Origin of the sequence: Parvibaculum sp., from assembly GCF_030694575.1 — a bacterium.
Classification (GTDB): Bacteria; Pseudomonadota; Alphaproteobacteria; order Parvibaculales; family Parvibaculaceae; genus Parvibaculum.
In genome coordinates this window covers 1-56,822 of sequence record NZ_JAUYUS010000064.1, presented here as the reverse complement: position 1 = coordinate 56,822, position 56,822 = coordinate 1, and the positions used below count along the sequence as shown (strand labels likewise).

The following is a 56,822-nucleotide window of genomic DNA, read 5'->3' as shown; positions in this document are numbered from 1 at the left end:
CGCCGCCGTTGCGAATGGACATGGACATACCTCGTGGCGGCGGAGCCTCGAGGGCTTGCCGGCAAGATGAAAAAGGGAGGTTTGAAGTCGATCCCCGGACGTCGCGCGCATGGAAATGCGGCGTCGGCCCGGGGCTAATGTCCCGCGAGCAACGTACCCGGCGTCGGAAGAAGGCGTGCGTTCGCTTTGCGCATAATGAGGCGAGATTAGCCCTTGCGGGGGCTTTGTCAAAGCCGCCGCATTTGCCTGCGGCCTGTGGCCCTTATGGTTGACGGAAAGTTAATCCTGCCTCACTGGCGTCATATACGGCGCTTAAAAATGCTCTTTGGCCCTCAAAGCAGGACAAAACAGTACATTCTTGGTAACCATGTCCCGCTAGCCTCATTACGGAACGTCGGACTTTTGGATGACCCGTATGGCAGAACACAAAGTTGAAATCGGCCAGACGCTGCGCGGTGCGCGGCAGGCGGCCGGGCTGTCGCTGAAGGACATAGCCGACCGGATCAGGATCAGGCCGGTCTTCCTGGAAGCGATCGAAGCCGGACAATTCGAGCGTTTGCCGGCGTTGCCGCAGACGATCGGCTTCACGCGCGCCTATGCCAAATTTCTCGATGTCGATGTCGAGCAGCCGCTGTCGCGCCTCGGCGAGGAAGTTCACCGTGATATCGAAAGCACGGATTATTCCCAGCGCGAGCTTCCCTGGTCGCAGGTGTCGCGCGCGCGGATTGCCTATGTGGCGACGGGTGCCTTTATCGGCATGGCGGTTCTCGGCGCGCTTGTTTTCGATTTCGGCACCCCGCGCAGCGAGATCGACGAAGCCGTCGCCGTCGCGGAAAGCCTGTTCGAGCCGGAAGCCTTGCGCAATCGCCGCAGTTCGACGCCCATCGCGCAACCTGCGCCGCGTGTTGCCGATGTTGCCGTGCCTCCTGCCGCGACGCAGCAGGTCTCCTATGCCCAGGAGGCCGCGCCCGCCGCCGCGCCATCCGTATACGGATCGTCTCCCGTGACGCCCGAGCTCGTGGCGATGCTCCTGCCGCCTGCCGCGCCCGCCGTTGCGGCCGCGCCCGAAGCGCCTGCCGTTTCCACGGCGGGGGCAGAGGCCTTCGCCACGGGCGCAAGCGCCTTCGCGACGAGCAATGTCTATCTGCGCGCCGAACCCGCCAATGCGGGTGCCGTGGTCGGCGTCCTCGGGTCGTGCGAGCCGCTGCGCCTTCTCGGGCAGAACGACGGCGCCCAGTGGCACCACGTCGCGCGCGCCGACGGCACGACCGGCTGGGTCTACCGGGGATATGTCGGGGACAAGGCCGCCGGCTGTTCCTGACGGGGCGGGCAGGGGGACTTATCCCCCGTGCCGGTCCGGTTCCGGATGCCGTGTGCCGCGAGCGTTGTGACGGTTTAGTGACAGATCGATGACAATGAAAACCGGCACCGGAACGATGGCGGAAATACGCCCATTTTGAATTGTGACAGTCGCGCCGTTTTCCGGTTCCGGTGTTATTCGCCGACCGGGGCGAACTGGTCCTTGGCCGGGTCGTAGATCGACAGAATGCCGGTGCCGATGCCGTAGAACCAGCCGTGGAGGCGCAGCTTTCCGGCCGCTTCCCGTTCCGCGACGAAGGGGAAAGTTCTAAGCATTTCAAGCGATTGCACCACGGCGCCTTGCTCCATCATGCGGAGCAGGCGGGGCTTTTCGAGCTCGCCGTGCTTGTGGCGCACGGAGGTTTCGACGCCGGTCGCGAGCGACATCCAGTTGGAGATGAATTCGCCCTCCGGCGGGTGTCCGCAGCCGGCGTCGTAGAGCGCCTCGATGCCGCCGCAGCCGGCGTGGCCCATCACGATTAGATCAGCAATTTCAAGGACTTTGACGCCAAACTCCAACGCCGCGCTGGTGCCGTGATAGTGGCTGTCGGGCTGGTAGGGCGGCACCAGATTGGCCACATTGCGCACCACGAAAAGCTCGCCGGGATCGGCCGAAAACACCATGGCGGGGTCGGCGCGGCTGTCGCAACAGGCGATGATCATCGCCTTGGGCTGCTGGCGTTTCGCCGCAAGTGCCTGATATCGCTCCTCATTCTGGCGATACGTGCCGGCGCGGAAGGCCTTGTAACCGGCAATCAGGCTGTCGATAGCGTCCATGATTTTCTGCCTTCACAGTTTGAGTCAGGCCTACATACACGAGCCCCCCGTCATGGGAAAGTCGCACATTCCTGCCTAAATCCGGGGCAGTTGCCTGCGAAATAACCGCTGCGGCAGGCCGCGTCTTTTCCGAAGATGTTGATGCGCCGATGCACTGGAAAAGGCCCGAAATCTGCATAGAGTCTGGCTCAAGAGCGCGAGGGCCGCGCTGATGCGATGGGGAAAGATATGTCGGTTGCTGAACTCCTCGGGAACATGTCCCTGGAGACCCAGGTTTCCGTAGGCGGACTGGTGCTTCTGTTTCTAATTCTGACGGTGCTGCATGTGAGCAGTCTGCGCGCCCAGAGAAAGCAGGAAGCGGCGCGATCGGAGCGTGAATTCAAGGCCCGTGTTGACGCGCTCATGCGGAAACTCGAGGGTAAGAGCCTCGGTCGCAGCGGCAGGCTCAATCCGGCGGTCGTCAGTTCGCGCCCGGTTCGGCGCAGCGCCGAAAAGCTCGTTCCGGCCTCGCGCTCGGGCGGTCCGGCCAAAGGCCTCGCGCGGCGCTGAAGGCCGCGCTATTTGGCCGCTGGCACGGCGTCGCCCTGGACCATTTCGCGCTTGCAAATAAAATGCGGGCGCACTAAATCACAAACGCAAAGGGGATTTGAAAAATAATCCCTTTGTTTTTGTGTGTTTTGTGTGGCAGGCGCTCGGCGCCGCATGCAGGAAGGCAGTCATGGATCGTCTGGACCAGCTCGAAAGCCAAAGCATTTTCATTTTCCGCGAGGCCTTCAACCGCATCGAGAACATCGCGATGCTGTGGTCTCTCGGCAAGGACTCCAACGTCATGATCTGGCTGGCGCGAAAGGCCTTTTTCGGCCACGTGCCGTTCCCTGTCATGCATGTCGACACGGAAAAGAAGTTCCCGGAAATGTACGAATTCCGCGACCGTTATGCGGCCGAATGGAATTTGAACTTCATCCGGGAGCTGTGCCCGCCGCTCGATACGATCGACGACACGCTGCCGCCCGCCGCGCGCTCCGCCGCGCGCAAGACCGAAGGCCTGAAGCTCGCGATCAAGAAGCACGGCTTCAATGCGCTCTTCGCCGGCATCCGCCGCGACGAGGAAGCGACCCGTGCAAAAGAGCGCGTGTTCAGTCCGCGCGGCCTCACCGGCCAGTGGGACTTCAAGGACCAGCCGCCGGAGTTCTGGGACCAGTTCAAGACCGATTTCCCGCCGGGAACGCATATCCGCATCCATCCGTTGCTGCACTGGACGGAAATCGACATCTGGCTCTACACGCAGCGCGAGCAGATCCCGACGATCCCGCTCTATTTCGCGAAGGACGGCAAGCGCTATCGCTCGCTCGGCGACAAGGACATCACGTCTCCGGTCGCGAGCACCGCGACGACCATCGAAGAGATCATCGAAGAGCTGCAGACGACGCGCGTTTCCGAACGTTCGGGCCGCGCCATGGATCATGAGTCGGAAGATGCGTTCGAGCGCCTTCGGGCCGACGGCTATCTGTAAGGGAATCCAGTCATGTCCGAAGCATCCGAAGCGAAAGTCAGGCTCGCTGCCGTGAATACGAACCCCGCCTCCTATCGCGATCTCCTGCGCATCGTCATCGTCGGCCATGTCGATCACGGCAAGTCCACGCTTGTCGGCCGCATGTTCCACGACACCGGCTCGCTCCCCGACGGCAAGTACGAGTCCATCAAGGCCATGTGCGAGCGGCGCGGCGTGCCGTTCGAATGGGCGTTCCTCATGGATGCGCTTCAGGCGGAGCGCGACCAGGGCATCACCATCGACACCAGCCAGATCTGGTTCAAGACCGATGCGCGCGACTACACCATCATCGACGCGCCCGGCCACAAGGAATTCCTGAAGAACATGATCACCGGCGCCGCCCAGTCGGACGCAGCGCTGCTCATCATCGATGCCGCCGAAGGCGTGCGCGAACAATCCCGCCGCCACGGTTACCTGCTGCATCTTCTCGGCATCCGTCAGGTCGCCGTTGCCGTCAACAAGATGGACCTGATCAATTACGAGAAGGACCAGTTCGATCTGATCGAGCAGGAATACCGCGATTATCTCACCTCCATCGGCGTGACGCCGACCTTCGTCATTCCCGTCTCCGCGCGTCAGGGCGACAACATCGTCAACCAGACGGGCGCGATGCCCTGGTACAAGGGCCCGACGGTCGTGAAGGCACTCGACAGCTTCATGCCGTCCGCGTCGCCGGTCGACCGGCCGCTGCGCTTTCCGGTGCAGGACGTCTACAAGTTCGATCACCGCCGCATCATCGCGGGCCGCGTCGAGGAAGGCCGTTTCTCCATCGGCGACGAACTCGTCTTCTCGCCCTCGAACAAAACCGCTCGTGTGAAGTCGATCGAATACTGGTCGACGGTTCCGGGCAAGAAAGCGCCGACGGAAGCCGTCGCCGGCGAGTCCGTCGGCATCACGCTCGACGAGCAGATTTTCGTGGAACGCGGCGAACTTATAAGCCATGTCGATCATCCTCCCATCGAGACGGACGTGTTCCGTGCCCGGATTTTCTGGCTCGGCCATGAGCCGCTGGTGAAAGGCAAGAGCTACCGCATCAAGCTCGGCACGCTCGAAGCGCCAGTCACCGTCCAGTCTATCGAAAGCATTGTGGACACCAGCGATCTTTCCAACTCCTCGTCCCATCAGGTCGAACGCAACCAGGTTGCCGAAATCGTCATCCGCGCGCGCCGCATGCTTGCACTCGACGAGTTCACCAAGGCGCCGAAGAGCGGGCGTTTCGTACTCATCGACAAATACGACATCGCCGGCGGCGGCATCATCTCGATGGAAGGCTATGCCGACCAGCGCGACCTCATCACGTCGCGTTCGACCAACATCACCCGCGTCGAACATGGCATCACCAACGAAGCGCGGGCCTTCCGCAACGGTCACAAGGGCGGCGTGCTCTGGTTCACTGGCCTGTCCGGCGCGGGCAAGTCGACGCTGGCCGTCGCGCTCGAGAAGAAGCTCTTCGAGAAGGGTTATAACGTCTTCGTTCTGGACGGGGATAACGTCCGCCACGGCCTCAATGCCAATCTGAGTTTTTCGCCGGAAGACCGCGCGGAAAACATCCGCCGTGTCGGTGAGGTGTCGGCGCTGTTCGCGCGTGCGGGCATGATCGCCATCACCTCTTTCATCTCGCCGTACCGGTCGGACCGCGACCGTGCACGGGCCGCGGCCGAGGCGGATTTCCATGAAATCTACGTCAAGGCCGATGTCGCCACCTGCGAGGCGCGCGACCCGAAGGGGCTCTACAAGAAGGCCCGCGCTGGCGAAATCAAGGATTTCACTGGCATTTCAGCGCCTTACGAAGAGCCGGAAAATGCGGAGTTGACGGTCGACACCGCCTCCACCCCCATCGAGGAAGCGGTCGAGAAACTCGTCAACTATGTGGAGATGAAGTTCAAGGTATAACCCTGCCTCGAAGCAGGTTCAGGCAGGGTTTTCCATGAGCATTCTCGTCACCGGCGGCGCGGGCTATATCGGCAGCCACGCTGCTATCGACTTGATGAACGCCGGGGAAAAGGTCGTCGTGATCGACGATCTTTCCACGGGGTTCGACTGGGCGGTTCAGGAGCCGGAGGGGCTCTATGTCGGCGACATCGCGGACGCGCCGCTTGTCGACAGGATCATCCGCGAGCATGCCGTCGAAGCCGTCATTCATTTCGCGGGCTCGATCATCGTTCCTGAATCGGTCGCGGACCCCCTCAAGTACTATCTCAACAACACAGCCAAATCGCGCTCGCTGATCGAACGCTGCGTGGCGGGCGGCGTGAAGCATTTCATCTTTTCGTCCACCGCCGCCGTCTATGGCATGCCGGAACAGTCGCCGGTGGACGAAGCGGCCATACTGCAGCCCATGTCGCCTTACGGCCGTTCGAAGCTGATGACTGAATGGATGCTGCGCGATGTGGCCGCCGTTCATGACATGACCTACGCAGCGCTGCGCTATTTCAATGTCGCGGGCGCCGATCCGAAAGGCCGGGTGGGGCAGTCGACAGCCAACGCAACCCATCTCATCAAGGTCGCGTGCCAGACCGCACTCGGACAACGGCCCTATATCGAAGTCTTCGGCGACGATTATCCGACGAACGATGGCACCTGCATTCGCGACTATATCCATGTGAGCGATCTCGCGGCGGCGCATACCGCCGCGCTCGGCTATTTGCGCAAGGGTGGCGACAGCATCGTCGCCAATTGCGGCTACGGCCACGGCTTCTCCGTGCGTGAGGTTCTGGGCGCGGTCGAGCGGGTGGCGGGGCACGGCTTCGAGATACGTCAAGCGCCGCGCCGGCCCGGAGATCCTGCTTCCGTCGTTTCCAATCCTGCCCGGATCAAAAGCACCCTCGACTGGACCCCGGCCTTCGACGACCTCGACACGATCGTCGCCCATGCGCTCGCTTGGGAAAAACGCCTCGCCGAGCGCAATCGCTGAGCCGCATGCCCTCTACCGGTCCCTCAGGGAATCGGGGCAACATAGCGAAATATAAATTTATTTCCGTGTTTACTGGAGGTTGTGCAATTTTCGCGCAGCCGGTCCTGCACCAACTGGAGACACATTGAGGTCATGACGACGAACGCTCCATGCGCCGTCATTCTTGCTGCGGGCAAAAGCACGCGCATGAAATCGCGTTTGCCGAAGGCCCTGCACCCCATCGCCGGAAGGCCGATGCTCGGACACGTCCTGTCCACCGTGGAGGCGCTGGGCGGCGCCCGTCCGGTGCTTGTTGTCGGTCCGGGTATGGACGACGTTTCGGGTTATGCCCGGGGGCTCGTGCCCGGCCTCACTATCGCCGTGCAGGAAAAGCAACTGGGCACAGGCGATGCAGTCCGTGCCGCCGCGCCGCATATCGGTGAAAAGCAGGATGTGGTTCTGCTCGTATTCGGCGATACGCCTCTCGTGCGGCGGGAAACACTTGCCGATATGGCGCGCCGTTGCGAGGAAGGCAGCGACATCGTCGTCCTCGGTTTCGAAGCGGCGGATCCGACGGGTTATGGGCGGCTCGTGCTGGACGGCAATGAAGTCGTACGCATCGTCGAGCACAAGGATGCGACGGACGAGGAAAGGAAGAACAGGCTTTGTTTCGGCGGGCCGATGGCCGTTCGGACGGCTCACCTTCCGGGCCTTCTCGCCATGCTCACGAATGACAACGCGCAGGGCGAGTTCTACATGACCGATATGGTCGCGCATGGCCGCGCCGCCGGTCTTGCCTGCGGTGCTGTTTTCTGTCCGGAGGCGGATATTCAGGGCGTCAACAGCCGTGCCGATCTTGCGGCGGCGGAAGCCTCCATGCAGCAACGGCTGCGTGCGGCGGCAATGGCGGGTGGCGTTACGCTGCTCGACCCGGCAACGACCTATCTGAGCTTCGACACCATGTTCGGCCAGGACGTGACGGTCGGCCAGAATGTCGTTTTCGGCCCCGGCTGCAGCATTGCGGACGGCGTCACCATCAAGGCCTTCTCGCATCTTGAAGGCGCGCGGATCGACGAGGGGGCCGAAATCGGTCCCTTTGCCCGCATCCGGCCCGGCTCGGAGATCGGGCGCAAGGCGCGTATCGGCAATTTCGTCGAGACGAAGAAGGCGAAGATCGAGGACGGGGCCAAGGTGAACCACCTGTCCTATATCGGCGACGCGCGGGTCGGCGCAGGAGCGAATATCGGCGCAGGCACGATCACCTGCAACTACGACGGCTACAACAAGTTCTTCACCGATATCGGTGCCGGTGCCTTCGTCGGCTCGAACAGCTCGCTCGTCGCACCTGTCAGGATCGGCGACGGCGCCTATCTGGGTTCCGGCAGTGTCGTGACGAAGGATGTCGCGGCAAATGCTCTTGCCGTTGCCCGCGCGAAACAAGTCGAAAAGCCGGGCTGGGCGGCGGCGTTCCACGCAAAACACAAAGACAAGAAGAAAGTGTCGGGCGAATAGCATGTGCGGCATTGTCGGTATCATCGGAACGGAACCCGTCGCGCCCACCATTCTGGAAGCGCTCAAGCGCCTCGAATACCGGGGCTACGACAGCGCGGGCATCGCGACGCTTTCGGGTGGGGAAATCTCCCGCCGCCGCGCCGAAGGCAAGCTCGCCAACCTCGAACGGCTGCTCGGGGATAACCCTCTCGACGGCACCATCGGCATCGGCCATACGCGCTGGGCGACGCATGGCGCGCCGACGGAGCGCAACGCCCATCCTCATGCGACAGACCGCGTCGCCATCGTGCATAACGGCATCATCGAAAATTTCCGGGAGCTCCGCGAGAAGCTGACGGCCGAAGGCGCTGTCTTTGCGACGGAGACGGACAGCGAAGTCATCGCGCATCTCGTGACGCATTATCTCGACCGGGGATATTCTCCCCGCGACGCTGCGGCCGCCACGCTCAAGGAGCTGGAAGGCGCCTTCGCGCTCGGCATAATCTTTCGCGGCGAGGAAGACCTGATGGTCGGAGCGCGGCGCGGTAGTCCTCTGGCAGTCGGCTATGGCGACACGGCGATGTATCTCGGCTCCGATGCTTTCGCGCTCGCACCGATGACCAATCGCGTTACCTTCCTCGAGGAAGGCGACCGTGTGGAAATTACCCGCACCTCCGCCATCATCTACGATGTTCAGGGACAGGTTGCGAAGCGGCCGATCAAGATTACGGATGTTTCCGCCGCCCTGGTCGACAAGGGCAATCATCGTCACTTCATGGCGAAAGAGATTTTCGAGCAGCCAGAGGTGATAGGTCACACGCTGTCGGAGTATCTCGACCCGCTTAACGACGCTCTGCGAAGCCAGGCATTGCCGGTCGATCTTGCTACCGTTCCGCGCATTACCATCGTCGCCTGCGGGACCGCCTATTACGCCGGTCTGGTCGCCAAGTACTGGTTCGAAAGATATGCCCGGGTTGCCGTCGAGGTGGATATTGCCTCGGAGTTCCGATATCGCGATGCGGCGCTGACGGAAGGCGGGCTCGCCATCTTCATCTCGCAATCGGGCGAGACGGCGGACACCCTGGCCGCGCTCCACTACTGCCGTGCGCATGGCCAGAAAATCCTGTCTGTCGTGAACGTGACGGAGTCTTCCATCGCGCGAGCCTCCGATGCGATCCTGCCGACTTTTGCAGGGCCCGAGATTGGCGTCGCGTCGACCAAGGCGTTCACCTGCCAGCTCACGACGCTTGCCGTGCTTGCCATCCGCACCGGTCTTGCGCGGGGTACAATCGCGAAAGCGGACGAGGCGCGTCTTGTCCGCACGCTGATGGAGGTGCCGCGCCATGTGGCGGAGGCGCTGGCGAGCGACGAACAGATTCAGGCATTGAGCGCCGATCTCGCCAAAGCGAGGGATGTGCTTTATCTGGGGCGCGGACACAATTACCCGATCGCGCTCGAAGGAGCGCTGAAGCTCAAGGAAATTTCCTATATCCACGCCGAAGGGTACGCTGCCGGTGAACTCAAGCACGGTCCCATCGCGCTGATCGACGAAGAAGTGCCGGTCGTCGTCATCTCGCCGGTCGATGCCCTTTTCGACAAGACGATCTCGAACATGCAGGAAGTGATCGCGCGGGGCGGGCGGGTTGTTCTGATTGCCGACAAGGCGGGCATCACTCGCGCGGGCGAAGGTCTCTGGGCAACCATCGAAGTGCCCCCGGTCGATCCGCTCATAGCGCCGATCGTGAACGCGATTCCGGTGCAGTTGCTCGCCTATCACACGGCGGTTTCCAAGGGGACCGACGTCGACCAGCCGCGCAACCTTGCGAAGTCGGTGACGGTGGAATAGTCGCGATTCGGTCCTTTTTGCGAAGCCCGTACTCCACCCTCTCTTCTAACTAGCTGTTATTTATAACAAATCCATCTCCTGCTCCGCGCTCTGGAGCGGCGTGATAGATTTTCCGCAGGTCACCAGCTTATCGCGTGTCGGGGAGGGCCGGTTGATGCGGCGTCCAGAATGCGAGGCAAGATGAGCGGAAAAGGGCACGTCTTTGCCGTTTCCCTTCTCGTGGCGTTTTTCGCCCTTTCTCCAACCACCTCGCGCCCGGCGCAGGCGGGTACCGCGGCCGAGGAAGCGGCTGCGCTGATGAAAGCCGGAGCCGACGCCATTGAACTCGGCCAGTACGACAGGGCAGCAGTCGACTTTTCCAACGCGCTCGACAGTGGCGGCCTGACGCCCGAGGGGCGCGCGGTCGCCTATCATCACCGGGGCGTCGCCTTCCAGAAGATCGGCCAGCAGGACGCCGCCATTGCCGACTATACAAGGGCGATCGAAACAAACGCCTTGCCGCCCTCGGTGCTGTCGCGGGCCTATTACAACCGCGGCATCGCCTACGGCAATGCCGGCAAGGGAGACGAGGCGGAGAAGGACTATCTGAAGACGGTCGAACTGACACCCAACTATGCGGCCGCCTACCACAATCTCGCCAATCTGGAACGGCGCCGGCAGGCCTATGCGGAGGCCATCGAGCATTATTCGGCCGCCATCGACAACATGCAGGGCAGGGAGCGCAAGCTGCCATTATTCGGCCGCGCGCTGGCGCTCGAACAGACGGGCGATCTTGAGCGTGCCGCCGCCGATCTCCGGCAAGCCCTTGCCCTGGACCCGGAATTCGAATTGGCGAACACGAAGCTGACGGCGCTCTCTCCTCAGCTTGCGTCCGCGGCGGAAAACAATGAGCCGCCGTCCGCCAAGCCCGTGCCGGAAGTTCTGCCATCCACCGTTGCGCCATTCCAGGCCGCGTCTTCCGGCCATGAAGGCGGGAAGGTTATCCGCATTGCCAGCGTTGGCGGCTGGCGGACGACGGCGACCCGTTTTCCGCCGCCGGAGCCCGGCGCGAAGGCCATGGCGGCGGCCGATGACAATGACACCCTCATAACCGGATCGCTCAGGCCGGCGGAGGCGCTTCCCGAAGCGCGGCAAGCTCCGGCGACCAAGAAGCAGGCTGCGGCTTCGAAAGACCCGTCATCGGCCGGGCATGCGCGCTACCGTCTGCAGCTCGGCGCTTTCCGGGAGCCCGATCTTGCCGCGCAGGCCTGGGAGGAAATCTCCCGCCAGGCTTCTGTTATCCTCGGTCGTTTCGACTATGCGATCCAGAAGGCGGACCTTGGCGAGCGCGGCATTTTTTATCGGCTGAGAACCGGTGCTTTCGAAGGGGTCAGCGAGGCGAGAGCCACCTGCAAATCTCTCGAAGCGCGCAAGATCGAGTGCATCGTCGTCGACGGATAGCGCGCCGGTCGCTTCATTCGGTGCATGACGTAGCGGCAGCGCGGGTGATGTCGGCAGTTCCTCCTGGCGGTTGTAGCGAACCGGCATTCCTCGATAAACTCCCCTCCAACAATAACCAGACGGTTTGGGAAAGGGAGACGTATGGCCCAGCAGACGGTGGGACTTACAGCATTTGGCGGATATATCCCGCGGCTTCGGTTGCAGCGAAAGGCCGTTGCACAGGCAAACGCCTGGGTGGCGCCCAACTTCCTCGGCAAGGGGAAGGGCGAGCGCTCGATGGCGAATTGGGACGAAGACGCCGTCACGATGGCAGTTGAAGCGGCCCGCGATCTGCTCGGCCCGGACGACGACCGCAGCCATGTGGACGCGCTCTATTTCGGCTCGACGACGATGCCGTTCAAGGACCGCCTCAACAGCGGCATCATCGCGGCCGCGCTGACGCTCAGCGAGCAGGTTCGCGCGGTCGATGTGGCGTCGACGCAGCGTGCCGGCACCTCGGCACTGATGCAGGCGCTTTCGGCAGTGAAGGCCGGGGAGGCGAAGCACGCGCTGGTGCTCGCATCCGATCATCGGAAAACCAAAGCGGTCACCGCCCAGGAACTCGATTTCGGCGATGGCGCCGCCGCCGTAACGGTGGGTACGGACAATGTGATCGCCACCTATCTCGGCGGGGCGAGCCTCACCGTCGATTTCGTCGACCATTTTCGCGGCGGTACGGAAGAGTTCGACTACAACTGGGAAGAACGCTGGATTCGCGATGAGGGGTTCGCGAAAATCGTTCCCCGGGCAGTGAAGGCTGCCCTTGAGAAATCCGGTGTAAGTGCCGGAGATATCAAACATTTTGTTATGCCGTGCAGTTTCGGCGACAAGTTCGTCCAGCAGCTTGCGAAGCGTTCGGGCATAGCCCCGGAGGCAGCGCGGGACACGCTTGCGGCAAATTGCGGCGAGACCGGCGCGGCCCATTCGCTCGTCATGCTCGTTCACACGTTGCAGAAGGAAGCGAAGCCGGGCGACAAGGTCATGGTTCTCCATTTCGGCGGCGGTTGCGACGCCCTCGTCTTCGAAGTGACCGACAAGCTCTCGAGCCAGGCCGGCAAGCGCGGCATTGTCGGCTCGCTCGCCAATCGCACCGAGGAAACCAACTACCTCAAATTCCTGACCTTCAATGGCCTCATTGAATGGGAAAAGGGAATGCGCGCCGAGCAGGACAAGAAGACCGCGCTCACCACGCTCTACCGCAACGAAGACATGCTGATGGGTCTCGTGGGCGGGCGGTGCACGGAAACGGGTGTCATCCAGTTCCCCAGGTCCCGCATTTCGGTCAATCCGAACAACCATACGGTCGACACGCAGGAGCCTTACAAGTTCGCCGAGAAGAAGGCGAAAATCCTCTCCTGGTCCGCGGACTTCCTCTCCTTCAGCATGAACCCGCCGAACCATTACGGCATGGTCGTGTTCGAGGAAGGCGGCCGGATCATGATGGATTTCACGGATGTCGAGGCCGGCACGGTCGATTCCGGCATGGAAGTGAAGCTCGTCTTCCGGATCAAGGAATTCGACGAGAAGCGCGGTTTCCGGCGGTATTTCTGGAAGGCGGTTCCTGTCGCGGCGAATGCAGCAAAATCACAAACGGGCCAGGCGGCCGAATAGGGAGAAACGGACATGGCGGCAGGTATCAAGGACAAGGTCGCGATCCTCGGCATGGGTTGCTCGAAGTTCGGCGAACGCTGGGATGCGGGTCCGGAAGAACTGATGGTCGAGGCCTATCTCGAAGCCATGCAGGATGCCGGTATCGAGCCGACGCAGCTCGATGCGGCCTGGTTTTCGACCCATATCGACGAGATCGGCACCGGCAAGGGCGGCACGCCGCTTTCGGTCGCGCTGCGGCTTCCGAACATCGCGGTGACCCGCGTGGAAAACTTCTGTGCCTCCGGCTCGGAAGCCTTCCGCGGCGCCGTTTATGCGGTGGCCTCCGGAGCAGCCGATATCGCACTCGCGGTCGGTGTCGAGAAACTCAAGGACACGGGCTATGGCGGCTTGCCGGTCGGCAACATGGGCACGCTCAATCCGCAATGGTCGCCGTCGGGCTCCGCGCCGGGCAACTTCGCGCAGCTCGCCTCCGCCTATCGGGCGAAGCATGGCGTCAGCAAGGAAGACCTCAAGCGCGCGATCGCGCATGTTTCCGTGAAGAGCCATGCCAATGGCGCGAAGAACCCCAAGGCCCATCTCCGCAATGAAGTGACCGAAGACCAGGTGATGAATGCCCCGATGATCGCCGAGCCGCTTGGTCTCTTCGATTGCTGCGGCGTGTCCGACGGCGCGGCGGCGGTGATCGTTACCACGCCGGAAATTGCCAAGGCCATGGGCAAGAAGGACATCGTCACCGTGAAGGCGATGCAGCTTTCGGTTTCGAACGGCCTCGAATCCCAGCATAACAGCTGGGACGGCAGCTACTTCCATACGGCGCGGATCGCGGCCAAGAAGGCCTACAAGGAAGCCGGCATCGACAATCCGCGCGAGGAAGTCAGCATGATGGAAGTGCATGACTGCTTCTCGATTACGGAGCTCGTAACCATGGAAGATCTTTTCATCTCGCCCGAAGGTGGTGCGGTGAAGGACGTCATGGACGGGTTTTACGACGCCGACGGCAAGGTTCCATGCCAGATCGATGGCGGCCTGAAGTGTTTCGGTCATCCCATCGGCGCCTCGGGTCTTCGGATGGCCTATGAAATGTATCTCCAGCTTCAGGGCCGCGCAGGCGAGCGGCAGCTTGCCAACCCGAAGATCGGCCTTACCCACAATCTGGGCGGCGCGCCTTCCCAGAACGTCTGCTCGGTAACGATCATCGGTGCCCAGGGCGCCTGACCCGCCGGAAAATCCATGCGAGGAAAAGGCCGGGGTTGTTCCCGGCCTTTTTTATGCCTTGGTTGGTAATGACATTCCTTTTCCGAAGCAGGATTCTCCCGATTCCTGTACAGTTCGAACCCCATCCGGGGCCGGAGCCCGTCTCGCCAATTGCTCTTTAACTCACCCATCTTTCTCTTTGGCTTCCTGCCACTGACGGCACTGTTGTGCTTCGTCATTCGCGCCTATATGGGCCGCGAGGCGAGCCTCGGTTTCCTCGTGCTTGCGTCGCTCTTCTTCTACGGCTGGTGGAATCCCATCTATCTGCCGCTATTGATCGGGCTTGCGATCTTCAACTTCCTGATGGCGCAGGCCATTCTGAACGAGCGGCTGAAGCCGGGAGGCGGTGCGGCAACCTTCCTTACCGCCTTCGGCGTGACGGTCGATCTCGGGGCTCTCGGTTTCTTCAAGTACACGGATTTCCTGATAGGAACGTCGAACGCCGTTCTCGAAACGGATTTCCCGTTGCAGCATATCGTTCTGCCGCTCGCGATTTCCTTCTTCACCTTCCAGAAGATCGCCTATCTGGTCGACGCCCGGCGCGGAGATGTGGAGCCGCACAGTTTTCTCGAATATTGCTTCTTCGTGATGTTCTTTCCGCAGCTCATTGCGGGCCCGATTGTCCATCACAAAGAGATTTTTTCGCAGACCAAACAGACCCGGGGCTTCGCCTTCGACCGGATGAACGTCACGATCGGACTCACGATCTTCTTCATCGGTCTCTTCAAGAAGGTTGTGCTGGCGGACAATGCGGCGCCGGTCGCGACAGCCGTCTTCAACAGCGCGGCCGCCGGCAACGATATCGGGTTCTTCGATGCCTGGGAGGGAATGCTCGCCTACACCTTCCAGCTCTATTTCGACTTCTCCGGCTATTCCGACATGGCGATCGGCGCCGCGCGCATCTTCGGCATCAAGCTGCCTCTGAACTTCCATTCGCCGTATCAGGCGCTGAGCATCACCGACTTCTGGCGCCGTTGGCACATGACACTGTCACGCTTCCTGCGCGACTATCTCTATATCGCGCTCGGCGGAAACCGGCACGGCAAGGTCCGGCGCTATCTCAATCTTTTCATCACCATGGCACTCGGCGGTCTCTGGCATGGGCCGGCATGGACCTTCATGTTGTGGGGTGCAGCGCACGGGCTGATGCTGATTGTGAACCACGGCTGGAATGCGTTGCCACGGAAGCCGATCAACACATGGTGGTCGCGCGGCATTGCGCGCGCGCTCACGTTCCTTTGCGTGGCTCTGGCATGGGTTCTCTTCCGTGCCGTCGACATCGATGCGGCGACGGCAATCTATCGAGGTCTCGTTGCGCTCCCGCTCGATAATTTTAGCCCGCACCGTCTCATCGAGGATATCGCATGGCTCGTCTTCTGGATGGGCATCGTGTGGTTCTGGCCCAACACTCAGCAGTGGCTGGCAATGGTGCGTCCGGCCTTCAACTACAAGTGGGCGGACCGCCGCCGCGACCCCTTGCTGCTGCCGGTCGATGGTACGCGCTTCGCTCGCCTTGCGCTCTGGCGTCCGAGCAAGCGCGTGGCAGTTGCCGTTGGGCTCGCCGCCGCCGCGTCCTTACTGAGCCTTCAGCGCATCAGTGAATTCCTCTATTTCCAGTTCTGACCCATGAACATGAGCAAATACGCACCGGCCTATCTGGCGACGATCTTCGCGACTGTGGTCGTGTGCGGATTGCTGGCGTTCGGCTTCAATGCGGCCGTGGACCCCATGTGGTATTTCGGCGGCAACAAGCTCGGGACGGTCAACTATGCGTTCAACGAACGTCTGAGCAAGACCAACCGGTTTCTTGCCGACCCGGAGCGCTATGACTGCCTGATCTTCGGCGACAGCCGGGTGACGTTGCTGCCCGAGGACAAGATCGAAGGCTATCGCTGTTTCAACTTCGCGTTTTCCGCGGGCAAGGCGGAGGAAGCTGTCGCCTTCGCACGCTACGTCGGGGCGCGGGGTTTCAAACCCAGGCTCGTCATCATGGGAGTGCCGGCCGCCGCTTTTCGCGAACGCATCGGCGGCGTCAACATCCCTCCATTCATAAAGGAGGGCGGGGCGCCGAAATCTCCGTTCCTGACCTATCTGTCACTCGACGCCGTCTCGATGTCCAAACAGACGCTTTTCGGGGTGTCGCCGCTGGACCGTGTCTATGACCGCAACTTCAATTGTAACGTCGCTCCGGGCGCGCCGGCCTACGATCCCAGAGTGCCGCTTCGCGATCTGATGGCGGGAAAGTTCAATGCCCCGCAGCGTGTGCGTTTCTATGACGACATGCGGAAAATCTTTCCGGACGCAGAACTTGTCGGCTATGTGCCGCCCATCTCCGCATGGGCGATCAAATCCTACGATGATGCCGGCTGGCTCGGCGATTATGTGCATGTGCTTCATGCAGCTTCGGAGAAATTCGACCGTTTCCTAGACTATGGGGTCCCCTCGGCGCTCACCATCGACACGGCGAACACATATGACGGGACGCATTACTCCGAACCGGCCAACGCGGCCGTGGCGCGGTCCCTGCTCTCGGGCGGGCTACCGGATACTCTCAATGTGAAGGCGCTTTCGTCCCGGCAGATGGGAGATATCTATCGGCAACGTTTGGGGAGTTATAACAGTGAACTTCGGGCAGGGCTGGCGGATTAGGCCGTCACGGGCGCGCGGAATGCGCATTCGGTCACGGTCGGGGCCACGACCACGAAAATCTGATCTGCCCCATCTCCCGACGCCGATACCGGAAAAACGCCGCGGTGAACGGTGATGAACTCCCTGGTCTTGATAGGCAGACTTGAGGTCGAAAAAATGGGCCGGAGATTTTCCAGCACCCGGCCGAATTCCAGACGCCGGATTTCCTCCCCTTCAGGCGTCAGATTTTCACCGAGCACCTTCCCGGTGTAGTCGATGCCGAAGAGTTCGGTGCAGCCTGTGCCCGCCAGACGATAGCGATACTCTATATCGGCCCGTCGAGGGACCACCTCCAGTACCAGAAGCCACCGAAGAAGACCGGCAATCTCGCCCGGATTGATCTGGTTGCGGGATGGCACTCCGGCACTGAGCGCGTGGTGCGACCAGTAGGTATCGAAAGCGCGGACAGGATGGCGGGAGGAGATGGCCGAAATATCGACTTCGAGATAAGCCACTGAAACAACCTGGTACTCATACAAACCCTCCGGCAACAATTTGCCGGACCGGAGGATTTGACCTGAAAACGCTTACCAAACCGTCACTTGGCGCTCGCCGGTTCGTAAGTGTTTATTGATCCAGCCGGGCTTGCCCGCGTTCTCGGGTGGCGAGAAAGGCGGCCACGCGTTCCTCCAGATTTGCCCGAATATTCATGTAAAAGAGGTTGTAGTCGTAAATGTGATAATCGCCGGTACGCACGCCGTAGGTGAAGCCTTCCGCGTCTTCGGGTGGGGATACGATCAGCATACCGTTTTCACATTTTGCGCCGGTAAGCTCTTTGCGCGCCGCCGGGAAATCCTTGTCCGAGCCTGTGAAGGGGAGGCTGCCGAGATTTTCCGAGGCCTCGGCGGCTCCGCCTGCTATCCAGTTGAGTGGATTGATACAGGCGATGGGCGCGCCGCCGACCATCCGGTATTCGCCACCTATCCAGGTTGTCCCTTCCTGCGTCCAGCCGGCCCGAGGGGCTGCATTGTTCATTGAGTTCCAGTTGAGTGTGCAATGGAGGTCCGTTGGCGCGGCACACGGCGCGATGCCATCCAATCCAAGATCCGCAGGCAGGGCGGAACCGATCAAATAGGCCGCAATCATGTGGTCGGCGAGCGGCGTTCCGGCGATCTTCTCCTGCAATAGCCGCGATCCGTGAAGGGCTCCCTGGCTATGCCCGGCCAGTATGAAGGGCCGGCCATCGTTCCGCTCGGCGATGAAATTTTCGAAGGCCTGTGCGACATCCCGGTAGGCCAGGTCGAGCGCCGCGTGTTCGTCCGCGCCCTTGCCAATGAACGCATAGACAGTCGCCTGCCGGTAGCGCGGCGCGAAAATGCGGCAACAGCCGTTGAAGGCACTTGCCTGATAACGCAACACGCCGTTTTCCAGCCGGTCCATTGGGAAGCCCGGCTCATCGAACCGCGCATTCCAGCCGGCCTTGCCGTAGTAAGTCGTCGGATGAATGAAAAACACGTCGACATCCGCATGGGCCTGATTGTCCATTGCAGTGCTCGATGCGGGAACAACATCGGCCTTATCGTTTCGTTCCGGCAGTGCCGCCCATGCGTCGTCGGAAGCGTAGTCCGCAGCGGGTGGCGCCTTCGCCGGATCGAAGCCGGACCACGGCTTCAGCAGAACGAAATACTGGGCGGGCTTGTTGAAGTAGAGAATGCCGGCGCCAACAGCGAAAATGGCCACCAGACCGAGAAGTACCGTCAGGCTCTTGCGCAACATGTTCTGTCCCCCTTACCGGCTTTCCTCAAGGGCGCGCCGATAACCCGAGTAGTTCGGCTGATCGATCGCGAGCTTGGTAAGCGTCGTCTTCCACAGGTGATCCGCAAGGCCGGGTGTGTCGAGTCCAATCTCGCCCGCCTCGATCCTTGCGCACAACTCGCTGTTGAGCTCCTCCAGCGGTCCGTCATGGCCGAGCAGGTCGGTCAGCCGCCGGCGCTCATCCGGATTGGCCGTTGGCGCGACTTCAAGCTCACGCTTCACGATGTCGAGTGCATTTGCAGCTACGCGGGCATGAAAAGCGGCATGGCCCTGCAGCTGCGGCATGGCGTGATTGCGGATGAAATCCGCCACGGCTTCGACGAGTTCGCTCGCTGTCGGCTGGTCCTGCATTCATGCCTCCTTCGCGCGCGGCGCCAAAAGGCGCAGCAAGTCGATTTCCGTTTCGGATGAGCGGCGGCCGATGGTGGCGCGTTCGACGGAGCGGTCCGCGCCGCTTTTGAAGGCCGTTACCATGATGGTGCACATGATGCCCCATTTGAGCGTCCCGAGCACTTCCCAGAACTTGACGCGGGCAGGGTCGACCTTTGCGCCGCCCGCCGCCTCATATCCCTCGAACATATCCTCGCGCGCGCCGAAGCCGCCGACCGGCTGGTCTATATTTCCGAAGCGCCAGGAATTCACGCAAATCCACCCGAGATCTTCCATTGGATCGCCGATATGGGCGAGTTCCCAGTCAAGCACGGCACGGACACCATCGGGTCCGATCATGAGATTGCCGTTCCGGAAGTCGCCATGGACGAGGGTGTGGTCCGTCGACTCCGGCGGTGCGTTTTCCTTCAGCCATCTGAGAGCCAGATCGAATACCGGATGGGGATGACCGTGCGCCTTGTAAACGCCGAGATACTGCTCGATTTCAGCGCGGGCCGGCGATGTGCGGAGGGGCGGCAGCGACGCTTTATCGATGTTGTGGAGTCGGGCGAGGATTTCCCCGCATTGGCGGGCGAGCTTCGGACGCGCATTTGCATATTCATCGTCGCGGAGGATTTTCCTTGCGATGGTCTCGCCCGCGATGCGGTTCATGATAAAGCCATGGCCCAACCCGTCCTCCGGGGCGAGGATGTGGCGCACCGTCGGCACGGGTACGCCCACGCCGCCGGCCAGGCCGATCAGGCGGGCCTCGGTTTCCAGCGGCACGGCCGTGGCGCTCGGCGCTCGTTCCCCCCCGGGGGCACGGCGCAGAATGAGCTGTACCGGATCGCCGGAGGTGATTGCGTCGAAGGACCAGGTTTCCTGACTGGCACCGCCGGAGAGCCGTTTCAGACCGGCAACGCCGGTCGCACCCGCGATGCGGTTCCGGACGACATGGGCCAGCGGTGCCGCTATCGGATTGGCTTCCGCGCCCATTTCAATGCCCCGCGCCGACAGGCGCTCCGTCCACGATCTGGTCGAGATACTCGGACAGGCCATAGCCAGTCAGTCCGTTACAGCGATACTCGGTCATGCCCTCGGTGATGCGGGTGTTGAGTTCTTCTCCGTCCGGGCCCTTGCGCCGGTTGCGCAGGGGAATGAGCGACAGCACCTTGCCCTCTACGTCGTAGGTCTGGCCGGATTCCGTTTCAACGTGAGCCCGGAGCCCCGTCTGATACCAATTCTCGTCCCAGTCGCTTTCGATGCTGCAGGATTTTATGAGGTCGTAGACGCCGTCCTTCAACACCATGCCGCCTTGATGCTGCTTGCCTTCCGCGTTCGTCACCACCGAAATCATCATGCCGAAGTCTCGCCCGAAATTCATCGGCAGCCAGCGATACCAGTGGATGGCCTGCCAGTAACGCGGCCCCCAGCTCTTGTCCCGCAGACCGAAGCCGGAGACGTCGAAACGCTCGTCGCCTACCTTGAAATAACCTTTCGCCGCCATGTGCTGCTCATAGTGAGCCTTGGCGAATGATTTTTCCGGATCCAGGTCGAGCGGCGACCCGTCTTCTTTGACCGTCTCACCGCCGAACATCGGCGATACACCCTCGTAGTCCAGCGCCACCTCGCAGGGAACCACCGGGTTCTCCTTGAAGGCTTTGGCCGGATCGGCCATGTCGAACGGCCGGGCGAGAACGACCGCCTTGCCGGAATAAGTGACGCGAAGACGTTTTAGGGGCTCGATCACTTCGAATTTCATCCCCCCCGCATTCATCTCCTCGTTGCCTGTAATTTTCGGCTTGGCGTACATGAACGCCACTCGGCCATCGGGCAGATAGAGGCAGTTCGACATTTCGGCATAGCCCTCATTGGGCCGGTTGCCGAGGCGGAACCAGCCGCCGGTCTTTCTCACCGGGTCGAACATGTTGAAATACATGCTCTCGTTATAGTTCGAGGCCGCGTCGGGCGTGTGGGTGTATTCGTCTTCGGGTGCGAGCCGAAGCTTTGTTCCCGGTTGAGTTCTGGCCATGCTGTTTCTCCCAGAAAGGCTTGTTTTGCGGGAGCTTCCAGCCCCCGATTTATGCCGATTGGGAGCATGATGAAGCGCATAGGCCTGACAGGGAAGGGGCACAATGCTATGAAAGAGGCGGCGCGCCCGAGGCCAGCGCGCCCCGGCGTCAACTTGGGGCGGCGGCAAAAATGTGAGGCATGCGGCGGTTCAGATGAGCGATCAGCACAGCGAAGACCCGAACCGGCCAGGCACCGAGCCGCATTTGATTCTGCCTGCCAAGCCCATCGGTTTCATGACGAGAATCCGCAATTACTTCCTGACCGGCATCGTCGTGGCGGCTCCGATCGGCCTTACGATCTGGATCACCCGCTGGTTCATCGACCTGATCGACACCTGGTTTACGCCGCTCATTCCGGACCGTTATCAGCCGGATAACTATCTTCCTTTCGATATCCCCGGCCTCGGGCTCCTTATCGCTTTCGTGCTGCTGACGCTGCTCGGCGCGCTTACCGCCAATTTCTTCGGACGGGCGGTGCTCAATTTCGGGGAGCGGCTTGTCGACCGGATGCCTGTGGTGCGAAGCATCTACGGTGCCTTCAAGCAGATTTTCGAGACGGTGATCTCGCAGTCCAACGCCTCGTTCCGTGACGTCGGTCTCATCGAATATCCCCGTCGGGGAATCTACTGCATCGTCTTCATCACAACCCAGACAAAGGGCGAAATCGTGGACCGGACGGGCCACGATCTCATGAGTGTCTTCCTGCCGACGACGCCGAACCCCACGTCCGGCTTTCTTCTTTTTGTGCCGCGTGCCGATGTGCAAATTCTGGATATGACGATCGAGGAGGGCGCGAAGCTCATCATCTCCGCAGGTCTCGTCGAGCCGCCGCGCAAGGTCCCTGGCGAGACGCCGGAGGCGGTCGTTGTCGCCAATCCACGGACGGCGTCATCCTGATCGCAGGTAGCGGATCGCTTCGTCCCGCTCGAACAGATACAGCAATATGCGCAATGCCTGGCCGCGCGGACTTTCGAGTTCTGCGTCGCGGTCGAGAATGAGCCGTGCGTCGTCATAGGCTGCGGCCAGCAATTCCTGCTGTGTTTCGATATTCGCGAGACGGAACGAAGGCAAGCCGCTTTGGCGTGTGCCAAGGAGTTCGCCCGCCCCGCGTAGCCGCAGGTCTTCCTCGGCGATGCGAAAACCGTCCTCCGTTTCGCGCATGATCTTGATGCGGGCGGCAGCCGTTTCCCCCAACGGTGCCTGATAAAGAAGCAGGCAACTCGATTTATCCCCGCCGCGGCCCACACGTCCGCGCAACTGGTGAAGCTGCGCGAGGCCGAAGCGTTCGGCGTGCTCGATCACCATGACGGTGGCCGTCGGCACGTTGACACCGACCTCGATTACCGTGGTTGCGACAAGGATACGAATTTCGCCCGCCTGAAAGCGGGCCATGACGGCGTCCTTGTCGGCGGCTTTCATGCGCCCGTGCACCAGCCCGACTTTCTCACCGAAAATCGATTGAAGGTGCCGATGACGTTCTTCGGCGGCCGCCGCGTCGACTTCGTCGGATTCCTCGACAAGCGGGCAGACCCAGTAAACCTGATCGCCTCGCGCAAGTGCGCGGTTGAGGCCGGCGACTACATCGTTCAGCCGGTCGAGCGGAAGGGCGCGCGTATCGACGGGCTTTCGCCCTGGCGGCTTCTCGTCGAGTTTCGACACGTCCATGTCGCCATAAGCGGTGAGCGTCAGGGTGCGCGGGATCGGCGTCGCCGTCATTACCAGTACGTCCGTGCCCGTCCCGCCTTTGGACGTCAGCATGAGACGTTGATGCACGCCAAAACGGTGCTGTTCGTCGACGACGGCGAAGGCAAGATCGCTGAAGGTGACATCGCCCTGAAACAGCGCATGGGTCCCGACCAGTATGTCGATATCCCCGTTTGCGAGCGCCATGAGGATATCCTCCCGCCGCTTTCCCTTTTCGCGGCCGGTCAGCAGTTCGAGGCGGATGCCCGCTGCGGTGCATAGCGGTGCCAGCGTGGTGTAATGCTGCCGTGCGAGAATTTCCGTCGGTGCCATCATGGCGGCCTGAAAGCCCGCCTCTACTGCGTTCAGCATGGCGAGCAACGCCACCACCGTTTTGCCGCTGCCGACATCCCCCTGCAGCAGACGCAACATCCGGTGCTCGCTCTTCATGTCGGCGGAGATTTCCGCGAGGGCCCGAAGCTGCGCGCCCGTCAGCGCGAAGGGAAGGGCTGCTTCCACCTTCTTCCTCAGGTGCCCGTCGCCGGTGATGGAGCGGCCGGGCAGGCGGCGCATGCGCAATCTTACGAGACCGAGCGCCAGCTGGTTTGCCAGCAATTCGTCATAGGCGAGGCGCGCGCGGGCAGAGGCGTCGGATTCGAGATCGGCGGAGGATTGCGGTTCATGCGCTGCGACGAGCGAGTTTTTCCATGGTGCCCAACCGCGTGCCTTGAGCCAGGGCCCATCCTGCCATTCCGGCAGGTCCGGAAGACGCGGCAACGCGCCCCGAATGGCTTTCTGGATCGCTTTCAGCGGCAGGCCCGCCGTCAACGGGTAGACCGGCTCCAGAAGCGGCAGGTCAGCCAGTTCATCGAGCCCGATCATATGATCCGGATGCGTCATCTGCGGCGCGCCCTGATAAAACTCGACGCGGCCCGAAACAATCCGGCGCTGGCCCTCGGGCAACAGCTTGGCGACGTGCTCCGGTCTCGCGTTGAAGAAGACGATCTGCATCTCGCCTGTGTCGTCGAAGACATGTACCCGATAAGGGAGCCGTTTCGTCCGTGGCGGAATGTGAAGCCCGACCGTCACCTCCATGGTCGCGATGTCGCCGTCGCGCACCTCGGCGATGGCTGGCCGGTTGCGGCGGTCGATCAGGCCGGATGGCAGGTGCCAAAGCAGATCGACGACCTTCGGCCCCGCAAGCTTCTCGACCAGCGCTTCAAGGCGTGGTCCGATGCCCGGCAGCGAGCGCGCCGGCGCGAAAAGGGGAAAAAGCACTTCAGGCCGCATCGGCCGCGCTCCGGGGACAGCTGGGAATCATGCGGCCATTCTAATGACATGGGAGCGCTCACGGTCTATATCCCGGCCATGCGACGCGGAGACAGACATGGCTGAGACTGGAGAGCCCGGAGACCACCTCGACCGCGATGTGCGCCTGCGGCGGCTCAAGTTCCGCTCGTGGCACCGCGGGATCAAGGAAATGGACCTCATCCTCGGCCATTTTGCCGACAGCACATTGGAATCGTTGACGGATTCGGAACTCGATCAATATGAAGAGCTGATCGCCGTCGAAGATACGACGCTTTACAACTGGGTCACCGGACGCGAAAACGTGGCCCCGGAACACGATACAGGGCTGCTGGCCCGAATCCGCACGTTCAATCACATGAAGGGACCGCTCTGGCAGCGATAGCCGGGGCAGCCATCTGCTTGAAGAAATTCACTGAAATCGTCTCGGCGCCAGGCCGTCTGACCTTGGGCGAAACGCCCGAGGGCTTCGACGCGCTGGTTCTGGCGGACATGGCGCGGCGCCTGCCCGAGGGAGGGCAAACGATCCTGCATGTCGCGCGCGACGATGCGCGCATGGCTGCGCTCGCCGAGGCGCTAGCGTTCTTCGCGCCCGATATCGAAATCGAGAGCTTCCCGGCATGGGATTGCCTTCCCTATGACCGCGTGTCTCCGAACGTGGATATCAGCGCGCGGCGCATGGCGGCGTTGTCGCGCCTCGTTGCGCGGCAGGAGAGGGCCGGCGAGAAACCGCTCGTACTCCTCGCGACCGTCAATGCCGTTCTGCAGCGGGTTCCCGCCCGTGAGACCGTCAAGACATCAGCATGGTCTGCCCGGACCGGTAACCGGATCGACCTGGACGAACTCACAAGCTATCTCGCCGCGAATGGCTACAGCCGGACAGGAACCGTCCGCGAGCCTGGAGAATTCGCCGTGCGCGGCGGCATCGTCGACATCTATCCATCCGGCTTCGAGCTTCCGGTCAGGCTCGATATGTTCGGCGACACGCTCGATGCCATTCGCAGCTTCGATGCCGCCACGCAGCGCACCGTCGGTCAGTTACATGGGCTCGATCTGGTACCTGCAAGCGAGATACATCTCGACAAGGAAGCGATCAGACGGTTTCGCGCGGCCTATGTGGCAACGCTCGGAGCCGTAACCGACGGCGACCCGCTCTACGAGGCGGTCAGCGAAGGCCGCAAGCATGCGGGCATGGAACACTGGCTGCCGCTCTTTCACGAGCGGCTCGAAACGCTTTTCGATTACGCTTCGGATGCCATGGTGACGCTTGACGCGCAGGCGGAAGACGCGAATTCCGCGCGCCTCGAATTGATCGGCGACTACTACGAAGCACGCGTCGAAGCCCGCAAAACTGCGCGTGAAGCCAAGCTCGCCATCGACGCGCCAAGCTACAAACCGCTCAAGCCGGACGCGCTTTACCTCACGGCCGACGAGTGGGGAAAGGTGATCGGAGAGCGGCGCGTACGCGCACTGACGCCGTTCAGCGTTCCCGAGACCGCAGGTATCAACCTGGGCGGCAAGCAGGGCCGGAACTTCGCGCCGGAACGCGCTCAGGATGGGGTGAACATTTTCGAGGTTCTCGGGGGACACATTCTTGGGCTGCGCCGTGCCGGCAAGCGCATCGCCATTGCAAGCTGGAGTGAGGGCGCGCGCGACCGGCTTCAGCATGTTCTCGCCGACCACGGTATCGGAAATGTTCTCCTGGCGGATAGCTGGGCCGATGTTAACGCCGTTAACAAAAGTGCAGTTTCGCTGATTGTTCTCGGTCTGGAAGCCGGCTTCGAGACGGATGAGCTTGCGCTTATCAGCGAACAGGATGTCCTCGGCGACCGTCTCGTCCGGCAGAGGCGCAAGAAGCGCGCCGAGAACTTCCTGACGGAAGCATCGAGCCTGTCGCCGGGCGACCTCGTCGTGCACGTCGATCACGGCATCGGCAGGTTCGAGCGGCTGCAGGCGATCGAGGTTATGGGCGCGCCCCATGATTGCCTCCTCCTGATCTATCACGGCGGCGACAAGCTCTATCTGCCGGTCGAGAATATCGAACTCCTGTCGCGCTACGGTTCCGACGATGAGGATGCGCAGCTCGACCGCCTCGGCGGCACGGGCTGGCAGGCGCGGAAGGCGCGTCTCAAGGAACGTATTCGCGAGATGGCGGCGGAACTCATAAAGATCGCCGCCGCACGCGAACTCAAGAGCGCGCCTGCCATGGAGCCCCAGCCCGGCGCCTACGACGAATTCTGCGCGCGCTTTCCCTTTACCGAAACCGAAGATCAGGAACAGGCGATCGATGCCGTGCTGGAGGATCTCGCGCGCGGCCGGCCGATGGACCGGCTTGTTTGCGGCGATGTCGGCTTCGGCAAGACGGAAGTCGCGCTGCGCTCGGCCTTCGTCGCCGCTCTGGCGGGCTTCCAGGTTGCGGTCGTCGTTCCTACAACGCTGCTTGCGCGGCAGCACTATCGTACGTTCGCAACCCGCTTTCAGGGATTACCCGTCAAGCTTCGTCAGATGTCGCGCCTCGTTTCGGCGAAGGACATGACGGAAGCCAGGGAAGGGCTTGCCAGCGGACAGGTCGACATCGTCATCGGCACGCATGCTTTGCTCGGCAAGCAGATAAAGTTTCGCAATCTCGGACTGGTCATCGTCGATGAAGAGCAGCATTTCGGCGTGGTGCACAAGGAGCAGCTGAAGAAACTTCGGGCCGAGGTTCATGTTCTTACGCTCACCGCGACGCCGATTCCGCGCACGCTTCAGCTGGCATTGTCAGGCGTGCGCGAATTGTCGCTCATCGCGACGCCGCCGGTCGACCGCCTGGCCGTGCGCACCTACGTCTCGCCTTTTGATCCCGTCGTGGTTCGGGAGGCGCTGCTTCGCGAGCATTATCGCGGCGGGCAAAGCTTCTATGTCGTTCCGCGCATCGCGGACCTCGCCGAGGCTGAAGAATTTCTCCGGCAATATGTGCCGGAGGTGAAGTTCATCGCCGCGCATGGCCAGATGGCCGCCGGTGAAATCGAAGACAAGATGACCGCGTTCTATGACGGGAAATACGACGTTCTCGTTTCGACGACCATTGTCGAATCCGGCCTCGACATTCCGACGGCGAATACGCTTGTGGTGCATCGCGCCGACATGTTCGGTCTTGCGCAACTTTATCAGTTGCGCGGACGTGTCGGCCGGTCCAAGGCGCGCGCCTACGCCTATCTCACGGTGCCCGCGAACAGGACGCTGACGGCCGGTGCGGAGAAGCGCCTGCGCGTCCTTCAATCGCTTGACTCGCTCGGCGCCGGCTTCTCTCTCGCGAGCCATGATCTCGATATTCGAGGTGCAGGAAATCTGCTCGGCGACGAGCAATCCGGCCATATCAAGGAAGTTGGCTACGAACTTTATCAGGAGATGCTGGAGGAAGCCGTGGCATCCATGCGCGGCGGCATCGAAGACGATGAAGGCCACTGGTCGCCGCAGATCAATGTCGGGACGCCCGTTCTCATTCCGGATGGTTACGTTCCCGACCTCGATGCGCGCATGGCGCTTTACCGGCGCCTGTCCGACGTCGAAACGCGCTCCGAGATCGACGGCTTCGCCGCGGAACTGATCGACCGTTTCGGCAAGTTGCCGCAGGAAGTCGAATTCCTGCTCAAGATCGTGGAGATCAAGGGTCTCTGCCGGGCCGCGAATGTTGAGAAGATCGAAGCGGGTCCGAAAGGTGTCGTGCTTTCCTTCCGCGAAAATACGTTCCCGAATCCGGGCGCGCTGGTCGAGGTTATCAACGACGAGCGCGGCAATGCGAAGCTGCGCCCGGATCACAAGCTCGTCTTCAAACGCGATTGGGAAACGCCGGCGGAACGGCTCGCGGGTACGCATCGCCTGATGACGACGCTCGCGAAGCTTGCCGCGCTGGCCAAGGCTGCCTGAACCGCTATTGAGCCGCAGCCGCTTCCTCGGCTTCGCGCGCGAGGAGTTTGTTGAACATCCTCACGAGTGTTTCAGGTTCCTGCGCACCGACCATCACCCATTTCGAATTGACGACGAAGCTCGGCACGCCCGATATCCCCATCTGCCGCGCGAGCATGTCTTCCTGCCGGATCAGTTCCTTGTCGGCATCTTTGAGGAGGAGATCGCGCACGATATCGGCATCCATGCCGGCCTCCGTCGCCGCGTCGGCGAGAACGTCGTGGGAGCCTATATCCTCGCCATCCTCGAAATAGCGGCGAAAGAGGATGTCGACCATTTCGTTCTGGCATCCGGCGGTGCCGGCCCAGCGGATGAGGCGATGGCTGTCCAGAGTGTTCGGCGACCGTTCGATCTTTTCAAACCGGAAATCGATGCCGACGGCCTCACCGAATTCGCGGATCGTGTTGCCGGCAGTTCGGGCCTTTTCCGTACCGAACTTCTTTTCCATGTAAGCCTTGCGGTCGACGCCTCCTTCGGGGATCGAGGCGTCGAGCTGGAACGGGCGCCAGACGAGCGAGATGCCTTCACCGCCGTGTATCTGGAGCGCTTCGTCGAGGCGCTTCTTGCCGATGTAGCACCAGGGGCAGACCGTGTCGGAGACGATGTCGAGCTGCATGGTTTTCTGTCCCTCGCCAGTGACTGTTTCGGAGATTATGGAGGCTTGGCCCGGCGGCGCCAAGGCGGGAGGCTGCTTGACGCTCGGATGCGGGCACATAGGATGCCGCGACCGGCGGAAATCCGCACAAAACCAATCGGCTAAAGAGGCAGGCTAGGCATGGGCGACGTTACGGAAATCACTCTTCCGAGCTACGATCTGACGGGGAAGGTTGCACTGGTGACCGGCGCCACGAGCGGGCTTGGACGCCGTTTTGCGCTGATTTTGGCCAAGGCCGGTGCGAGGGTGGCGATCACCGGCCGCCGGTTGGAGCGTCTGACGGAACTCAAGAACGAGATCGAGGCGCTGGGCGGAACGGCTGCCGCCGTCGCGCTGGATGTGACCGATACGGCAAGCATAGCCGCCTGCATGGCCGAGACAGAAGCGGCGCTCGGGCCGCTCGACATCCTCATCAACAATGCCGGCATGAATGTGCAGGCGCTGCCCGCCGATGTGACACCCGACGGCTTCGACACGATGTTCGATACCAATGTGCGGGGCGCCTTCTTCATGGCCCAGGCGGCCGGCCGTTCGATGATGGCCCGGGGAACGGGCGGACGCATCGTCAACATCGCGTCCATCGGCGCGCGCACGGTCCTGCCCGGGCTCACCATCTATTGCATGACCAAGGCGGCCGTCGCGATGATGACGAAGTCGCTCGCCAAGGAATGGGCCCGCAAGGGCATCAACGTGAACGCTATGTGCCCCGGCTTCATCGAGACGGAACTCAACTCCGACTGGTTCGCATCCGAAGGCGGACAAAAGCAGATCAAGACCTGGCCGCGCCGCCGGCTCGGCGTCGAGGAAGATCTGGACGGTACGCTGCTGCTGCTCGTGTCCGACCACGGACGGTTCATCACGGGTTCGCTTTTCACCGTGGATGACGGCCAATCCCTCTGAGTACGGATTTATACCTAGGTATCGGGTAACCTTTCGTTAAGCATAACCGCTCATAGTTTCCAGAATGTTGCGTGACGAGCAACCGAAGGAAATGATCGTGGGAAAACTTGTAACCGGCTTTGTTCTGGGGTTTCTGGCCTGCGTCTGGACGTATGGTCTGAATCCGACCGAAGCCATATTCGGCTTCAGCCACAAGATTTCCGCGACACACGGCCGTCTTCAGGAAGAATACCGGGTCGATCCAAAGCTCGGGCACAAGGGCCAGTACAGCAATTTCAACCGCACCAACGGCCGGACAGCATCGGGCGCCGATGCGGATTCGATCGACTCTCTTGCGCAGCGTGCCGGTAATTGGCTAAGTCAGGCAGGCGGACCGCCTGCAATGTAAGCGCTCCGCGCGCGGAGGGCTCATGATCGGCGGACTGACGGTCGAAACCTGGTTGGTGCTTGCGCTGCCGGCGATTGCCGTCGCCGCGTCGGCGGTCACATGGTGGCGGGCGCGGCGATAATGGAAGTCGCCGCCACTACCATCGTCGTCTATCTGGTCGCAATGCTTGCGCTCGGCGCGGCCGCCTACCGCTTCACCCGCAACCTCAAGGATTACATTCTCGGCGGCCGCCAGCTCGGCGGGGCCGTCGCCGCCTTGTCGGCCGGTGCCTCGGACATGAGCGGATGGCTGATGCTCGGGCTTCCCGGCGCGATCTATGCCTCCGGGCTCAACCAGATATGGATCGCCGTCGGACTGGTGGCCGGCGCGCTTTTCAACTGGCGTTTCATCGCGCGGCGGCTCCGGCGCTACACGGAGCGGGCGGGCGATGCTCTCACCATGCCCGACTATTTCGAGAACCGGTTCGCGGACCGCAGCCGTGTGCTGCGCGTGGCCAGCGCCTTCGTTATCCTGATCTTCTTCACGATCTATACGTCCGCCGGCCTCGTCTCCGGCGCCATCCTTTTCGAGCAGGTATTCGGTCTCGACTACCGCGTGGCCCTTCTCGTCGGTACGGTGAGCATCCTTTCCTATACCGCTGTGGGCGGCTTTCTCGGCGTCTGCTGGACCGACACGGTGCAGGGCGTGATGATGTTCCTTGCCTTGCTCATCGTGCCTGCCGTCGCCATCACGAGTATGGGTGGGTGGAGTGAGGCAATGGCGGCGACGTCCGCCGCCGCGCCCGCGGGCGTGTTCGACGCCTTTCACGAGACAGGTGTAATCGGCGCGGTCTCGCTGATGGCGTGGGGTCTCGGCTATTTCGGTCAGCCGCACATCCTTGCGCGCTTCATGGCGCTGCGCGACGAGCGCGACATGCCAGAGGCACAAATGATCGGCATGACATGGATGGTCCTCGCTCTTTACGGGGCAATAGCGACGGGCCTCGCCGGCATCGGCTATTTTGCCGCGGCGCCACTCGACAATCCCGAAACCGTTTTCCTCGCCCTTTCGCAGTCGCTCTTCAACCCGTGGATCGCGGGCATCTTGCTCGCCGCCGTGCTCGCGGCAATCATGAGCACGGTCTCCTCGCAGCTTCTCGTTTCATCGAGCGTCATTGCCGAGGATTTCTGGAAGCGGATGTTCCGCCCGCAGGCAGGCGCCCGCGAGCTGCTCGGCATCGGGCGCGCCTCCGTTCTCGTCATTTCGATCGCGGCCTTCGTACTCGCATTGGACCGCGACAGCAGCGTGCTCTCGCTGGTCGCCTATGCCTGGGCGGGCTTCGGCGCCGCCTTCGGACCGGTCGTTGTGTTGTCTCTCTTCTGGCGGAGGATGACGCGCGACGGCGCGCTTGCGGGGATGATTGTCGGCGCGGTGACCGTCATCGTCTGGAAGCAGCTCTCAGGCGGTGTGTTCGACGTTTACGAGATACTGCCCGGCTTTGTTTTCGCGAGCATCGCCATTGCCGGGGTGAGCCTTCTCGGGCGCGCGCCGGACGAGACCGTGACCGGATTGCATGACGCAGTCGCCGCCAACCGCGCTTGACCCTTCATCGTCCCGTTTTGGTACAAGCTATTGATTTTGCTTGTCTTTTCTCACTTCCAGCCGCACCCTTTAACCATGATTCGGAGAGGCTTCGGGGGCTCGGAGGTTTCCTGGCGGGCATGTCCAATTTTCTGGTCGGCATTGTCGTAGGCTTTTTTATCTGCGTCTGGACGCTCGATGCGAGCCCGGTTGCGGCCACGATTGCGCTTGTCGATCGCATCCGTCAGGTCGAGGTGAGCTTCGCCGCCGAGCCGAAACCGGAAGTCCCCGTCGAGCGCGCCGAAGCCGGCAAGCCGGCCGCATCCGCCGTACCCTGATTATTTTCGGGCCAGCGCCCGGCGCATGACTTTGCCGTTCGCGGTGCGGGGCAGGTTGTCCACGAATATCACTTCGCGCGGGCACTTGTAGGCGGCAAGGCGCTCTCCAGCCCATTTCAGGATCGACGCCGCATCCGGCTCGCTCGCTTCCTTCGGGATCACGAAGGCGGCGACGATCGACACATCCTCGCGTATGTGCAACTCGGTCACCGCCACCTCCTGCACGTCGGGATGCGAGGAGAGCGCGGCTTCCACCTCCTGCGGCGAGACCCGATAGCCCATCGCATTCATCAGGTCGTCCGCGCGGCCGTGATAGTGCATGTAGCCGTCGTCGTCGAAGCTGGCGAGATCGCCGCCGATGAACCATTCGCCGCGATAGACCTCCGCCTCCTCGTCCGGTCGCCGCCAATAGCCCAGCATCAGGCCAGGATCGGAGCGATGCACGGCCAGCAATCCGACTTCGCCGGCAGGCAGGGGCTCCGTCCCGCTCTCCACCGGCAGGGCCGCCACGCAACGTCCCGGTTGCGGCCGCCCCGGGCTGCCGACACGGATCTCCATGCCGGGCGCGGTCGAGACATAGGTCGAGCATTCGCTCATGCCGAGTGCTTCGTAGAGTTCCTTGCCCGTCGCCTCGCGCCAATGATCGAGCAGCGTCGCCGACAGCGCTTCGCCCGCCGTCAGCCCGTGCCGCAGCGCTACGAGGTCGTGCGCGCCGAGGTCGCAATATTTCAGAATTTGCCGGTAGAGCGTCGGCACGGCCGCGAAGAGCGTCGCGCCTGTCTTCGCCATCAGCTTCGGCCAGACCTGCACGTCCTTCTCGCCATTGTAGAGAACAGTCGTTGCGCCGTTCGCCCAGGGGTCGGTCAGGCCGACACCCAGCGTATAGGTCCAGTTGAAGGCACCCGCATGAAGAATGACGTCGCTTGCCTCGATGCCGTACCAGCCCTTGTACATCGGCCTTCGTCCCCAAGCGCTCCGATGCGCATGAAGCACGCCTTTCGGGCGCCCGCTGGTGCCGGAGGTATAGACCAGAAAAGCGGGGTCGTTGGCGCCGGTATCGGCGTAGTCGCGAAGGGGCCCATGAGCCTTCAGTCGCGCCAGCATGGCGTCGTCGATAACGCGAACGCCATCCGACCGCATCGTCATGCCGGGTGCCAGTGCCACGGCGGAGGCTGCGGAATCGGACATCAGGAAGTCGGCTTCGGCGGCCGTCAGTTGCGAAGACGAGGGCAGGGGCACGAGCCCCGCCGCCAGTGCGCCGAAAAACATCAGCGCGTAGTCCGATGTATTCGGCATACGGATCATCAGACGCTCGCCAGGGACGAATCCTTCGGCCAGCAGGCCGGCGGCGACCCGGCGTACAGCATCGTCCAGCGCGCCATAGGTCCAGCGTTCGGCTGCCTCGAGCGGCGCATCTGCATCCGCCACGACGATCAGCGCAATCTTGTCCGGCGTTTCCCTCGCTTGCCGGGCAAGGCAATAGCGCGCGATGTTGAAGCGGTCGGGGCAGGGCTCGCCGGTATAGCCGCGAGCGATTTTGGGTGCGGGCAGGGCCATGATCCCCCGTTTGTACGAGGGCGCCCCGGCCCGCGCAAGCGCGACGCTGCGTCAGATCGGGCGGCGTTTACTGGCCCCGTCCCAGCCTGTACAAATCACCCCAACAAACGGCAAACGCTGAATCGCAGGGAGCACGTCATGGGTAGTGGACCGCTGAGCGGCATCAAGATCGTTGAATTCGCGGGTATCGGGCCGGGCCCCTTCTGCGCCATGCTGCTTTCCGACATGGGCGCCGACATCGTTCGCATCGACCGCAAGGGTGGGCGCGGCGGTTCAAAATACGACATCGGCTCGCGCGGGCGCCGTTCCATCGCGCTCGATCTGAAGAAACCGGAATCCGTCGAGGCTTGCCTCAAGCTCATCGAGAAGGCCGACATCCTGCAGGAAGGCTTCCGCCCCGGCGTAATGGAGCGTCTCGGTCTTGGACCGGATGTCTGCCTGAAGCGCAATCCGAAGCTCGTCTATGGCCGCATGACCGGCTGGGGCCAGACCGGCCCGCTGGCGAACGCCGCCGGCCACGATATCAACTACATCTCCCTCACCGGTGCGCTCCACGCCATCGGCCGTCCGGGCGAGAAGCCTGTTCCGCCGCTCAACCTTGTCGGCGATTTCGGTGGCGGCGCGCTCTATCTCGCCATGGGTATGCTCGCCGCGCTTGTCGAGGCGCAGCGCAGCGGCAAGGGCCAGGTGGTCGATGCCGCCATGACGGACGGCGCGACCTCGCTCATGGCCATGTTCTACGGCTTCACCGCCTCCGGCATGTGGCAGGAGCCGCACGGCACCAACATGCTCGATGGCGGCGCGCATTTCTACGACACCTACGAGACGAAGGACGGCAAGTGGATTTCCATCGGCTCCATCGAGCCGCAATTCTACGCGATCCTGCGCGAGAAGGCGGGGCTCACGGACAGTCTCTGGGACGCGCAGATGGACCGCGGCCAATGGCCCGAGATGAAAAAGAAAATCGAGGCCGTCTTCAAGACGAAGACCCGCGACGAATGGTGCTCGATCATGGAAGGCACGGATATCTGCTTCGCGCCCGTTCTCTCGATCAAGGAAGCCATCGACCATCCGCATAACAAGGCGCGTCAGACCATCGTCGAGATCGACGGCGTGGCACAGCCCAACATCGCGCCGCGCTTCTCGCGCACGGAGTCGAAAATCCAGGGTCCGGCGCCGACAGTCGGCGAGCATACGGAAAGCGCTTTGAAGGATTGGGGCTTCTCGGCCGGTGACATCGAAGGGCTGAAAAAGGCGGAAGCGATTTGAGCGCACTTCCCGGCACGACCGGGCGGCGGCGCATCTACCTGATGCGTCACGGCCATGTCGACTATTTCGGGCCCGAAATCTTGGCCGCTGGCGGCGACACGAAAGTGGTGCCGCTGACGCCGCTCGGGCAGGAACAGGCGAAGGCGGCCGGCAAGGCCCTCTCGCATGTCACGCTCGACCGGGCGGTCTGTTCAGGCGTGCCGCGTACACGGCAGACAGCGGAATGGGTTCTTGCGGCGCAGGAGAAGAAGCCGCCCTTCCTTGAGGAAGAACCGGCCCTTGTCGAGATCCACGGCGGCAGTTTCGGCAAGATCACGAGCCGGACGGAGCTTGCGGCGAAGATGGCCTTCTATTTCGAAACGGCGGAAGAGCCGGGCGCCACCATGCTGGAAGGCGGCGAGGTCTTCGGCGATGCGCTCTTCCGTGCCGTCGGTGCTGTGAAACGGCTCCTCGCGGAACCGGGCTGGCATACGGCGCTCATCGCCGCACATGAGGGGATCAACCGGCTTCTCCTCGGTTGGGCGGCGACGGGCTGTTCGCTGGATCGCGCCTTGAGCGCCGTCCGCGCGTTCGAGCAGGATCCCGCCTGTATCAACGTCATCGATTTCGACATGGTGCCCGCCACCGATGGCGGCATCGGTACCGAAATCCAGCGTAGCATCATAAAATCCGTCAATGTGACGCCGTATAACTACGTCAAGCACGGCATGAACATGACGAGCCTCGAGGCGATTTTCTCGAAGGATCCGCGCTAGCCGCCGATCATTTCCCGAAGTTGCCGCCTCAGCACTTTGCCCAACGGGTTGCGCGGCAAGGCTTCCGCGAGTTCCAGCCGTTCGGGAAGTTTGTAGGCGGCGATGTCGCTTTTCATCAGATGGGCGCGCACATCTTCCAGCGTCACGCTTTCTCCCTCGGCCGGCACGGCGACGGCGCAGATGCGTTCACCCATCACTCCGTCCGCATAGCCGACAACGGCTGCCTCGCGGATTTTGGGCATTCCCGCCAGCAACCCATCGATCTCCCCCGGCGAGATGTTCATGCCGCCGCGAATGATGATGTCCTTGGCGCGCTCCACGAAGCGGTAGTAGCGGTTGCCGGCTCCGGCGATCTCGAAGACGTCGCCCGTGTGGAAGAAGCCGTCCTTGTCGATGGCGTCTGCCGGGCCGCCGCCGTCGCCTGCGCGGTAATAGCCCGCAAACACCGTCGCGCCCTTTATGAGCAATTCGCCTGGTTTTCCGGATTCCGTGATTTCCTCGCCGGATTGCAGGTCGATCAGTTTCGTCTCGATGCTGCCTGCAATCTTCGCGGGCCAGTCGAACCCCTTCACGCCGAAGCGCGGGAAAAACTGTGCGCGCTCCTCCGGGTCCGGCACATCGCCCGCGCCCGAGATAAGACAGGTGCCCTCGTTCGAGCCGAAGATATTGACGATCGGAAGCCCGTACTGCTCCTGCCACGTCTTCACCATCCAGGGCGCGAGCGGCGCGGAGCCCGACCCGATGCTGCGCACAGCGGAAAGGTCGAGGCTCGCCATCAGCTTCTCTTCCTTCAGCAGCAGCGAGAGCACGGCCGGCGGCGCGACGGTGTAGGCGATCTTTTCGCCGACAAGCTGTTTCAGAAAGACCGGCAAATCGAACGGATGGTGCTGCACCAGCGTTCCGCCGGTCAGCAGCCAGGGCATGAAGCAGCCGCCGATGGCGGCCATGTTCACGAGGGGGAAGGGGTTCAGCACCGTGTCGCCGGGTTGAAGTTGTGCCGCATCGGCGCAGGCGAGCCCGGCGATCATCCAGTGATTGTGGCTGCGCGGTACGCCCTTCGGCCGCGCCTCGGTCCCCGACGTCCAGCAGATCGTCGCCGCGTCGTTCGCATCCGCCTTCGGCAATGCGTCGAGGCGCGCATTGTCGGCGGCGGGCCACTCTGTTTCGCCGATGACGAACAGCTTGCGAAGCGCCGGCAGTTTCTGTTTCAGGCTCTCGAACATCGCGGCATGGTCGTGGCCCCGTATGCTCCGCGCGGTCACCGCCGCCTTCGCGCCGACAAAGTTCAGCACGTCGCCCAGTTCATGCGCGCGCCATTGCACGGGCGCGGGCGTCACGATCAGACCCGCGCGCCAGGCGCCGAGATAGACGGCGACCAGCTCCACGACATTCGGAAGCTGCACCGCGACGACATCGTCCTTCTTCAGGCCGGCATCGAGAAAGGCCGTGGCGATCCGGTCCGCTTCCGCGCTGAGGTCGCGATAGGCAAGGCGGCGCGGCTCGCGCCCGTCGATATCCATGCGGTTCGGCGGGTCGGCGACGGCGAGGTGGCCGGGCGTTGCGGCGGCATTCGCGCGAAACCGCGCGTCGATCGTCTCCGTCCCCCACCAGCCTGCCTGTGTATGCGCTGCGATTTCTTCTTTCGATGCCAGGATCATCCGATGCGCTCCTCCCAAAGCACGTCTTCCTATCTTTTCTTTGCTTCCTCATATTCCTGCTTGAGCCGCGCGATCAGGCTGGCCGCCGTTTCCGTCCGGTCGATCATGCCCACGCCGTGGCCGGCGGACCAGACCTGTGCCCATCGTTTGGCGCCCGACTGTGGATCGGTGAAGTCCACGTCGGGATTCTTTTCCATCGTGTCGAGATCGTAGCCCGCCAGAGCTATGCTCGGTTTCAGCCAGTTCGCCGCCACGCCCGTTATCGCGCGGGTGAGTATAAGATCGTCGACGGTGGAAGCGATTAGCATGTCGCGATAGGCGGGTGCGGCGAGGCTTTCCTCGCAGGCGATGAAGCGCGTGCCCATATAGGCGAGGTCCGCGCCCAGCACTTCCGCCGCGCGGATGCCCGCGCCGTCCGTGATGCCGCCGCCGAGGATGACGGGACCGTCGAAAAACTCCCGCACCGCCGGCACGAAGGAGAAACCCGTCATATTGCCGGTATGACCGCCCGCACCGGCGGCAACCAGGACCAGGCCGTCGACCCCGGCCTCCACGGCCTTGCGCGCGAAGGCGACCGAGTTCACATCGGCGAAGACCAGACCGCCATAACCATGGACGCGCTCGACGATGGCGCGCGGGCTGCCCAGCGCGGTAATGACGAGCGGCGCCTTGTAGCGGATGACAAGATCGAGATCCTCATTCAGCCGGGTATTCGAGCGATGGACGACGACGTTCGCGGCCCAGGGCGCATGATTTTCATCGAGGCCGGAGGCGATGCTGTCGAGCCATTCGTCGAGCACGGCAACGGTCCGCGCGTTCGGCGTCGGAAAGGAGCCGATGACGCCCTCCCGGCAGGCGGCGAGTACCAGTTCCGGTCCTGAAATCAGGAACATCGGTGCCGCGACCAGCGGCAGCTTCAGCCGCGAGCGCCATTGTCCGAGCCTGTCCGGCATGTTTCTCCTCCCCACGAATCCTTTTGGAGGCAGGATAGCAGGAAGGAGCGGGCCCGACAGGATCAGAACTTGACCGTCAGGCTCGCATTCACGATGTCGGCCGAACTGTCGAAGGTGCCGCTCAGGTTACCGCGCGTGTCGTTGCCGGGATCGGCGGCATCGAGCCGGACATTGGACTTCGGCGAATAGATATGCGTGTAGGCGGTATCCAGCGTCATGTTCTCCGTCAGATCGTAACCCGCGCCGACAGAAAACCAGTAGCGGTCGGAATCCGGAATGCGCGGCGTCCGGAAGTCGGAGGAGGGCACCACACCCTCGTCGAAGGCGACACCGGTCCGCAGCCGCAGCTTGTCCGTCGCCCTGTAGGTGGCGCCGAGTGCGAGAAAATAGCTGTCTTCCCAGTTCTCCCGCGTCAGCTCATCGGGCTGGTTCGGATTGTCGAATTGCACGACAAGCTCGTCGAAGCGGCTCCAGCGCGTCCATGCCACTTCCGCGCCAATTGTCCATGCCGGCGAGAGATCGTGCTTCACGCCCAGCGTCACCATTTCCGGAAGCGTCACCGAGGCGCGGCCGCCGGTCGGCACCAGTGCACCCGAGAGGAGCGACAGAAGTTCGCCATAAGTCGAGAGCACGAAGTCGGCATCGCCTTCGAGATCGACATCCATCGAGGAACGGTAGCCGATGCCGATGCGCGTATCGGGCCGGGGCATCAGAAGGATGCCGAGCGAATAGCCGTAGGACCAATCGTCGCCTTCGATCGCGGCGAAGCCGTCCTGCGCCGGATCGCCCGGGCTGCCGAGCGGCACGCCCTGCGCCGTGCCGATGGTGCCGAGATCGAGGGCGCTGGTCAGCCGCGCGTCCGTGTACTGGACCTGCACGCCGCCGCCGACGGAGAGCCACGGCGTCGCCTTCCAGGCGACCATCGGTTCCACGTTGTAGGTGCGCAGGCGCGAGCCGAGCGCGTGATAGCGGCCGATCCAGCCGGCGTCGGCGGAGGTGACAAGCCCGAAAGGCGCGGTGACGGCGAGGCCCAGAAACCAGTCCGGCGACACCTGCCATGAGCCGTAAAAGGACGGGACCAATGCCTGCGGTCCGATATTGCCCGAGTTGCTCCCTGTGATCGGAGTGCCGGTAGCCGTCGTCGCATATGCATTGCCGAATTCGATGTCGGGCACGATCCAGGCGAGCTGGCCGGACATGTTGATGCCGTCGTAGAGCGTCATCGTCGCGGGATTGTAGAAGATGGAACTGATGTCGTCGCCGCCGGCCGACACGCCGGCGAAGGCGCTGCCCTGTGCGGATGTCGATTGCTCGCGGATCGCGAAACCTGCCGCGTGGGCCACGCTTGCCGCCAGAATGAGAACGCCGGCAATGGCTGTCGCCGCCAGCAGGGGCTCGGTGAATCGGTTTGTCATTCGGGTCTCCCTGAACCGAGGGTAGGCCCGACGTCTGTTATCTCGCCCCGATACTGCCCCAGCTTTCAGACGACGAGCTGGTTGCGGAAACGATAGCAGAGGAAGGAGTTTTGTCTAAGGCAAATGGCTGAACGAATTTCCGCTTGCGCTTCTTGAAAGCGCAACCGCGCGTTCTACTTTTCGTCGATCCACCATGCGCCGCTGCGATAGCCGTAGAGCGATCTCGTCTCCGGCACCTTCACCTTCGACCACAATGCGACCCACTGCTCCGGCTGATGATAGAGCGGGATTACATAGGCGCCGGACAGCAGTACGCGGTCCATTGCCCGCACGGCGGCGATGAAGTCTTCGCGGGTCCGGGCCGCCAGCATCGCCTCGATCGTCGCGTCGATGGCCGGTTCCTTCGCGCCCATGTAATTCCGCGTACCCGGCGTGTCCGCGGCTTCCGCTCCCCAGTAGAAGCTCTGCTCGTTGCCCGGCGAGAGCGAGGAGAACCAGCTGTTGAAAATCGTGTCGAAGTCGTAATTGTTGCGCCGTTCCTGAAACTGGCTCGGGTCGACATTGCGGACGACGGCGTTCACGCCGACGCGCTTCACCATGCGCGAATAGGTGAGGGCGAGGCGTTCCTCGGCCGGCGTCGCCACCAGAATTTCGAACGCAAGCGGCTTCCCCGTCGCCCTGTTCGTCATCGTGCCCTTGCGGATTTCGTAACCCGCCTCCTTCAGGAGCGCGATGGCGCGCGCGCGGTTCGCACGGTCCTGACCGCTTGCGTCCCCGTCCGGCGCCTGCCAGCCCGCCGCCATGATCTCCGGCGTCACGGCATCCGGAAAGGGGGCCAGCAATTCGCGCTCGCGTTCGCTTGCGGGCAGCCCGCGCGAGCCGAGTTCCGAGTTGTCGAAAAAACTCTGTGTGCGGACATATGAACCGTAATAAAGATTCCGGTTCACCCATTCGAAGTTGAAAATCTGAATGAGCGCGAGCCGGACGCGCCTGTCCCCAAAAACCGGACGCCGCGTGTTGAAGACGAGGCCATACATGCCGGAGGGCATGCCGGTCCCGAATGTTTCCTTGCGGACGCGGCCCTGTCTCAGCGCCGGAAAATCATATCCCGTCGTCCACCGGCCGGGGTCGTCCTCCGGCCGGGCGTGATAGATGCCGCTCTTGAAAGCCTCGAACGACGAGTTGGCGTCGCGAAAATATTCGTAGGTCACGCGGCCGATATTGTTTTGACCCACATTCACCGGCAGCTTCGCGCCCCAGTAGCCGGGATCGAGCCGGTAGGAAATGCTCGAGCCCGGCTCCAGCTTCTCTACGAAATAGGGTCCACTTCCGACCGGGGTATCGAAGCCGGAGCGGCTGAAGTCCCGTTTGTCGTAGACATGTTTGGGGATGATCGGCATCAGGCCCAGGATCAGCGGAATCTCCCGGTCGCCATCCGGCGCAAAATGAAACTTCACGCCGCGCGGGCCTGTCCGCTCGATGCGCTCGACCTTCGAATAATAGGTCTTGTAGTTCGGGCGGCCCTTGTCGCGGAGCGTCTCCAGCGAATAGATCACATCGTCCACGGTGACCGGTTCACCGCCGGAAAAGCGCGCGGCCGGGTTCAGGGTGAAGGCGACCCAGCTTCGGTCGTCCGGCACCTCGACGCTTTCCGCCAGCAGGCCGTAGAGCGTGAACGGCTCGTCATAGCCGCGTGCGAGCAAGCTCTCGAAGACGTGTTCCCGCAGGCCGATGGCCGAGGTTCCGCGAACGATAAAAGGGTTGAGGCTGTCGAAGGAACCGGTCGCGCCGTAAACAATGGATCCGCCTTTGGGGGCTTGCGGGTTCACATAGCCGAAATGGGCGAAGCCTTCGGGGTAGAGCGGCTCGCCATGCATGGCGATGGCATGACGCGGACCTGTGGAGGGGGAGGCGGCGAGCGCCGGAAAGCCGGAAAAAAGCAGCGCCGTGACCGCCAGCGCCAGTCGTCCGGAACGATGGATATGGTGCCAAACGGACAAGGCCTGCAGTCTCTCAATTCCGGCGGAGGGGGCGTTCTGGTTCTATCGGGGCTCTAGAGTTAAGCAATCTGGACGATTCTTCAAAGAATCCCGGTGCCATGATTATGCCGAAATGCGAAGTTACGGCTCACGACCGACGGTTCGGTCGAGCTCCGGCAGATATCCGGCATGGCGTCAGGACCGCCTTGAACTCCCAGTTCCTGAAAGGATTTTCCACTATGTCAATTCGGCGCTTGCTTACCGGCGTCGCCGCCGCGGCGTTCATGTCCACTGCGGGCCTCGTGCCGGCTTATGCGCAGGACGCTTCCGCGGCAGACGCATCGGACGCAAAAATTCAGAGTTTCGGTACGTGGAGCACGCGCTGTGAAACGAACGAGCAGGGCACCGAGCAATGCCATGCCTTTGTCGACGTCCGCATCGGGGAAGACAAGCAGCGCATCGCCTATCTGGGCATCGGCTATGGCCCGAGGGACGCGAACGAAGACGGCAAGCAGGACATGTTCATGTTCGCGATCACGCCGCTCGGCACCTTCCTCCCGACCGGTATCGGCTGGTCGATCGACGGCGGCGAGGCTTTCGGACAGCACTTCATGTATTGCCTGCCAGGCGGATGCCAGACAGAAATCCTTCTGGATGACGCACGCCTGAAGGCGATCAAGGCCGGCAAGGAAATGGTGATGAGTTTCCGCATCGTCGGCAAGGGCGACGCCAAGGTGCCGGTGAAGCTCGATGGCATCAGCAAGGCCATCGCAGCGGTGCCGGTGCCGAAGAAGTCCTAGTCCATGCGTGAAGGCGAGAGCACGCTCCGGAGCCATCCGAAGAGCGTGTTCTCGCGCAGCATGTAGCGCATCAGCCTGTTCATGTCGCGGTCCAGGCTCTCGCCTTCGGCAAAGAGGGCGGAGCGTTTGCGAAACTCTCGCGCCGGGTCGAGTTCGCGCACCACGCGCGCCGGATTGCCTGCTGCGATGCAGTTTGCGGGGATATCCCGCGTGACGACCGCGCCCGCGCCGACGATGCTGTTGTCGCCGATGGTCACGCCCTTGCCCACGATCACGCGGACACCGAGCCAGACATTCTCTCCGATCCGGATCGGCCGGTGCTTTTCCAGTTCCGCGGTACGGTCGTAGGTGTCGTGCCAATCGGAATCCGAGATGTAGCAGCCGCTCGCGATCATCGTGTTGCTGCCGATGGTGATTTCTTCCGATGCCACGATATGTGTGCCGGGACTGATGAGAACGTAATCGCCGAAGGAAATGCGGCCTTCGCGTTCGCCCGTACGCCAGGTGGCCAGCCGCACGAGGTTACCTTCTGCCGCGTGGAGATGGAGATGCGATCCGGCCGTGATCCCTCCACCCCATATTTCGAGATTGCGGGGACACGACACGTCGAAGCCAGGCCCGATCGCGTCGAAGGCGGGAACGATGAAGCGCTTCACATAGAAGCGCGTCCAGCCGTCGATGATCCGCCGGACGAAATATGGCCGTCTGTCGCGCCGCACCTTGGAGCCCCTCCCGCAATCGCGCCCGCACCGCGCCTCAGACGCAATGACAGTCCCTGACTAGCACGAGCCCGGGGTTCCGGACGAGAGCGATTTCGGCCGGGGATGCCGTTCTCAATGAGCGGACTTGGTGCGAATCGAATAAACGCCGTTCTTGAGTGCACCGAAAAGTTCCGGCACTTGCGGATGACGCACAGGTTCCCCGGAATCGTCCGGCAGCAGGTTCTGCTCCGACACATAGGCGACGTATTCCGTATCCGAGTTCTCGGCCAGCAGGTGGTAGTAAGGCTGGTCCTTGCGCGGGCGAACTTCCTCGGGGATGGACAGCCACCATTCCTCGGTATTGTTGAAAGTCGGATCGACGTCGAAAATCACACCGCGAAAAGGATAAAACCTGTGGCGGACGATCTGGCCGATCTGGAATTTGGCCTCCCGATTGACTTGCATGGCCGGCTGCGACTCCTGGAAACACGTTCCCGACTGTAACAGTTTGGCTCCATGGGGGAAAACCCCGGCGGGGTGAGGTTATCGCCGGCACCGGAAGCCGGAGTGGCGGCAAACAGCATTGCCAATGCGCCCGAAACACCCAATATGGCGCCCATCGTTATTTTCAATCTTCGGGAGAACCCCATGAGCCGATCCGTCGCCCCCCTGTTTGAGCCTTTCGTCCTCAATGGGCTGCACCTGCCCAATCGCGTCGTGATGGCGCCGATGACGAGGTCGAAGTCGCCGGGCGGCATTCCCGGTCCCGATGTCGCGGCCTATTACCGCCGCCGGGCCGAAGCCGAATGCGGCCTCATCGTCACCGAGGGGACGACGGTGAATTCTCCGGTCGCGACGGGCGACCCGAATGTTCCGCAGTTCTGGGGCGACGAGGCTCTCAAGGGCTGGAAGCGTGTCGTCGAGGAAGTCCATGGCGCCGGCGGCAAGATCATGCCGCAGCTCTGGCATGTCGGCATGACGAGAAATCCGGCCAAGGCGACCAATCCGGACCTGCCGAGCCATGGTCCGTCGGGTCTCGTAAAGCCGGGCAAGGCCTTGTCCGAGCCGATGACGAAGAAGGAGATCAAGGAGACGATCGACGCCTTCGCGCGCGCCGCGGCCGATGCCCGGGCGATCGGCATGGACGGCGTCGAAGTGCACGGCGCGCACGGCTACCTGATCGACCAGTTCTTCTGGGAGGGCACCAATATCCGCGACGACGAATACGGTGGCGATCTCGTCGGCCGCACGCGCTTCGCTGTCGAGATCATCGAAGCGATCCGCCGCGAGGTCGGCAAGGACTTCCCGCTTATTCTCCGTTTCTCGCAGTGGAAGCAGCAGGACTACACAGCCAGGCTCGCCCGGACACCGGACGAACTCGCCGCTTTCCTGAAGCCTCTCTCCGATGCCGGCGTCGATGCCTTCCATTGTTCGCAGCGCCGCTTCTGGGAGCCGGAATTCGAGGGCTCCGACCTCAATCTCGCGGGCTGGACGAAGAAGCTTACCGGCAAGCCGTCGATCACGGTCGGCAGCGTCAGCCTGTCGGGCGAATTCATTGCTTCCTTCGGCGGCGAAAGCTCGGAAGCGACGGGTATCGACGATCTTCTCGACCGCCTCGAGAAAGGCGAGTTCGACCTCGTCGCCGTTGGCCGCGCGCTGCTGGTCGACCCGGCCTGGACGCAGAAAGTGCATCAAGGCGCGTTCGACAAGCTCATGGCCTTCAACCCGGCGGCGCTCGCGACGCTGTCCTGACGGATCAGAAGCCGTAGGCTTTCGCAAGGTCGGGGTCTTTGGCCCCGACCTTTTTTGCGAGATCGACGATGACCTTCGCCTGTTTCCAGGTAGCGTCGTCCTGCATCTTGCCGTCGATCATTGCCACGCCCGTCCCATCGGGCATCGCTTCCAGAATTCTTTTCGCGAATTGCACTTCCGCCGGATCGGGGCTGAAGACGCGCTTGGCGATCGCGATCTGGTTCGGATGCAGCGACCACGCGCCGACACAGCCCATCAGGAACGCATTGCGGAACTGCTGCTCGCAGGCCTCCGCATCCTGGATGTCGCCGAAGGGGCCGTAGAAGGGACGGATGTCGTTCGCAACGCAGGCGTCCACCATCTTCGCAAACGTGTAGTGCCAGAGATCCTGCTGTGCGGCGATGCGGGGGCTGCCGTCCTCCTTCGGGTCTTCGAGAACCCGGTAGAAGGGGTGTCCGCCGCCGACACGCGTCGTCTTCATCTTGCGCGATGCCGCGAGGTCGGCCGGTCCGAGGCTCATGCCGTGCATGCGGGGGGAGGCGCAGGCGATTTCCTCGACATTCTTCACTCCCTGAGCGGTTTCGAGGATCGCGTGGATGAGAAGCGGCTTCTTCAATCCGTGCTTCGCTTCGAGTTGCGCGAGCAACTGGTCGAGATAGTGGATATCCCAAGCGCCTTCAACCTTGGGCAGCATGATGACGTCGAGCTTGTCGCCGATCTTGGCCACCAGCTCCGTCACATCGTCCAGCATCCACGGACTGTTCAGCGGATTGATGCGGACCCAGAAACCGGTCGACCCGAAATCATGGCTCTTGCCGACCTCGATCACACCCTTCCGCGCCGCCTCCTTCGCGTCCGCCGGAATCGCGTCCTCAAGATTGCCGAGCAGCACGTCGACCTGCGGGATCATCTCGCCGAGACGCGAACGGAGCTTCTCATTGTGTCCGGGGAAGAAATGGATCATGCGTTCGAGCGCGACGGGGAGCTCCCGATAGGGAGCCGGCGCACCAATGGCGAGCGGTTTGTAAAAGAACGATGGCAGTTTCATGACAGTCCACTGGGGATAAGGGCGATTTGCGCGCAGTCTAGCGATGCTTCGAGTGCAAATCCATGAACCTATTCAAGCGCGTAGAGATTTTTCCTGAGCATCGAGCAGAGCCCGCACGGGTCCCGCCGCGGCAAGGCACGCAAAACCGAACACCGACGACAGCGTGATCGCCAGATAGGCCGTCTCGTAACCACCTGCTGCCACATAGAGAAATCCAAGCAGCGCGGGTCCGGCTGCGTTGGCGCAGGTCGTAATCATCTGCGATACCGAGAGGATACGGGCATAGGCTTTCAAACCGAATGCTTCCGCCGTGATAAGTGGCTGCATCATCTGCATATTTCCGACCGTTGCACCGAACATCGCGGAGACGATGAAGAGTGCAACCACGCCTTCGGCAAAGGCAAACAGCGCAAAGGAAATGCCCTGCAGTACATAGATCGCAAAGAGATAAGTCTTTGATGCAACACGCGAAAGCAGCGACCCGCCGATAAGCCGTCCGGCAATGCTCGCCGCCGCCATGATCGAAACAGCAAGCGCCGCAATGTGATCGTCACCCGTCCGCGTCGCAACGAGACGGAACTGATGCGCGAGCGAACCGACCTGCGCCATCATCGAAAAAACGAAGGCGGCCGTACAAAAAACGAAGAAGCGGCTGCGGATCGCATCTCTGAACGAGATACCGTCCGGCGGCAACCGGCTGCCGTCGGCGGCGAGGCGAGGCGGGTCTCCGTCGGGTGAAAGTCCAATGGCTTCAGGGCTTTTGCGCAACATGATCAGCGCTATCGGAACGACGCCGAGCACGAGAACGATTGCCAGCCAATATGCGGCCTGCCCAAGTCCGTAACGCTCTACCAGCGTTGCTGAAATCGGCGTAAAGACGATGCCGCCGAGCGAAAGGCCTGTCGAGGCATAGGCAATGGCCTTTGACCGCTGCCGCGTAAACCAGCGCGCGACGATCGTCATGCCGGGGATGACGGCGACCGCTGCATTGCCTATGCCAAAGAGAATGTAGAAGCCGTATAGCTGCCAGAGCTCGCCGACATGCCCGGCGCCCGCAAGCACGCCGGCCGATAGAACGGCGCCGGACGTTACGATCCAGCGCGGATCGTAGCGGTCCAGCAGCCAGCCGACGCCGAGGCCCGCAATACCCGAAGAAATGAAGAACAGGGCGGTTGCGTTCGAGGTCGAGGATACGGAAAAGCCGCCTTCCGCAACGAAAGCCTTCAGGAAGATCGACAGGTTATAGAAGATCAGTCCGCACGAAACGGTATGGATGACAAAAACCGTGCCGACGATGTACCAGCCGTAAAAGATCGGTCCGCGCGGAGTTGCGCGCGGGCCTTCTGGCGCGGGGCCAGCATTCATTTCGAAACTCCGGCAGTGCCGATTGGGTGAATGGCTCGATATGACCTAGATAGCCGTATCGGTCAGTTCTCCCAAGTGGATTCTGTTACCCGGCAGCACGACTTGCACGTTCGGCCTGATCCATAAGCGCGCGGATTGGGCCAGCGGCCATAATCAGCAGAAAAGCCAGAAGCGACGCGAGGGCCATCGCGAGAAAGGCGACCTGGTACCCGCCAAGCCATTCGTAGAGAAAACCGATGGCGGCCGGTCCCGTCGCAACGCCGGCGGTCATGAAAAGCTGGGTAAGGGAATAGATCCGGCCATAGGCCTTGAGGCCGAATGCTTCGGCGACCATGAGCGGCTGCATCATCAGCAGGTTGCCGACCGTCAGGCCGAATATGACCGTCGTCGCAATCAGCATCGGTGTGCTTTGGACAAAAGCATAGAAGACAAGGGCAACGCCTTGCACGATCGTCAGCGCGAGCACGAAACCACGGGATGGAATGTAAGCGAGGATCTGACCGCCGATCAGCCGGCCGACAATGCTGGCCATCGCCATGGTCGCGACGGCGAGGCGTGCTGTATTGCTGTTCTCGGTGCGCGCGAAAATGAGGCTGTATTGATGCGCGATGACGCCCACCTGCGCCATCATTGCAAAAATATAGGCGATAGCGGTGAGGATGAAGAAGCGGCTGCGGATTGCATCCTCGAAATCGATGCCGTCCGCGGGCAGGGGTGTACCGGCGGCATCGCGCGCGATCGGATCGCCGTCGGGGCCGACGCCCATCGTCTGCGGCGATGGGCGGATGAGGAGCCATGCAATGGGAACAACGCCGAGAATGAAGATGAGCGCCAGCCAAGGCGCTGCGCCGCCGAGGCCCAGTCGCTCGATCAGCCATGCCGAGAGCGGCGTCAGCAGAATGCCGCCGAGGGAAAGTCCGGTTGAGGCATATGACAGCGCGACCGAGCGTCTCCGCGCGAACCAGCGGGCAACGAGTGTCGTGCCGGGTATCAGTGCCGCGCCCGCATAGCCGATGCCGAAGAGCACATAGAAGAGGTAGAGCTGCCAGAGTTCCGTGACATACCCCGCCCCGAGTGTCGCGAAGGCGGCGACAAAGGCACCGGCGGTAATGACCCAGCGCGGGTCGTAGCGTTCTATCAACGCCGCAACGCCGAGCCCGCTGATGCCGGATGCGATGAAGAAACAAGCCGTCGCGCCGGAGGTTGCCGACACGGAGAAGCCGCCCTGTACCACGAAGGCTTTGAGGTAGACCGACAGGTTGTAAAAACCGAGTCCCGCAGTCACCGTCATGATGACGAGAACGGCCCCGACGACATACCAGCCGTAAAAGAGGCCGGTCTTCAGATTTTCCGGGCGTTGTTCCGGCGCGGCGCTTTCGGCGCTCATTTATCTACCTCCCGCGGTCCGGCATGCATCGGACCGAGCCTAGATAAACATCGGCGACGGCTGAGCCAAGCTCGAAAAAGACGGAGTGTGGCGCGGTTCCTCACATTCCGCTAATCATGGAACCATACCGGCGTTACCGAATAGACCGGACCACAGGGAGACCATTCCATGAAGTTCTACAATTCGATCGGGCCAAATCCTCGGGTCGTAAAGATGTTCATGCACGAAAAGGGCATTGACGTGCCTTATGCCGAAGTCGATCTGATGAAAGGCGAAAATCGGCAGGATCCTTATCTGGCAAAAAACCCCGCGGGGCAGTTGCCGGCTCTCGAGCTCGACAATGGTGCCGTGCTCGCCGAAATCACTGCGATTTGCGAGTATCTGGACGAGAAATTTCCCGGCGGCTCGTTGATTGGCACGACACCCGAGGAACGCGCGGAAACGCGTATGTGGACGCGCCGCGTCGATCTCAACGTCTGCGAGCCGATGGCAAACGGTTTCCGTTTCTCGGAAGGCCTGCCGTTGTTCAAGGATCGGATGCGCTGTCTGCCGGAAGCCGCTGCCGGTTTGAAAGCCATCGCCCAGGACAAACTGGCTTGGCTCGACAAGCTGATGGCCGGCAAGGATTATCTTGCTGGCAAGCGGATGACGCTGGCGGATATCCTGTTGTTCGGCTTCCTCGACTTCGGCGCCGCTGTGGGCCAGCCCATCAATCCGGAGTTCAAGAACATCTCGGCGTGGTTCGAGCGCATGAAGGCGCGCCCATCCGCGGCGGCTTCCGCCTGACAAGCTTATGCCGGCCCCTGACAATGAATGGGCCGGCATATTTTGCTCTCTGCCTCTTGCGGCCCAGCTGAAATCTGCGAAGTTAGTAAAGGGACATTATCAGTTGGGGGAAGGCGTGGGAGGAAGCGTTATGAAATATCTCGTCCATAGCTGTTTGATACTTGGCTTCGGTATCGTTCTGGCGTGGTTTGTCGCGCCGCAGGCGGCTCAGGCGCAGGGCGTGCCCGAATGCATCGATACCAACAAAGCCAATCAGGGCAATCCGCAGGCGACAGCCGCCTGGTGGGGGCGCCGTTCGGCGGAAGAAAAGAAATACATCAGCGAACTGCCTTGCGAAGAGCGCTACATTCCGATGGTTTGCGTTTTCCTTTATGAACCGGACCTTCGCGGCTGCACCAACAAGGGCGTTGCCGAATATCGCGCCGACAAGGCATGCACGGCGAAAGGCCACGCACTTCTTTCCGAAGCCCACTCGGCATGCAAGGAAGAGTTCAAGAAGTCGTTCACACCGCCTTTCCCAGGGCAGTCGTCCTGACGGACAAGGCGACAGGATGGAGATGCCGGGCGTGAGTACAATTGAGCGCAACGCGGTGCCGATGGACGACGATTGGGAATCGCCCGCTGCTGTCACGCTCGGCAAGAAGGTGTTGGAGAAGGACGCCAGCCGCGGCTATATCCGCGCCTCTTTCGAGGCCGGCGATGGATTTCTCAATCGTGGCGGCCGCATCTTCGGCGGTTTTCTGTCGGCCATGCTCGATGGCCTGTGCGGCCACGCGGTACGGCTCACGCATGAGAAGCCGGGAACGCCTCAGGTCACGCTCGAACTGAAAACGAGCTTTGTCGGCCGGGCCGACAAGGGGAGCCTCATCGGCGAGGGCTGGGTGCGCCATCGGGGCAAATCGATCGCCTTCGCGGAGGCCGAGCTTCGGAACGAGGCCGGCGAACTTGTCGCGAAAGGCAGCGCCACCTTCAAGATCGGCATGTGAAATGCCGCAACGTCTGTTTCCGGTTGAGAAAGCGCTCTCCAGCCGCTAACCAGTGTCGTTGGATGGGTGGCCGAGTGGTTTAAGGCACCGGTCTTGAAAACCGGCGTGGGTTCACGCCCACCGTGGGTTCGAATCCCACCCCATCCGCCATTATCCGGAACAATGCGACCGCGCCGCCGTTCTTTTTCAACGGCGAGACCAACAGCATGCGCGGCCAGGATGGCGAAGACGGTAAAGGTTCGTATCGGCATATCCGGGTGGACATACACTCCATGGCGCGGGGTTTTCTATCCGCAGAATCTCCCACACAAGCAGGAGCTGAACTACGCCGCCGCCCGGTTCCAGTCGATCGAGATCAACGGGACGTTCTACAGGTTGCAGCGCCCCGAAAGCTTCGACCGCTGGAGAGAGAGTGCGCCGGCCGATGCTGATGCCCTTGCCCGGCGTCTGGGTGTCGCTCAAAAACCTCCCGGCGTTGAACCAAAGTCTGAATAGTTGTGCTTTTTGGGCGGCATACGGTGCCTCTCCAAGCTGTTCCGTATGGTTAACGTGAATTCTCTTTTGCAAGTACGGTCGGGGCTTGCCAAAATGGGACAAAAGCAGTCAAAAAGGCTGCGGAAGTGGTTATCGGGGGGAGTGTCGTTGTGCCGGTTGATTTAACGTCGCCGTGGATTCCGCTGAGCATCATTATGTTGCTCGGCGTTTTTATGGTCCGCCAGTTCATGCAGGAGCGACGGGACGCTCGCGCGTTGGCCTTCGCCGAAGCGCAGGCAGGTCCCGCAGCCGCCGAACCGGCTCCCGCTGCGGCGCCGGTTGCAGTCGAGAAACCCGCGAAGAAAAAGATGAAGCTCCGTTGGCGGACGGCATGGATATGGCTGCCGTTCCTGATCGGGTTTGTTGGCCAAGCCTATCTCAGCTTCATCAAGCCGATGGTCGACAGCGCGGGCTGATTTCAGCGGCTCATCGGCTCAGACCATATCGAGGTCGGGTAGCGGCCCATCTGCCGCCATCCCGAGCACACCGTCTATGATGCGGCGTGGCTCGTCCACACCGCCATGCCTCAACAGCATTTCGGCCTTGGCGATCAGTTCGTCCCGGCTCAGCGCCGCCTCGGGGTCGCCCTTGGCATGGGTGCGCTCAGCTACATATTCGGTGCCATTGTCGAGGCGCAGGCTAACGCGGCCGCCCCATGCGGTTGGGTAAGCCGAGGCCCAAGGATCGGCTGCATTCACGCGAATGCGGGCGGCAAGTGCAGCACAATATGCGCGCGCTGCAGGACCAAAGGCCTCGAAATCGACGCGAGGATAGAGAAGCGAAGCCGCGACCGCATGTTGTAGCGAAAATTTCGCCTCGTAGTCGCTCAGCACTACAGAGCGGTCGCAGACATCGAGTGCGGCCTGGTAGGTCGACACATCGACCTGCGCGATCCGCTCGGGGGCTATGCCATCCGCCAGCAGGCGCGCGCGCAACTCCTCTCCTGCATCGATCGAAGGATGCGTGTGGCGGCAGGAGGGCCAGGGTTTAATCGAGGTCAGGGTCAGCTGCCACGGCGCCCCGGGATTGCGCGTTACGGCATCGGGATCCGCATCCGGGCAGGCGGCGCGGAAGAAACCTTTCTCCCCTTCGAGAATGCGGGGCGGGCCTGTAAATCCGAAAGCCGCCAGTTCCGCCGCCTTCACGCCCGCCTGCGCCGCATGGCCCGCATGAAGATGCTTCGTCATGGCGCCGGTTTCGAGAAATTGCCAGAGTCCTGAAGATTGGCTGCCCGCATTGCCCAGTGCGTCGACAGTTGCTTCGTCGTTCAGGCCAAGAAGTTCGCCGGCAGCCATGGCCGCGCCGAAAGGGCCGCAGGTAGCGGTGTTGTGCCAGATGCGATAATGCGCCGGGCCCACCGCCATGCCGACGCGTGTGGCCGCTTCGAAGCCATGCAGGATCGCGGTCAGGAGGGCGCGGCCACCGGCTTTTCGTTTCAGGGCAAGAGCCCATGCGGCGGGCACGACGACGCAACCCGGATGGACCACCGACATCCGGTGCAGATCGTCCGTTTCGAGAATGTGGCACAGCGCACCCATCAGAAAGGCGAACCGCTCCGGTTCGGGCGCCACGTTGGAGGAAGCCGATGCCTGCCACCAATTGAGCAGGATCCGGCCGGGATCGGAGTTCCGGCCCGCGAGGCTGTTGGCGACAGCATCGAGCGTGAAAAGGGCGGCTGCCTCGAGATCGGCTTTTGCGACGGGCTTTTCGCGGATCAGGCGGACAAGCGCTGCGGTCAGGGAGTCCGGCCGGGTTGCGGGCGTCGTCAGATGGTTCACGGGGGCTCTCGCTTGGCAAACAACGGAATCTTCAGCGTATGATGTAACTATCCGGCGACGGCCCGGCAAATCCCGCAGCGGTTCCGGCCGCTTGCCGCCGAAAGCGGGGCTGATTATAAGGATTTCATTGTGTTCGCGGGGTGATTCGCTGCCGGCGCGCGGCCGCAATGTCTCCGAACAGAGGTTTTCCGATGCCTATTCCAGCCCCGAGAACGGATCGCCGCTGTTCGGCTGTGCCGCGCGGTTTGATTTTCGCCGCGATTTTGCCGCTTGCGCTGGCTCTTGCCGCCTGCAGCACCGGTACCGCTCCGACATCACCGCCTCTCAAGACAGGAGGTGGTGTCTACAAGGTGGGAAACCCGTATCAGATCGCCGGCATCTGGTATTACCCCCATGAAGACGACAAATACGACTCGACCGGCATTGCGTCCTGGTACGGACCGCAGTTTCACGGCAAACCGACCGCGAATGGCGAGATATTCGATCAGAATGCGCTGACAGCGGCGCATCCGACGCTGCCCATGCCGGTGCTCGCGCGCGTCACCAATCTCGAAAACGGAAAGTCGATCATCGTCCGGATCAACGATCGCGGGCCTTTTGCCGCCGGCCGGGAGATCGATCTGTCGAAGCATGCAGCCGAACAGCTCGACTTCATGACCAAGGGGACAGCGAAAGTGCGCGTCCAGTATGTCGGGCTTGCACCGCTCGAAGGCGGTCTCGGCGATGGCCGGGGCGTCGCCGAGAGCTTTATCGCGCCGCGCGTCGACACACCGCCGGAAGAGCGCAAGGTCGAGGGTACCGCTCCCGTGACGAAGGTTGCGACTGTCGCAACCGCAGGGTTGCCGCCGCCGGCGGGGACCATGAGCGCACCGCTTGCGAGCGCTCCGGCGTCGGTTCCGCCGGCTTCGAACATGCAGCCCATCCCGGACGGCGCGCCCGCCGGCCCGGAAACGGTGCAGCGGGTGCCTGTGACAGGGCCCGGCAATCTCTACGTGCAGGCCGGGTCTTTCCAGAACCTTCAGAACGCGGAATCCGTGCGGCAGCAGCTCGCCGGTCTCGGGCGCGTCGAGATACAGACCACCACGGTGGACGGCACATCTTTTTACCGCGTGCGCGTGGGGCCCCTTACAGATGTCCCCGCTGCCGACAGTTCACTGCAAAGTGTGATAGCCCAGGGACACAAAGGTGCCCGAATTGTCGTGGATTGAGGGTGTAATGCATGCACCGAGGAAGAGTGAGACTATGACCCGACCGATCTCCCACATCGCTTTCGCGCTGGCATTCGCCGTTGCGGCCTTCGTCATGCCGCGGGCCGCGTTGGCCTTCGACACGACGGCGGAATACGCGGTCCTCATGGACTATGAAACGGGCACCATCCTCTGGGGGAAGAATCCCGACGGACAGATGCATCCGGCGAGCATGAGCAAGCTGATGACGCTCGACATGCTGTTCGGCGCCATCCGCGACGGCAGCGTCGATCTCGACGACGATTTCAAGATCAGCGAAAATGCCTGGCGCAAGGGTGGTGCGGCGTCTGGATCGTCGACGATGTTCGCGGATCTCAATACGACCGTGCCCGTTCATGCCATCATTCGCGGGATCATCGTGCAGTCGGGCAACGATGCCTGCATCGCGACGGCCGAGGCGCTGAGCGGTTCTGAATCCGCTTTCGCCGAAGCCATGACAGAGCGCGGCAAGGAAATCGGCCTCACCAATTCCAATTTCACGAATTCGACGGGCTGGCCGGAAGAAGACCACCTGATGACGCCGCACGACCTTGCGACGTTGGCGCGGCACCTCATCATGGAATTCCCGGAATACTATCCGATCTTCAAGGAAACCGATTTTACCTGGAACGGGATCAAGCAGGGCAACCGCAATCCGGCGCTCTATCTCGATCCGTCCGTAGACGGATTGAAGACCGGGCACACGGAGGCCTCGGGCTATGGTCTCGTTGCCTCGGCCAAGCGCGGCGATCAGCGCCTCATCCTCGTCCTCAACGGCTTGCTGAGCCAGAAGGCACGCGCCGACGAAAGCGTTCGCCTGCTGGATTGGGGTTTCCGTTCCTTCAAGCACTACAAGCTTTTCGCCGCGGGTACGCCGATCGAGAACGCGCCCGTCTGGCAAGGAACCTATGGCGAGGTGCCGCTTGTCAGCCAGTCCGACATCGACGTGATCCTGTCCACGGATCAGCGCAAGAACATGAAGGTGTCGGTCGTCTACCAGTCGCCTGTCGCCGCGCCCGTGGAAGCGGGACAGCGAGTGGGCTCGATCCGGATCGAAGCTCCCGACATGCCGGTGCGCGAGTTTCCGCTCGTGGCGGGCGGAGCCGTTGAACGGCAGGGAATTTTCGGACGTGCGATGGGCGCACTGAAACACATGATCGTCGGCAGCTAAGTTCGTGCCGCGCGCGCGTTTCATTACGCTGGAGGGCGGCGAGGGGGCTGGAAAATCCACTCAGGTGCGGCGGCTGGCGGCGCGGCTGGAGGCGGCCGGGCATCGCGTGACGATGACGCGGGAGCCGGGCGGGGCGCCCGGAGCCGAGGCAATCCGCCATTTATTGGTCACGGGCGATGTGGCGCGCTGGACGCCGAAGGCCGAGACGCTGCTCCATTTTGCTGCGCGGGAGGACCATCTCGCGCAGACGATACGGCCGGCGCTGGATCGGGGTGAGTGGGTTATTTGCGACCGTTTCGTCGATTCCACGGTTGCGTATCAGGGCGCGGCGCAGGGGCTCGGGCGTGAATTCATCAATAAATTGAAGGACATGGTGGTCGGTGACGACATGCCGGCGCTGACGCTCATTCTCGATTTGCCGGTCGCGGCGGGGCTTGCCCGTGCGGGCAAACGGGAGGAAACGGGCGAGGACCGCTACGAGCGCATGGACCTCCGCTTCCACGAGACGCTGCGCCAAGCCTTTGCAGATATTGCGAAAAACGAGCCCGAGCGGTGCCTCATCGTGGATGCGGCGGGAAGCGAAACCGAGGTCGCGGAGGCCATCTGGGCGGCCGTACAGGACCGGCTGCAGGTCTGACTGTCATCATACTGCAAACAAAACGTCACAAACTGGCTCATTAAACAACTTGGCCAGTCCGCATCCCATCGACTATAGAAGGCCGGGGACATGCTTAACAACGGATGAGAACCCGGCGGTCGCGCCGGCCACAAGAAGGATCGCCGATGAAACGACGACACCTCACGAGCGGAATTTTGCCTTTTCCGTTTTTTGCGATCTTTCTTCTTATCCCCGCCTTCCTGCTCCTTCCGATTTCTCCCGTATCCGCCCGCAACGCCGAAACGGCCATCGCCGGCATGGCGTCGATCGGTCATGCCGTGCCGCTGATGAAGCCGATCGTCGAGCCGGACGATTATGCGGACAGCAGGGCGCTTCATTTCATCGATCCGGTGGACGTGACGAAGGCAAAGATGACGTCGGGCTTCGGCTGGCGGGTGCATCCGGTTCTCAAGACCAGGAAGATGCACAAGGGCGTCGACTACGCGGCCCCCAAGGGCACCCCCGTCCATGCGACCGAGGACGGCGTCGTCGGGATGGCGGGCTGGCGCGGCAATTACGGCAAGCTCGTCACGATCAAGCACGCCGAACATGTCGAAACCTTCTATGCGCATCTTTCGGGTTTCGCCCCCGGCATCCGCCCCGGCGCCACGGTGAAGAAGGGCGAGGTCATCGGCTATATCGGCCGGACCGGGCTCGCCACAGGCAACCATCTCTATTACGAAGTGGTGGTCGCTAACGAGCGGATCGATCCGCTGGCGGACGATCTCAACGAACAGGTGAACGTGCTGGCGGCGCGCGTGACGCGGCCCGAAGGACGGTTTGCCGAAGGACGCGGGCTGACCGAGGCCCGCTAGGCGGCTCCGATCCAAAGGCGCGCGCCACATGACGCGCTGCCGCCTCGCGTGCTACCAAAAGGCATGAGCGATACCGAGATTCCCGAAAGCGACCGGCTGGGCGATTTTCCGCATCCGCGCGAGGCGGTGACCCTTGTCGGGCAGGACGCAGCCGAGCGGGCGCTGTTCGACGCCTTCATGAGCGGGCGGATGCAGCATGCCTGGCTGCTGACGGGCCCGAAAGGCATCGGCAAGGCGACGCTGGCCTACCGGATGGCGAAGTTCGCGCTGCATTACGGAACACCGGAAGCGGCACGGGCCGCG

52 protein-coding genes, 1 tRNA gene and 1 pseudogene (1 of these 54 running past the window's edge) are annotated in these 56,822 nt (G+C 62.2%); 34 read left to right on the top strand and 20 right to left on the bottom strand.

Features of this window, described 5'->3' with window-relative positions:
• Positions 1–22 carry the 5' end (the start) of a GreA/GreB family elongation factor gene (locus Q8S60_RS09720; protein WP_305277798.1) on the bottom strand. Its footprint begins 482 nt before the window's first position, so the window shows 22 of its 504 coding nt (coding positions 1–22); the start codon lies at positions 20–22; its stop codon lies beyond the left edge, outside the window.
• A 393-nt stretch (positions 23–415) separates the two neighbouring features.
• On the opposite strand from Q8S60_RS09720, the gene Q8S60_RS09715 reads away from it, so the two are divergent.
• Positions 416–1,321 carry a helix-turn-helix domain-containing protein gene (locus Q8S60_RS09715; protein WP_305277797.1) on the top strand — a complete coding sequence of 302 codons (906 nt, stop codon included), beginning with the start codon at positions 416–418 and terminating at the stop codon, positions 1,319–1,321.
• A gap of 173 nt (positions 1,322–1,494) precedes the next feature.
• Here the strand turns inward: Q8S60_RS09715 and Q8S60_RS09710 are convergent, their stop codons facing one another.
• A complete protein-coding gene (locus tag Q8S60_RS09710; protein ID WP_305277796.1) occupies positions 1,495–2,136 on the bottom strand; it encodes a carbonic anhydrase in 642 nt (213 codons plus the stop codon).
• 228 nt (positions 2,137–2,364) lie between these two features.
• On the opposite strand from Q8S60_RS09710, the gene Q8S60_RS09705 reads away from it, so the two are divergent.
• From Q8S60_RS09705 to Q8S60_RS09655, 11 genes are all read left to right on the top strand, one after another.
• A complete protein-coding gene (locus Q8S60_RS09705; protein ID WP_305277795.1) occupies positions 2,365–2,685 on the top strand; it encodes a hypothetical protein in 321 nt (106 codons plus the stop codon).
• A 169-nt stretch (positions 2,686–2,854) separates the two neighbouring features.
• Positions 2,855–3,649, top strand: a complete 795-nt coding sequence (gene cysD, locus Q8S60_RS09700; RefSeq protein WP_305277794.1) for a sulfate adenylyltransferase subunit CysD — start codon at positions 2,855–2,857, stop codon at positions 3,647–3,649.
• A gap of 12 nt (positions 3,650–3,661) precedes the next feature.
• On the top strand, positions 3,662–5,581 hold the full coding sequence (gene cysC / locus Q8S60_RS09695; RefSeq protein WP_305277793.1) for an adenylyl-sulfate kinase: 1,920 nt from the start codon (positions 3,662–3,664) through the stop codon (positions 5,579–5,581).
• A 34-nt stretch (positions 5,582–5,615) separates the two neighbouring features.
• Positions 5,616–6,602, top strand: a complete 987-nt coding sequence (galE, locus tag Q8S60_RS09690; protein WP_305277792.1) for a UDP-glucose 4-epimerase GalE — start codon at positions 5,616–5,618, stop codon at positions 6,600–6,602.
• A gap of 132 nt (positions 6,603–6,734) precedes the next feature.
• Positions 6,735–8,093 (top strand): bifunctional UDP-N-acetylglucosamine diphosphorylase/glucosamine-1-phosphate N-acetyltransferase GlmU, encoded by a 1,359-nt coding sequence (glmU, locus tag Q8S60_RS09685; RefSeq protein ID WP_305277791.1) that lies wholly within the window; start codon positions 6,735–6,737, stop codon positions 8,091–8,093.
• A 1-nt stretch (position 8,094) separates the two neighbouring features.
• Positions 8,095–9,918: a glutamine--fructose-6-phosphate transaminase (isomerizing) gene (glmS, locus tag Q8S60_RS09680; RefSeq protein ID WP_305277790.1), complete on the top strand. Its 1,824-nt coding sequence runs from the start codon at positions 8,095–8,097 to the stop codon at positions 9,916–9,918.
• Between the two features lie 180 nt (positions 9,919–10,098).
• Positions 10,099–11,358, top strand: coding sequence for a tetratricopeptide repeat protein (locus tag Q8S60_RS09675; protein ID WP_305277789.1), 1,260 nt, complete (start codon positions 10,099–10,101; stop codon positions 11,356–11,358).
• A 141-nt stretch (positions 11,359–11,499) separates the two neighbouring features.
• Positions 11,500–13,008 (top strand): hydroxymethylglutaryl-CoA synthase family protein, encoded by a 1,509-nt coding sequence (locus tag Q8S60_RS09670; RefSeq protein WP_305277788.1) that lies wholly within the window; start codon positions 11,500–11,502, stop codon positions 13,006–13,008.
• 12 nt (positions 13,009–13,020) lie between these two features.
• On the top strand, positions 13,021–14,223 hold the full coding sequence (locus tag Q8S60_RS09665) for an acetyl-CoA acetyltransferase (RefSeq protein WP_012111999.1): 1,203 nt from the start codon (positions 13,021–13,023) through the stop codon (positions 14,221–14,223).
• 204 nt (positions 14,224–14,427) lie between these two features.
• Complete coding sequence (locus tag Q8S60_RS09660; RefSeq protein WP_305668498.1) at positions 14,428–15,885, top strand: MBOAT family protein; 1,458 nt, start codon at positions 14,428–14,430, stop codon at positions 15,883–15,885.
• 9 nt (positions 15,886–15,894) lie between these two features.
• The gene (locus Q8S60_RS09655; RefSeq protein WP_305325872.1) at positions 15,895–16,911 is read left to right on the top strand and encodes a hypothetical protein; all 1,017 of its coding nucleotides are present in this window, start codon (positions 15,895–15,897) and stop codon (positions 16,909–16,911) included.
• Here Q8S60_RS09655 and Q8S60_RS09650 read toward each other — a convergent pair.
• The 5 genes from Q8S60_RS09650 to Q8S60_RS09630 form a co-directional block, all read right to left on the bottom strand.
• Positions 16,908–17,405: a PAS domain-containing protein gene (locus Q8S60_RS09650; RefSeq protein WP_305277785.1), complete on the bottom strand. Its 498-nt coding sequence runs from the start codon at positions 17,403–17,405 to the stop codon at positions 16,908–16,910. The two genes, Q8S60_RS09655 and Q8S60_RS09650, sit on opposite strands and share 4 nt — an antisense overlap.
• Before the next feature lie 112 nt (positions 17,406–17,517).
• The gene (locus tag Q8S60_RS09645; protein ID WP_305277784.1) at positions 17,518–18,666 is read right to left on the bottom strand and encodes a DUF3089 domain-containing protein; all 1,149 of its coding nucleotides are present in this window, start codon (positions 18,664–18,666) and stop codon (positions 17,518–17,520) included.
• Between the two features lie 12 nt (positions 18,667–18,678).
• Positions 18,679–19,056: a DUF6285 domain-containing protein gene (locus Q8S60_RS09640; protein WP_305277783.1), complete on the bottom strand. Its 378-nt coding sequence runs from the start codon at positions 19,054–19,056 to the stop codon at positions 18,679–18,681.
• Entirely contained in the window at positions 19,057–20,070 is a 1,014-nt protein-coding gene (locus Q8S60_RS09635) for a phosphotransferase family protein (protein ID WP_305325871.1), read from the bottom strand. It abuts the gene before it with no gap.
• 1 nt (position 20,071) lies between these two features.
• A complete protein-coding gene (locus Q8S60_RS09630; protein ID WP_305277782.1) occupies positions 20,072–21,106 on the bottom strand; it encodes a hypothetical protein in 1,035 nt (344 codons plus the stop codon).
• A 193-nt stretch (positions 21,107–21,299) separates the two neighbouring features.
• Between Q8S60_RS09630 and Q8S60_RS09625 the strand changes: the two genes are divergently transcribed.
• A complete protein-coding gene (locus Q8S60_RS09625; protein WP_305277781.1) occupies positions 21,300–22,043 on the top strand; it encodes a DUF502 domain-containing protein in 744 nt (247 codons plus the stop codon).
• On the opposite strand, the gene recG is transcribed toward Q8S60_RS09625, so the two are convergent.
• Complete coding sequence (recG, locus tag Q8S60_RS09620) at positions 22,035–24,119, bottom strand: ATP-dependent DNA helicase RecG (RefSeq protein WP_305277780.1); 2,085 nt, start codon at positions 24,117–24,119, stop codon at positions 22,035–22,037. The two genes, Q8S60_RS09625 and recG, sit on opposite strands and share 9 nt — an antisense overlap.
• Positions 24,120–24,216: 97 nt before the next feature.
• Here recG and Q8S60_RS09615 point away from each other — a divergent pair, with 97 nt between their 5' ends.
• Together Q8S60_RS09615 and mfd are read left to right on the top strand one after the other, a co-directional pair.
• Entirely contained in the window at positions 24,217–24,522 is a 306-nt protein-coding gene (locus Q8S60_RS09615; protein WP_305277779.1) for a succinate dehydrogenase assembly factor 2, read from the top strand.
• Between the two features lie 17 nt (positions 24,523–24,539).
• Positions 24,540–28,046: a transcription-repair coupling factor gene (gene mfd / locus Q8S60_RS09610; protein WP_305277778.1), complete on the top strand. Its 3,507-nt coding sequence runs from the start codon at positions 24,540–24,542 to the stop codon at positions 28,044–28,046.
• 4 nt (positions 28,047–28,050) lie between these two features.
• On the opposite strand, the gene Q8S60_RS09605 is transcribed toward mfd, so the two are convergent.
• Entirely contained in the window at positions 28,051–28,701 is a 651-nt protein-coding gene (locus Q8S60_RS09605; RefSeq protein ID WP_305277777.1) for a DsbA family oxidoreductase, read from the bottom strand.
• 159 nt (positions 28,702–28,860) lie between these two features.
• Here Q8S60_RS09605 and Q8S60_RS09600 point away from each other — a divergent pair, with 159 nt between their 5' ends.
• The 4 genes from Q8S60_RS09600 to Q8S60_RS09585 all read left to right on the top strand — a co-directional run bounded on the left by Q8S60_RS09600 (position 28,861) and on the right by Q8S60_RS09585 (position 31,926).
• Positions 28,861–29,640, top strand: coding sequence for a glucose 1-dehydrogenase (locus tag Q8S60_RS09600; RefSeq protein ID WP_305277776.1), 780 nt, complete (start codon positions 28,861–28,863; stop codon positions 29,638–29,640).
• Between the two features lie 64 nt (positions 29,641–29,704).
• Positions 29,705–30,028, top strand: coding sequence for a hypothetical protein (locus Q8S60_RS09595; protein WP_305277775.1), 324 nt, complete (start codon positions 29,705–29,707; stop codon positions 30,026–30,028).
• Positions 30,029–30,148: 120 nt separating this feature from the next.
• Positions 30,149–31,609 carry a sodium/proline symporter PutP gene (putP, locus tag Q8S60_RS09590; protein WP_305277774.1) on the top strand — a complete coding sequence of 487 codons (1,461 nt, stop codon included), beginning with the start codon at positions 30,149–30,151 and terminating at the stop codon, positions 31,607–31,609.
• Positions 31,610–31,728: 119 nt separating this feature from the next.
• A complete protein-coding gene (locus Q8S60_RS09585; RefSeq protein ID WP_305277773.1) occupies positions 31,729–31,926 on the top strand; it encodes a hypothetical protein in 198 nt (65 codons plus the stop codon).
• Here Q8S60_RS09585 and Q8S60_RS09580 read toward each other — a convergent pair whose 3' ends face one another.
• Positions 31,927–33,483 carry an acyl-CoA synthetase gene (locus tag Q8S60_RS09580; RefSeq protein ID WP_305277772.1) on the bottom strand — a complete coding sequence of 519 codons (1,557 nt, stop codon included), beginning with the start codon at positions 33,481–33,483 and terminating at the stop codon, positions 31,927–31,929.
• A gap of 138 nt (positions 33,484–33,621) precedes the next feature.
• Between Q8S60_RS09580 and Q8S60_RS09575 the strand changes: the two genes are divergently transcribed.
• Both Q8S60_RS09575 and Q8S60_RS09570 read left to right on the top strand, forming a co-directional pair.
• Positions 33,622–34,752 carry a CaiB/BaiF CoA-transferase family protein gene (locus tag Q8S60_RS09575; RefSeq protein WP_305277771.1) on the top strand — a complete coding sequence of 377 codons (1,131 nt, stop codon included), beginning with the start codon at positions 33,622–33,624 and terminating at the stop codon, positions 34,750–34,752.
• Entirely contained in the window at positions 34,749–35,507 is a 759-nt protein-coding gene (locus tag Q8S60_RS09570; protein WP_305277770.1) for a histidine phosphatase family protein, read from the top strand. Before Q8S60_RS09575 ends, Q8S60_RS09570 begins: the two co-directional genes overlap by 4 nt.
• Here Q8S60_RS09570 and Q8S60_RS09565 read toward each other — a convergent pair.
• From Q8S60_RS09565 to Q8S60_RS09550, 4 genes are all read right to left on the bottom strand, one after another.
• A complete protein-coding gene (locus Q8S60_RS09565) occupies positions 35,504–37,165 on the bottom strand; it encodes a class I adenylate-forming enzyme family protein (protein ID WP_305277769.1) in 1,662 nt (553 codons plus the stop codon). The genes Q8S60_RS09570 and Q8S60_RS09565 overlap by 4 nt on opposite strands.
• Before the next feature lie 29 nt (positions 37,166–37,194).
• Positions 37,195–38,118, bottom strand: a complete 924-nt coding sequence (locus Q8S60_RS09560) for a nitronate monooxygenase family protein (protein ID WP_305277768.1) — start codon at positions 38,116–38,118, stop codon at positions 37,195–37,197.
• 62 nt (positions 38,119–38,180) lie between these two features.
• Positions 38,181–39,533, bottom strand: a complete 1,353-nt coding sequence (locus tag Q8S60_RS09555) for an OmpP1/FadL family transporter (RefSeq protein WP_305277767.1) — start codon at positions 39,531–39,533, stop codon at positions 38,181–38,183.
• A 173-nt stretch (positions 39,534–39,706) separates the two neighbouring features.
• Positions 39,707–41,533, bottom strand: a complete 1,827-nt coding sequence (locus tag Q8S60_RS09550) for an extracellular solute-binding protein (protein WP_305277766.1) — start codon at positions 41,531–41,533, stop codon at positions 39,707–39,709.
• A 218-nt stretch (positions 41,534–41,751) separates the two neighbouring features.
• On the opposite strand from Q8S60_RS09550, the gene Q8S60_RS09545 reads away from it, so the two are divergent.
• Positions 41,752–42,312, top strand: coding sequence for an invasion associated locus B family protein (locus tag Q8S60_RS09545; RefSeq protein ID WP_305277765.1), 561 nt, complete (start codon positions 41,752–41,754; stop codon positions 42,310–42,312).
• On the opposite strand, the gene Q8S60_RS09540 is transcribed toward Q8S60_RS09545, so the two are convergent.
• Positions 42,309–43,031: a DapH/DapD/GlmU-related protein gene (locus tag Q8S60_RS09540; RefSeq protein ID WP_305277764.1), complete on the bottom strand. Its 723-nt coding sequence runs from the start codon at positions 43,029–43,031 to the stop codon at positions 42,309–42,311. The genes Q8S60_RS09545 and Q8S60_RS09540 overlap by 4 nt on opposite strands.
• A gap of 114 nt (positions 43,032–43,145) precedes the next feature.
• A complete protein-coding gene (gene hspQ, locus Q8S60_RS09535; RefSeq protein WP_305277763.1) occupies positions 43,146–43,478 on the bottom strand; it encodes a heat shock protein HspQ in 333 nt (110 codons plus the stop codon).
• 183 nt (positions 43,479–43,661) lie between these two features.
• Between hspQ and Q8S60_RS09530 the strand changes: the two genes are divergently transcribed.
• Positions 43,662–44,765: an NADH:flavin oxidoreductase gene (locus Q8S60_RS09530; protein WP_305668497.1), complete on the top strand. Its 1,104-nt coding sequence runs from the start codon at positions 43,662–43,664 to the stop codon at positions 44,763–44,765.
• A 4-nt stretch (positions 44,766–44,769) separates the two neighbouring features.
• Here Q8S60_RS09530 and Q8S60_RS09525 read toward each other — a convergent pair whose 3' ends face one another.
• The 3 genes from Q8S60_RS09525 to Q8S60_RS09515 form a co-directional block, all read right to left on the bottom strand.
• Entirely contained in the window at positions 44,770–45,813 is a 1,044-nt protein-coding gene (locus Q8S60_RS09525; protein WP_305277761.1) for a CoA ester lyase, read from the bottom strand.
• Between the two features lie 72 nt (positions 45,814–45,885).
• Positions 45,886–47,178 (bottom strand): MFS transporter, encoded by a 1,293-nt coding sequence (locus Q8S60_RS09520; protein WP_305277760.1) that lies wholly within the window; start codon positions 47,176–47,178, stop codon positions 45,886–45,888.
• A gap of 85 nt (positions 47,179–47,263) precedes the next feature.
• Positions 47,264–48,565 carry an MFS transporter gene (locus Q8S60_RS09515; protein ID WP_305277759.1) on the bottom strand — a complete coding sequence of 434 codons (1,302 nt, stop codon included), beginning with the start codon at positions 48,563–48,565 and terminating at the stop codon, positions 47,264–47,266.
• 168 nt (positions 48,566–48,733) lie between these two features.
• Between Q8S60_RS09515 and Q8S60_RS09510 the strand changes: the two genes are divergently transcribed.
• The 6 genes from Q8S60_RS09510 to Q8S60_RS09485 all read left to right on the top strand — a co-directional run bounded on the left by Q8S60_RS09510 (position 48,734) and on the right by Q8S60_RS09485 (position 51,287).
• Positions 48,734–49,351 (top strand): glutathione S-transferase family protein, encoded by a 618-nt coding sequence (locus tag Q8S60_RS09510; protein WP_305277758.1) that lies wholly within the window; start codon positions 48,734–48,736, stop codon positions 49,349–49,351.
• Between the two features lie 7 nt (positions 49,352–49,358).
• Complete coding sequence (locus tag Q8S60_RS09505; protein ID WP_305277756.1) at positions 49,359–49,886, top strand: hypothetical protein; 528 nt, start codon at positions 49,359–49,361, stop codon at positions 49,884–49,886.
• A gap of 31 nt (positions 49,887–49,917) precedes the next feature.
• Positions 49,918–50,337, top strand: coding sequence for a PaaI family thioesterase (locus tag Q8S60_RS09500; RefSeq protein WP_305277755.1), 420 nt, complete (start codon positions 49,918–49,920; stop codon positions 50,335–50,337).
• 60 nt (positions 50,338–50,397) lie between these two features.
• A tRNA-Ser gene (locus Q8S60_RS09495) sits at positions 50,398–50,487 on the top strand.
• Between the two features lie 69 nt (positions 50,488–50,556).
• Entirely contained in the window at positions 50,557–50,832 is a 276-nt protein-coding gene (locus tag Q8S60_RS09490; RefSeq protein WP_305277754.1) for a DUF72 domain-containing protein, read from the top strand.
• Between the two features lie 125 nt (positions 50,833–50,957).
• The gene (locus Q8S60_RS09485) at positions 50,958–51,287 is read left to right on the top strand and encodes a hypothetical protein (protein WP_305277753.1); all 330 of its coding nucleotides are present in this window, start codon (positions 50,958–50,960) and stop codon (positions 51,285–51,287) included.
• An 18-nt stretch (positions 51,288–51,305) separates the two neighbouring features.
• Here the strand turns inward: Q8S60_RS09485 and Q8S60_RS09480 are convergent, their stop codons facing one another.
• The gene (locus tag Q8S60_RS09480; protein WP_305277752.1) at positions 51,306–52,649 is read right to left on the bottom strand and encodes an MmgE/PrpD family protein; all 1,344 of its coding nucleotides are present in this window, start codon (positions 52,647–52,649) and stop codon (positions 51,306–51,308) included.
• A gap of 191 nt (positions 52,650–52,840) precedes the next feature.
• Here Q8S60_RS09480 and Q8S60_RS09475 point away from each other — a divergent pair, with 191 nt between their 5' ends.
• From Q8S60_RS09475 to Q8S60_RS09455, 5 genes and pseudogenes are all read left to right on the top strand, one after another.
• Positions 52,841–53,857 (top strand): septal ring lytic transglycosylase RlpA family protein, encoded by a 1,017-nt coding sequence (locus Q8S60_RS09475; RefSeq protein WP_305668496.1) that lies wholly within the window; start codon positions 52,841–52,843, stop codon positions 53,855–53,857.
• Between the two features lie 34 nt (positions 53,858–53,891).
• The gene (locus Q8S60_RS09470) at positions 53,892–55,046 is read left to right on the top strand and encodes a D-alanyl-D-alanine carboxypeptidase family protein (protein WP_305277749.1); all 1,155 of its coding nucleotides are present in this window, start codon (positions 53,892–53,894) and stop codon (positions 55,044–55,046) included.
• Between the two features lie 4 nt (positions 55,047–55,050).
• Positions 55,051–55,683, top strand: coding sequence for a dTMP kinase (tmk, locus tag Q8S60_RS09465; protein WP_305277748.1), 633 nt, complete (start codon positions 55,051–55,053; stop codon positions 55,681–55,683).
• A 146-nt stretch (positions 55,684–55,829) separates the two neighbouring features.
• Complete coding sequence (locus Q8S60_RS09460; protein WP_305277747.1) at positions 55,830–56,519, top strand: M23 family metallopeptidase; 690 nt, start codon at positions 55,830–55,832, stop codon at positions 56,517–56,519.
• A 63-nt stretch (positions 56,520–56,582) separates the two neighbouring features.
• A pseudogene (locus tag Q8S60_RS09455) lies at positions 56,583–56,822 on the top strand (hypothetical protein); the annotation flags it as partial.

Excerpts from the sequence above, each read along its gene's own strand:
- Q8S60_RS09565 (WP_305277769.1), bottom strand. The coding sequence starts at position 37,165 with ATGATCCTGGCATCGAAAGAAGAAATCGCAGCGCATACACAGGCAGGC.
- Q8S60_RS09665 (WP_012111999.1), top strand. The coding sequence starts at position 13,021 with ATGGCGGCAGGTATCAAGGACAAGGTCGCGATCCTCGGCATGGGTTGC.
- cysC (WP_305277793.1), top strand. The coding sequence starts at position 3,662 with ATGTCCGAAGCATCCGAAGCGAAAGTCAGGCTCGCTGCCGTGAATACG.
- Q8S60_RS09520 (WP_305277760.1), bottom strand. The coding sequence starts at position 47,178 with ATGAATGCTGGCCCCGCGCCAGAAGGCCCGCGCGCAACTCCGCGCGGA.
- Q8S60_RS09470 (WP_305277749.1), top strand. The coding sequence starts at position 53,892 with ATGACCCGACCGATCTCCCACATCGCTTTCGCGCTGGCATTCGCCGTT.
- Q8S60_RS09525 (WP_305277761.1), bottom strand. The coding sequence starts at position 45,813 with ATGAAACTGCCATCGTTCTTTTACAAACCGCTCGCCATTGGTGCGCCG.
- putP (WP_305277774.1), top strand. The coding sequence starts at position 30,149 with ATGGAAGTCGCCGCCACTACCATCGTCGTCTATCTGGTCGCAATGCTT.
- cysD (WP_305277794.1), top strand. The coding sequence starts at position 2,855 with ATGGATCGTCTGGACCAGCTCGAAAGCCAAAGCATTTTCATTTTCCGC.
- Q8S60_RS09640 (WP_305277783.1), bottom strand. The coding sequence starts at position 19,056 with ATGCAGGACCAGCCGACAGCGAGCGAACTCGTCGAAGCCGTGGCGGAT.
- Q8S60_RS09560 (WP_305277768.1), bottom strand. The coding sequence starts at position 38,118 with ATGCCGGACAGGCTCGGACAATGGCGCTCGCGGCTGAAGCTGCCGCTG.
- Q8S60_RS09670 (WP_305277788.1), top strand. The coding sequence starts at position 11,500 with ATGGCCCAGCAGACGGTGGGACTTACAGCATTTGGCGGATATATCCCG.
- Q8S60_RS09510 (WP_305277758.1), top strand. The coding sequence starts at position 48,734 with ATGAAGTTCTACAATTCGATCGGGCCAAATCCTCGGGTCGTAAAGATG.
- Q8S60_RS09490 (WP_305277754.1), top strand. The coding sequence starts at position 50,557 with ATGGCGAAGACGGTAAAGGTTCGTATCGGCATATCCGGGTGGACATAC.
- Q8S60_RS09715 (WP_305277797.1), top strand. The coding sequence starts at position 416 with ATGGCAGAACACAAAGTTGAAATCGGCCAGACGCTGCGCGGTGCGCGG.
- Q8S60_RS09555 (WP_305277767.1), bottom strand. The coding sequence starts at position 39,533 with ATGACAAACCGATTCACCGAGCCCCTGCTGGCGGCGACAGCCATTGCC.
- Q8S60_RS09625 (WP_305277781.1), top strand. The coding sequence starts at position 21,300 with ATGAGCGATCAGCACAGCGAAGACCCGAACCGGCCAGGCACCGAGCCG.
- Q8S60_RS09655 (WP_305325872.1), top strand. The coding sequence starts at position 15,895 with ATGAGCAAATACGCACCGGCCTATCTGGCGACGATCTTCGCGACTGTG.
- Q8S60_RS09530 (WP_305668497.1), top strand. The coding sequence starts at position 43,662 with ATGAGCCGATCCGTCGCCCCCCTGTTTGAGCCTTTCGTCCTCAATGGG.
- Q8S60_RS09575 (WP_305277771.1), top strand. The coding sequence starts at position 33,622 with ATGGGTAGTGGACCGCTGAGCGGCATCAAGATCGTTGAATTCGCGGGT.
- Q8S60_RS09585 (WP_305277773.1), top strand. The coding sequence starts at position 31,729 with ATGTCCAATTTTCTGGTCGGCATTGTCGTAGGCTTTTTTATCTGCGTC.
- hspQ (WP_305277763.1), bottom strand. The coding sequence starts at position 43,478 with ATGCAAGTCAATCGGGAGGCCAAATTCCAGATCGGCCAGATCGTCCGC.
- Q8S60_RS09630 (WP_305277782.1), bottom strand. The coding sequence starts at position 21,106 with ATGGCCAGAACTCAACCGGGAACAAAGCTTCGGCTCGCACCCGAAGAC.
- Q8S60_RS09545 (WP_305277765.1), top strand. The coding sequence starts at position 41,752 with ATGTCAATTCGGCGCTTGCTTACCGGCGTCGCCGCCGCGGCGTTCATG.
- Q8S60_RS09705 (WP_305277795.1), top strand. The coding sequence starts at position 2,365 with ATGTCGGTTGCTGAACTCCTCGGGAACATGTCCCTGGAGACCCAGGTT.
- galE (WP_305277792.1), top strand. The coding sequence starts at position 5,616 with ATGAGCATTCTCGTCACCGGCGGCGCGGGCTATATCGGCAGCCACGCT.
- Q8S60_RS09710 (WP_305277796.1), bottom strand. The coding sequence starts at position 2,136 with ATGGACGCTATCGACAGCCTGATTGCCGGTTACAAGGCCTTCCGCGCC.
- glmS (WP_305277790.1), top strand. The coding sequence starts at position 8,095 with ATGTGCGGCATTGTCGGTATCATCGGAACGGAACCCGTCGCGCCCACC.
- Q8S60_RS09605 (WP_305277777.1), bottom strand. The coding sequence starts at position 28,701 with ATGCAGCTCGACATCGTCTCCGACACGGTCTGCCCCTGGTGCTACATC.
- Q8S60_RS09475 (WP_305668496.1), top strand. The coding sequence starts at position 52,841 with ATGCCTATTCCAGCCCCGAGAACGGATCGCCGCTGTTCGGCTGTGCCG.
- Q8S60_RS09645 (WP_305277784.1), bottom strand. The coding sequence starts at position 18,666 with ATGTTGCGCAAGAGCCTGACGGTACTTCTCGGTCTGGTGGCCATTTTC.
- recG (WP_305277780.1), bottom strand. The coding sequence starts at position 24,119 with ATGCGGCCTGAAGTGCTTTTTCCCCTTTTCGCGCCGGCGCGCTCGCTG.
- glmU (WP_305277791.1), top strand. The coding sequence starts at position 6,735 with ATGACGACGAACGCTCCATGCGCCGTCATTCTTGCTGCGGGCAAAAGC.
- Q8S60_RS09600 (WP_305277776.1), top strand. The coding sequence starts at position 28,861 with ATGGGCGACGTTACGGAAATCACTCTTCCGAGCTACGATCTGACGGGG.
- Q8S60_RS09675 (WP_305277789.1), top strand. The coding sequence starts at position 10,099 with ATGAGCGGAAAAGGGCACGTCTTTGCCGTTTCCCTTCTCGTGGCGTTT.
- Q8S60_RS09635 (WP_305325871.1), bottom strand. The coding sequence starts at position 20,070 with ATGGGCGCGGAAGCCAATCCGATAGCGGCACCGCTGGCCCATGTCGTC.
- Q8S60_RS09615 (WP_305277779.1), top strand. The coding sequence starts at position 24,217 with ATGGCTGAGACTGGAGAGCCCGGAGACCACCTCGACCGCGATGTGCGC.
- Q8S60_RS09505 (WP_305277756.1), top strand. The coding sequence starts at position 49,359 with ATGCCGGCCCCTGACAATGAATGGGCCGGCATATTTTGCTCTCTGCCT.
- Q8S60_RS09580 (WP_305277772.1), bottom strand. The coding sequence starts at position 33,483 with ATGGCCCTGCCCGCACCCAAAATCGCTCGCGGCTATACCGGCGAGCCC.
- Q8S60_RS09515 (WP_305277759.1), bottom strand. The coding sequence starts at position 48,565 with ATGAGCGCCGAAAGCGCCGCGCCGGAACAACGCCCGGAAAATCTGAAG.
- Q8S60_RS09460 (WP_305277747.1), top strand. The coding sequence starts at position 55,830 with ATGAAACGACGACACCTCACGAGCGGAATTTTGCCTTTTCCGTTTTTT.
- Q8S60_RS09595 (WP_305277775.1), top strand. The coding sequence starts at position 29,705 with ATGTTGCGTGACGAGCAACCGAAGGAAATGATCGTGGGAAAACTTGTA.